Origin of the sequence: Nocardia sp. Root136 (assembly GCF_001427185.1) — a bacterium.
GTDB classification, from domain to species: domain Bacteria; phylum Actinomycetota; class Actinomycetes; order Mycobacteriales; family Mycobacteriaceae; genus Nocardia; species Nocardia salmonicida.
On the sequence record NZ_LMFE01000007.1, the window covers coordinates 800276 to 857598 of the forward strand.

The following is a 57323-nucleotide window of genomic DNA, read 5'->3' on the forward strand; positions in this document are numbered from 1 at the left end:
TCTACATGTCCCCCGCCACCGCCCGCACCCACGTCAGCCGAATCCTCACCAAACTAGCCGCCCGAGACCGCACCCAACTCGTAGTCCTCGCCTACGAATCAGGCCTGGTCCGCCCGGGTTGGCAGTAGGCGACTCACTTGCCCCGGTCTGCTTGTCGGCGTTCGGAGGCGGAGAAGCGGGCGCGGCGGGCGGCGCCTGCCGGGGCGGCTTGGGCTCGGGCGGAGTAGGCGGAGAGGGCGTCGAAGGCGCCTCGGACGCCGCCTGCGACCGGGGCGTAGGTGATGGCCGAGCCGGGGTCGAAGCCGAGGTTGGAGCCTACTTCGACGGCGTCCATGTTGGCGCCGAGGAAGACGAAGGTCCAGTTGTAGACGTCTTGCTGCTGGGTGATGAGCGACTTCACGGCGGCGTGGGTCCATTCGCGGCTGGAGTTCTCGTGGCCGTCGGTGAGGACGACGATGATCACGGTGCCGGGGCGGTCGTGTTCGGGGCGGTCGGCCAGTTCGGCGCCCACGCTGGTGACGAGCTTGCCGAGTGCGTCGTAGAGCGCGGTCCCACCGCGTGGGTGCAAGCTCGGCGCCGGTACCCGATCCAGCGGCACATTCGCGTAGACCACGTCGTAGGTGGTGTCGAACTGAGCGAGCGTGACCTCGATCTTCTTCGGCACCGAGCGCTGCTGTTCGAAATAGGCGGCCAACCCGCCTTCGGTGTCGGCCTTGATGGTCTGCATGGACCCCGAGCGGTCGAGCAGAACGGCGATCAGTGTGCGGTCGGAATCAGTCATGTGTGCGAACACCCCCGTGTCGGTTGGACGAGCAATTCCCACCGTACGCCGCGAAATAGGGCGCTCCGACCGGCGAAAAGAAGTCGCCAAGGTATCGCCAAGCCTGGATTTCTACCTTTCCCACCATGGGACCAGTGCTCGCATTCCACCGCATCTCCGAGGCCGACGCCGCCCGCATCACCGCCGATGCCGAGGCCGCGTTCGAACACTTCGCCCCGGACAACAGGGATGACAACGACGTGTACCCGGATATCTGGGACACCGACTTCTGCCACGAATACCTGCGGGAACACTACGAAGGACTGGTGGAATTCCTGATGTTCGCCAGTGCGAAGAACTCGCCCGTGCTCTCCCGATTCGAATAGCCGCGACTTCGGGTTGAAGTCGACGCTGCGCGAACGCGGCGTTTGAGTCGGATGCGGTGGCGTTTCGGGCGAGGACGGCGGCGAATGGCGCTGTTGCACCTGGCATGACAACGACCTCGACGGCCGACGCGACGGTGGAGAACACCGATCGCCGGGTCTGGCCCGCCCTGCTGACCATGTTCCTCGGCAGCTTCACGCTGGTGACCGCCGAATTCCTGCCCCCCGGCGTACTCACCGCGCTGGCAACGGATCTGAATGTGCCCGAGGGAGTCGTCGGGCTCTCGGTGAGCGCGACGGCCCTGACCGCCTTGCTGGCCGCGCTCGGGCTGGGCGCGCTGTTTCCCCGACTGGATCGACGCACCCTGCTGATCGGGCTGACCATCGGCGCGGCGGTATCGAACGTGGTGGTGGCGCTCGCACCCAACATCGTCCTGTTGCTGATCGCGCGTCTGCTCCTCGGGCTGGCTGTCGGCGGCTACTGGTCGATGGCGCTGGTGATCGCCGCGAAGCTCGTGCCCGCCGCGCGGCTCGGCAAAGCGATGATGATCGTGAACGCGGGGACCACGGTCGCGACGGTGGCCGGCGTGCCGCTCGGCGTGCTGCTGAGCACCTACGCCGGCTGGCGGACGACCTTCCTCGTCGCGGCCGCGCTGACCGCCGCCACCGCCGTCGCCGTGCGGCTGATGTTGCCGCCGATCGCACCGAGCAAGGGCGTCGGATTCGCCGCACTCGGTAGCGCCCTGCGAGCTCCGGGCGTAACGCTCGGCCTGGTCAGCATGGTCGCCGTCGTCGCAGGACACTTCGCCGGATACACCTATATCCGCCCTGCCCTCGCTGAACTGCTCGGCGCGGGCCCGGCGGTGATCCCGGTCCTGCTCGCCCTGTTCGGCGTCGGTGGACTGCTCGGCAACTTCGTTCTCGGCGCCCTCGCCGACCGCCACCTCGGCGCGCTGCTGCTGGCGGTGCCGACGGCCATCGGCCTGTCATTGCTCGCGATCATCGCCTCCGCGACATTCGCCCCGCTCGCCTACCTGGCCGTGGTCGTGTGGGGCGCCGCGTTCGGCGGCATCCTCAATCTCGTGCAGGTGTGGGTGTCGCGGGTGCTGCCCGATCGGATGGAAGCAGGCAGCGGGCTGATCGTCGGTGGTTTCCAACTGGCGATCATCCTCGGCTCGGCGGTCGGCGGTCGTGGGGTGGACAGCATCGGCCTGGCCGTCACCTACGCGCTCGGCGCCGTCGCTGCGGTGCTCGGTGGTGTGCTGATCCGACGCTCACTCACCCTGGCGGCGCGCTGACATCCGCAGGCACTCGGGTCGCACGCCGCCAATCCGTCGGCGTGTGGCCCGTGTGCCGCCGGAAGGCCCGCCCGAATGCCGTCTCCGAGCGATAGCCGAGGCGGCGCGCCACCGCGCCGACCGGCACAGCGTGGTCGGTCAGCAACAGCTGCGCCCGCTCGATCCGCAGTTTCGTCAGGTACCGGCCCGGTGTGAGGCCGGTCGCCGCCTGGAACCGGGCGGCGAACCCGGACCGCGAAGCCAGCGCGATCTTCGCCAGCCCCTCGACTGTCCACTCCTGCCCCGGATCGGCATGCATCGCGGCAACCGCCTGCGCTACTCCGGGCTCGTTCACCTTCAGCAGCCACCGTTGCGGCGCGCATCCGCGGGCATGCCAGGACTCGATCGCCATCGAGGTGATCAACGTGGCCACCCGGTCGCCCTGAACACCGAACGGGTCGGGGCACTGCTCGACCAGGTGGCGAAACATGGTGGCGGCCAACGGCGTGTGCTCGACGAAACCGGTCAGCAGCAGTCGTTGCGGCAGCGCGGTCATGGCACCGCCGGTCCCGACGGGATCGAGGCGCACCCGGAGTACCCGGCCCGCCGACAGCGCGTTGATCGCGAACCGGACTGTGCCGGGAACGAACAGGAAGTCGCCGCTCGCCAGATCCTCTGTCGTGCTGAGTCCCTCGACGCGGACCAGCCCGTCCAGCACGACCAGCGCACTCGGCTCGGTCATGAACTCCCACTGACCTGGCGTCAGCGTGAACTCGTCGCGTCCCGCGAACCGCCACTGCACACCGGCGAGCACATCATCGAGGCTCTGCGCACCTTCGGCCTGTGTCACTGCGCACCCCTCGTGATGGAACTTCGATGCACTTCACGGTACCGGTCGGGACATACGCGTCGGGACGTACGCCGGATCGGGTCTCGCGGCCGATGTCGTCGCGTGTTCGGGCGAGCAGGGTTGAGCCATGAACATTTTCGACAGCGCGACGACGCTGACTCTGCTGGCCGACCACTACGACGGAGGGTGGCATCCCTGGCCGTTCTTCTGGATCTTTCCGCTGCTGTTCTGGATCACCGTGATCGCGGTGGTGTTCTTCGCCCGCCGACGGTGCGTGGGCCGCGGTGGCGCGGTGTCCGCCCTGCGGGCAGGGTTCGCTCGCGGCGAGATCACCGAGGACGAGTACCGCGGCAGGCTCGCGGTGCTGAGCGAACCGCGCGGCCGCGAGAAGAAGTAGGGAGGTACACGCCCTCACCACTCATCGCCCTGGCCGCGGCCGCCGCGGTGACAGAGAACGTGCGGTTGCGGCCGAATGTGCTGGCCGCGCCGTTCCGGTCGTCCACCGCCACCGTTCGGGACGCAGCTGCGCTGCAACTGCTTTCGGACGGACGGTTCGAACTGGGAATCGGCACCGGAAGGCCGGACGCTCGGGCGGAAGCCGAAAGGCTCGCCATGCCATGGGGTTCGGCGGCCGAACGACGCAACCAGCTGATCGCCACCATCACCGCGGTGCGCACCCAGGTCGACCCTGCCCCACCGGTGGTGATCGCGGCGAGCGGTCCGCGAATGCTCACCACCGCGGCCGAGTACGCCGATCGGATCCTGCTGGCGGCCGCACCGGACGCGACCGAAGACGACCTCGCCCGGATGGTCGGCACCGTCACCGCCCACACCGACCGCGATGTCCGTTTCACCCTCCAACTCGTCGGCATCGGCGAGCACCTGCCCACCTGGCTGAGCACACGACTCGGCCACACAACCGAAAAGCTCCGCGCCGCGGGTGCCGCCGGACTTCGAATCCCGCAGCGAGCGTTACGGAATCGACGAACTGATCGTCCCCGGCGAGCTGGCTACCGCCTTCGCCCGGTGCTCGAACGCGCGCGTCAGTAATCGGAGAAGCGAAAAGCCCGCCCCCTGCTCTAGGGGGCGGGCTTTTCGGTTCAGCTGATTACTCGCCGGAGGCGGCGGCCTCGGGCGCAGTGCCCTCGGCGGCGCCGGTGAGGACAACCTCTGGCTTGTCGTCGCCTGCGGAAGCCTTGGTCAGCTTCGTCTTGCCGGTGAAGGTGAACTTGGCGTCCTCGCCGAGACCCTCGCCGTTCCAGCCTTCGACGTCGACCAGGATGGTCTGGCCCGCGCCGATCTCGCCGAAGAGGATCTTCTCCGACAGCTGGTCTTCGATCTCGCGCTGAATCGTGCGACGCAGCGGACGAGCACCGAGGACCGGGTCGAAACCACGCTTCGCGAGCAGGCTCTTGGCCTGATCGGTCAGCTCCATGGCCATGTCCTTGTTCTTCAGCTGCTTGCCGACGCGAGCGATCATCAGGTCCACCATCATCACGATCTGTTCGCTCGTGAGCTGGTGGAAGACGATCACGTCGTCGATGCGGTTGAGGAACTCCGGACGGAAGTGCTTCTTGAGCTCGTCGTTGACCTTGAGCTTCATCCGCTCGTAGTTCGAGCCCTCGACACTGGACTGGGTGAAGCCCAGGCCCACAGCCTTCGAGATGTCGGAGGTGCCCAGGTTCGAGGTGAAGATCAGCACGGTGTTCTTGAAGTCGACCGTACGACCCTGACCGTCGGTGAGACGGCCGTCCTCGAGCACCTGCAGGAGGGTGTTGTAGATCTCCTGGTGCGCCTTCTCGATCTCGTCGAACAGCACCACCGAGAACGGCTTGCGGCGCACCTTTTCGGTGAGCTGGCCGCCCTCCTCGTAGCCCACGTACCCGGGAGGAGCACCGAACAGACGAGAAGCGGTGAAGCGGTCGTGGAACTCGCCCATGTCGATCTGGATGAGCGCGTCGTCGTCACCGAACAGGAAGTTCGCCAGCGACTTGGCGAGCTCGGTCTTACCGACACCCGAGGGGCCGGCGAAGATGAACGAGCCCGACGGACGCTTGGGGTCCTTCAGACCGGCGCGAGTGCGGCGAATCGCCTTGGAGACGGCCTTGACGGCATCCTCCTGGCCGATGATCCGCTTGTGCAGCTCGTCTTCCATGCGGAGCAGACGGGTGGTCTCCTCCTCGGTGAGCTTGAAGACGGGGATGCCGGTCCAGTTGGCCAGCACCTCCGCGATCTGCTCGTCGTCGACCTCGGCCACGACGTCCAGATCACCGGAACGCCACTGCTTTTCCCGCTCGGCACGCTTGGCGACGAGCTGCTTCTCCTTGTCGCGCAGACGCGCGGCCTTCTCGAAGTCCTGCGCGTCGATAGCGCTTTCCTTCTCCCGACGAGCATCGGCGATCTTGTCGTCGAAGTCGCGCAGGTCCGGCGGAGCGGTCATCCGGCGGATGCGCATGCGCGCGCCCGCTTCGTCGATCAGGTCGATCGCCTTGTCCGGCAGGAACCGGTCGTTGATGTAGCGGTCGGCCAGGGTGGCGGCGGCGACGAGAGCGCCATCGGTGATGGAGACCCGGTGGTGCGCCTCGTAGCGGTCGCGCAGACCCTTGAGGATGTTGATGGTGTGCTCGACGGTCGGCTCGCCCACCTGGACCGGCTGGAAACGGCGTTCCAGCGCGGCGTCCTTCTCGATGTACTTGCGGTACTCGTCGAGAGTGGTGGCGCCGATGGTCTGCAGCTCGCCACGGGCCAGCTTCGGCTTCAGGATCGAGGCCGCGTCGATGGCGCCTTCGGCAGCACCCGCGCCGACGAGCGTGTGCAGCTCGTCGATGAACAGGATGATGTCGCCGCGGGTGTTGATCTCCTTGAGCACCTTCTTGAGGCGCTCTTCGAAGTCACCGCGGTAGCGGCTGCCCGCGACCAGGGAGCCCAGGTCGAGGGTGTAGAGCTGCTTGTCCTTGAGGGTCTCGGGGACCTCGCCGTTGACGATGGCCTGTGCCAGGCCCTCGACGACAGCGGTCTTACCGACACCGGGCTCGCCGATCAGCACCGGGTTGTTCTTGGTACGGCGGCTCAGCACCTGCATGACGCGCTCGATTTCCTTCGAGCGGCCGATGACCGGGTCGAGCTTGCCTTCGAGCGCGGCCTGAGTGAGGTTGCGGCCGAACTGGTCGAGCACCAGCGACGTGGACGGAGTGCCCGCCTCGCCGCGCGGACCGGCGCCCTCGACGGGCTCCTTGCCCTGGTACCCGGACAGCAGCTGGATGACCTGCTGACGGACACGGTTGAGGTCGGCACCCAGCTTGACCAGCACCTGGGCCGCGACGCCCTCGCCCTCGCGGATGAGGCCGAGCAGGATGTGCTCGGTACCGATGTAGTTGTGGCCGAGCTGCAGCGCCTCGCGCAGGCTCAGCTCCAGCACCTTTTTGGCACGCGGGGTGAAGGGGATGTGACCGGACGGCGCCTGCTGGCCCTGCCCGATGATCTCCTCGACCTGGCTACGCACACCCTCCAGCGAGATACCAAGGGACTCCAGCGACTTCGCCGCCACGCCCTCGCCCTCGTGGATCAACCCAAGCAGGATGTGCTCGGTGCCGATGTAGTTGTGGTTGAGCATCCGGGCCTCTTCTTGGGCCAGGACAACGACACGCCTCGCGCGGTCGGTGAACCTCTCGAACATCGCTCCCTCACTCTCCTGCTCCGACATTCTGGCAACAGACGCCGCAGTATGCTCGATACAACCTAGGGCGTCGGACCGACAACTTCGCCGTCAGCCTGCCATGAAGCCCGGGGGTTGCGGCCCCCGCCATCCACTCTAGTTGGCAGGGGATTCCGCCGCCGCCGGTCCACCCTATTGAAGACCGGCGACAACATGGTCACCTACTGACAACGCGCACGTCGCGGCATTCGTTTCCTGTTCAGTTTTGCCTACAGCGAAATCGCCGTCGGGGTGTTATCCGGTGAAGGGTGGGACGAATTCGCACGGAACGGGGGCCCGTCTGGCCGGATCGAGGGCGTTGAGAACGTGACCGGCCGCGCGGGGGCTGCCCGCGATGGCCAGGTGTTCGGAGTAGTCCTGCGCACAACCGTCCTGCACGACGAACGAGGTGGCGTTCGGGCCGGGGACCAGGCCCGAAGTGTGCGGGACGACCAACTCGTCGATGGCGGAGACGACATTGGTATAGGTGACCCTCGGGTCGTACACGCCGTCGGCGTTCAGCGAGGTCATGAAGGGCGAGCCGGTGAACATCTGTCCGCAGGCCTGACACAGCGACGAGCTGGCCGCGTCGAAAGCGGGTCCCGCGCCGAGCGCCCGGCTGAAGTGGGCGATATCGCCCGCCCCGAACGCGTTGGTGCCGAGCCAGGGCGGCGCGATCCCGACGAGCTTGTCCACCTTGTCCCCGCCGCCGAGCCGCTTGACGTAGTAGTTGCCGACGATATTGCCCTGCGAATGGGCGATCAGGTCGACCCGCTCGGCGCCGGTGCGGGCCAACACACCGTCGACGAAGGCCGCGACCTCGGCAGCACTCTGCTCGATGGGACGCATGCCGCCGATCGCCGAGACGGGCCATGGCAGGGCGTAGGCGCCGTAGGTGAGAGAGAAGACGCAATAGCCCTCGTTGGCCAGCAGCGGGGCGTATACGCCCCAGTTCGTCTGCGCTCCGCCCCCGGTGCCGTGCAGCAGGACCACCGGATCCGGATGTTCGGCCGAGGGGACGCAGCCCGGGTCGTTCGAGCCGGGAAGTGAGCCGCCCGGGTTGGTGAGCTCCGGGGGGATGCCGGCGAAGAAGTTGTAGTCGACCGGGAGCGGCTGGGCCGATGCGGTGGCGGGCAGACAGGCGAACAGGGCCGCGGCCAGGACCGCGAGCGAACTACGTCGCATAAACGACTCCTCACTAGAACGTGTTCCACTTATCATGGAACACGTTCTAGCGATCGCGTGGCGCTACCGGCCGGAAATCATCGACGCTGTTGCTGCGCGCCGTACGGCGCTCCGGCGATCGGACTGCCCGACTGCTGCGCGAACTGCTGTCCGGCAACAGGGCCGCCGACCTGAGCGAAGCTCTGACCCTGCGAGAAGGACTGTCCGGCAGCCACGTCAGCGGACGAACTCGACTTGCCCTGCTGCACGCCCGCCGCGAACAGCGCACCGCACAGCACCAGGAACGCGGCGGTGTGCACCACCGCGCGCACGATGTTCCAGCGAACCCAGGTCGCCTCGAAATCCGCACGCACGGAGGCGGTGTCGGCGATCGAGGCGGGATCACCCGCCGCGGCGAGCGCGTCGTTGAGCGGCACGTTCAGGCCCGCGGTGACGGCGAACGCGATCACGTTGAGCGCCAACGCGATTCCGATCCAGATCAGCGTCGAGCGCTGCTCCTTACCGAGGTGCAGAGCGGCCGCGAGCGCGGTGAATCCGACCGTGCCCATGAAGCCGAACATGAACCAGGGGTTGATGATCACGACATTGATCTTCTGCATGACGTCGATCAGCGTGCGGTCGTCGGTGCGAGCCAGCGCGGGCATCACCGAGATCGCGTACGCGTAGAACACCCCGGCGATGAGTCCGGTACTGAGCAAGGCCAGCACCATGGTGGCCATCCGAACTGCGAACATGCGATGTCTCCTGACTCGTGGTCCGGAGCTTCGATCCCGTGCTCCGGTGATACGAGTAAGTCAACCGCCCAGCGCGCGTCCGCGACATAGTTCAGGCGCTCACGGATCTACGCGAGCGTCGCGGTCACAAATCGTGGTCGGAGATCAGTCCGCTCTGCATGGCCAGCGCGGCCAGTCGGGTGCGCTTCTGGTTCTGCGGGAGATTTTCCACCCCGAACTTCGCGAACAAGGCGCGCAGGTGGGTTTTGATCGCGTCGATGGAGAGGAACAATTCCTCGGCGATCTGCTGATTCGACGCGGGCGTCGCGAATCCGGTGCCGTGCTTGTACGGACGGCACAGCGCGACCAGCACCGCGCGCTGGGTCTCGGTCAGTGAACGCATCGTGGGGATGGACCCCGACGCGGTATGCGTGGCGTCGTCCACCACACCGCCGAAATCGAAGAAATGCACGAGCGTGGTCCCGACCCGAATACGGTCGCCAGGACTCAATCGACGCCGACCGACCAGCCGCTCACCGTTGACGAAGGTGCCGTTACGCGAAAGTCCGTCATCGATGATGGTCCAGTGCGCACCGAGATGTTCGACGGCCGCGTGCAGACGGGACACCTCCACGTCCCACGCGAGCACGAGGTCGGCCTGCACATTGCGCCCGATGGTCACACGCTGCTGCCCGGCCTCCAGGGCCAGTTCATGCTGTTTACCGGTGTCGTCGGTATACCGCAGGAAGGAACTCACTGCGCGACTCCGCCGGATACTCGAAACACCTTGTGCACGGCCAACAGTCTACTTCCCTACCACCCCGACCCCACACGACCCGGACTCGAAAACCCGACCCGATATCGGCCGCCCCCACAAAACCCGGCCCCACGCGCCCCGACCCCGAGGAGGGGCAGGCAGGCGAAGCCTGCCGTTCGCGGCCGTCCCGCTGTTGAGGTGCCGTTGCGTACGCGACGAAGGAGCAAGCAACGGCTCCTCAACAGCGGGACCGGCGGGGCCGCGAACCACGCGGCGCCCGCGCCGCAAATAACTCAGTTCTTGCCGACCTCTTTGTTGTACGCGTCGGTGATTTCCGCCGAGATACGGCCGCGGGCCGAGACCTTGTGGCCCTTACGCCGAGCCCATTCGCGAATTGCGGCGCTCTGTTCACGGTCCATGGAAACGCGGCTCTTGCCCTGCGGCGCGGGTGCACCGGCAGCCTTCACCCGGCGACGGCCACTCACACGGCGGGCGTTGGCGACCCACTCGTCCAGGCCTTCACGCAGGCGCGCCGCATTTGCGTCCGACAGATCGATCTCGTACGACACCCCATCGATAGCGAACTCGATGGTCTCGTCCGCGATGGACTCACCGTCGACATCGTCGATCAGGCTAACGGTGACCTTCTTTGCCATGAGATGAACGTCCTCTCGAAATCGTCAAGCCTGCCTCCAGGCCGAATACCCGAGGCAAGAATACCCCGAAATGCGAAATTTCCAACACGGGGTCTTCACCCCGAGAATTCACTGGTCAGCGACTAGTGGGTCGGACAATCGGGAACAGGATCGTTTCCCGGATTCCCGAACCCGTGAGTGCCATCAACAAGCGATCGATTCCCATACCCGTTCCGGTGGTCGGCGGCATGCCGTGTTCCATCGCGGCGAGGAAGTCTTCATCGAGCACCATGGCCTCGTCATCGCCTGCCGCGGCCAACCTCGCCTGGTCGACGAAGCGTTCACGCTGGATCACCGGGTCTACCAGTTCCGAATAGCCCGTTGCCAACTCGAAGCCGCGAACATAGAGGTCCCACTTCTCGGTGACACCGGACTTGCTGCGATGCTGACGGGTGAGCGGTGAAGTCTCGACCGGGAAGTCGCGAACGAAAGTCGGCGCGTAGAGCTTGTCGCCATACGCGTGCTCCCACAGTTCTTCGACCAGTTTCCCGTGACCGTAGCCCTTGTCGGAAGGAATTTCCAGACCTACCCGATCGGCGAGTGCGAGCAATTCCTCGACAGTGGTTTCCGGAGTCACCTCGACACCGATCGACTCCGACAGCGAGGGATACATCTCGACGGTCGTCCACTCGCCACCGAGATCATATTCAGTGCCGTCAGCAAGTGTCACAAGGAGGGTGCCGAATGCCTCTCGCGCGACTTCCTGGATCAATTCCCGGGTCATCGTCGCCGAGTCGTCATAGGTGCCGTATGCCTCGTAGGTTTCCAGCATCGCGAACTCGGGTGAATGGGTGGAGTCGGCGCCTTCGTTGCGGAAGTTCCGGTTGATCTCGAAGACCTTCTCCAGGCCGCCGACCACACAACGCTTGAGGAACAGCTCCGGCGCGATACGCAGGAAAAGATCCATGTCCAGCGCATTGGAATGGGTCACGAAGGGGCGCGCGGCGGCGCCACCGTGGATGGTCTGCAGCATCGGGGTCTCGACCTCGAGGAAGCCGCGGCGCTCGAGCGCGTTGCGCAGCGCACGGACCACATTCACGCGGGTACGGGCCATTTCCCTGGCCTCGGGACGCACGATCAGGTCGACATAGCGCTGACGAACGCGCGACTCCTCGTTCATCTCCTTGTGCGCCACCGGCAGCGGGCGAAGCGACTTGGCCGCCATCGACCAGGAATCGGCCATCACGCTCAATTCCCCGGTGCGCGAGGAGATGACCTCGCCGTGCACGAACACGAAGTCACCTAGGTCGACATCGGCCTTCCAGGCCGCCAGCGCGTCGGCTCCGACACCGTTGAGGCTGATCATCGCCTGCAGCTTGGTGCCGTCGCCCTCCTGCAGCGTGGCGAAGCACAGCTTGCCGGTATTACGAACGAAAATGACGCGGCCCGCGATACCGGCCTGCAGGCCGGTCTGGGTGTCGGCTTCCAGATCCGGGTAGGCGGCACGGATTTCGGCCAACGTGTGGGTGCGCGGCACCACCACCGGGTAGGCCTCACCGCCCTCGGTGAGCAGCCGTTCACGCTTGTCCCGACGAATCCGCATCTGCTCGGGAACATCGATGTCCACGGCGGAAGTGGCGGCGCGGCCGGGTGCGGCGGGGTTAGGAGTGCTCACATCCGACAACATTAGCGGTCGCCTGAAAGGGTTTTACCCCTCCCCCGCCTCACCGCGCCACCCGCCTATGAATTGTGAAGTGCCTCACTGATTTCGCGACGACATGGGTAACTCCCCAACCACCTCGGAGTCGTCGCGCGCCGGACGTGAGACCGAGGGCGAACCCCACGAATTCGCGAACGGCACGCTGAATTCGCGGAGAGGCGGGGGGAGCTTAGAGCGAGGCCAGGGAGTCAACCTCACGGGCGAAATGCGGGACGCCGACGCCCACGGTCAGCAACCCCGCCGACTTCAGCGCCTGGTAGCCGCCGATCACGTCGCTGGCCCGGTGCAAGCCCAACTCCTGCAGGGCGGCCGCGGCCAAACTCGACGTGTAGCCCTCCGAGCAGAAGATAATCCATTCCACATCATGATCAACGGCGAGGGACAACCGTGCCGACGAGGTCGGATCCAGTCGCCATTCCAGAACATTGCGCTCGATCACCAGGGCGCCGGGCAGCGAGCCTTCGCGCACGCGCTGTGCTGCGGGCCGGATGTCGACCAGAATCGCGCCACGCTCCAGCGCGGCGGCCACGTCGTACACATACACCCGGTGTAGTCGTTCGCGAGCATTCTCGAGCATCTGATCAATCGTCAAACGGCTCATCACAGATCACCTTCGGGCTGGTCGGTGAGGACGGTTTTGGTTCGGCGCAACGTTCCATGGCCGGTCACTTCGTAATACGACATCGCCGACAACGGCGGGGAATACGCGTGCACGCTCAAGGTGGGATCCAGCGGACCGACGGATTCCGCGGCGGCGGGCGCGCGCACCACGTCGTGCACCCAACCGATCGGGAACGACGCCTGATCACCCGCGGCCAGCGTGCGCCTGCGTAACTCCGACCCATTCCAGCGGTATTCCGAGAGGGCGCCGCTCAGCACGGTCAGCGCGCCGAGCGAGCCGGCATGGTCGTGCAAATCGGTGAATTTTCCCGGCGTCCAGCTGATCAGCCAGACATCGACCTCGTCGTCGTGCGAAAGACGGGTCGCCCAGCGCTCTTCGGTGGGCCAGATGCCATCGGCGGGCAGCAGGTGGTCGTAGCGGCCGGAGATAACGTCTTCGGCGCCTTCGTCGGTAAGTCGCAGCAGGTCAGCGGGACGCAACCGAGTCGGCAAGGCCGAAGCGATCGCCCGGTCGAGCGGGGGCGTCGCAGAGTATTCGTCGCGTGCGGACGAAAGGGAAAGAACAGAGGAACGCATGAGCGCATCTCCAGAAGGTGAGAAATCGGTCGAGGGAAAACGTCAGCCTCGAACGGTCGAGGCAGATTAGCCTCGACAACACTCCTGGGTGCTCACACGGAAGATCACGAGCGTAGTTTAGCAGACACTACTTTTTGTTGCGCTCGTAGACATGACGCAGTCCCGTCAGCGTGAGATGTGGGACGTGCTGGTCGATGGTCTCGGACTCCGGCACGATCAGCGGTGCGCCCGCACCCGTGGCGACGACGGTGACATCGGTGCCCGCGAACGCGTCGAATTCGTCGCGGATGCGGTCGACCAAACCGTCGACCAGACCGGCGAAGCCGAAAATCGCGCCGGACTGAATGCACTCCATGCTGTTCTTGCCCACCACCGAACGCGGCCGCGCCAGCTCGACGCGGCGCATCGCACTGCGTTCCACCAGCGCCTCGGCGGAGATCTCCACACCGGGCGCGATCACCCCGCCGAGGAATTCGCCCTTGGCCGACACCAGATCGACGCAGATCGCGGTGCCGAAATCGACGACGATCGCAGGCCCGCCGAAGCTGCGGAAGGCGGCGAGGCAGTTGACGATGCGGTCGGCGCCGACTTCCTTCGGATTGTCGACCAGCAGTGGAATGCCTGTTCGTACACCGGGTTCCACCAGCACGTGCGGCACATGCGACCAGTAGCGCGCGAGCATCGCGCGCAGTTCGCGCAGCACCGGCGGCACGGTCGACAGCGCGGAGACGCCGACGATCCGGTCGAGATCCTCGCCGACCAGGCCGCGCACCTGCATCGCGAACTCGTCCGCGGTGATCAGCGGATTCGTGTGAATCCGCCAGTGCCGCACCAGGTTCGCGTGTTCGCCACTACCGGAGAACAGACCGAGTTCGATACCGGTGTTGCGGACGTCGATCGTCAGCAGCATTGTCCTGGGTCCCCCGCCCGGCTCAGACGAACGACAGCGAACGCGGTGAGGTGAGGCCGGAGCCCTCCGGTGCGTGCGCGGGGTCGCTGCCCAGCTCCACCGGACGGTTGTGGTCGTCGACGAAGACCACCTTCGGGTCGTAGTCGCGGACCTCGGCCTCGTCCATCTGACCGTAGGCGATGAGGATGACCAGGTCACCGGGGTGCACGAGGTGGGCGGCGGCGCCGTTGATGCCGATCACGCCCGAACCGCGCTCGCCGGCGATCACGTAGGTCTCGAGGCGGGCGCCGTTGTCGATGTCGACGATGCAGACCTGCTCACCCTCGAGCAGATCGGCGGCGTCGAGCAGGTCTTGGTCGACGGTCACCGAGCCGACGTAGTGCAGGTCGGCATGGGTCACGGTGGCACGGTGGATCTTCGACTTCATCATGGTGCGCAACATCGTCGTCGCCTTTCAGTGCGCCTGCGAGGCAGGCAGGGAGTTCGCGTCGGGGTGTCCATCGATTTGGGCGCCCAGTACTACAGCAGCGTTGTCGATCAGGCGGGTGTCGCCGACTCTGGCCGCGACCAGCAGACGAGCGTTGCCCGCGGTGGGGGCAGGGCCGAGGTTTGCATCGCGCAGTTCGAGGTAGTCGACGTCGAGGCCGTCGACCGCGTCGAGAACCGAGCGGGCGGTCTGCACGACGGCGTCCGCGCCGAGGCCGGCGGCATGACGGCCCGCGGCGAGCGCGGCCGACAGCGCCAGCGCCGATTCGCGCTGGGTGGCGTCGAGGAAGCGGTTGCGCGAGGAAAGGGCGAGGCCGTCGGGCTCGCGGACCGTCGGGTAGGCGACGATCTTGGCGTCCATGTTCAGGTCGCGCACCATCTGCCGGATCAGCGTGAGCTGCTGATAGTCCTTCTCACCGAAATACGCCTCGGAGGCGTGGGTGATGTTGAGCAGCTTCGCGACAACGGTGAGCATGCCCGCGAAATGCGTCGGCCTGCTGCCGCCTTCGAGCTCGGCGCCGAGCGGGCCGGGCTGGATCGTGGTGCGCATGCCGTCCGGGTACATATCGGAGACGGTCGGCGCGAAGACCAGGTCGACGCCCTCTGTGCGGAGCAGTTCGAGGTCGGCGTCGAGGGTGCGCGGGTAGGCGTCGAGGTCTTCGTTCGCGCCGAACTGCAGCGGGTTGACGAAGATCGAGACGATCACGACCTGGTTGGCGAGCTTGGCCTGGCGGATGAGCGCGAGGTGACCCTCGTGCAGCGCGCCCATGGTCGGCACGAAGCCGACCGTGCGCCCGGCTCCGCGCAGAGCCTTGGCGACGGTGTCGAGCACCTCGGGGTTGTGGTGCACGGTCAGGACGCCTGCCTTGAAGGCGCCGGTGGCGCGCGGGCCGCCCTGGTGGTGGTGCACTTCTCGGGGTTCCATCAGTGGCCTTCCTTGGCGAGGAGCTCCAGCAGTGCCGGATCGGTTTGTGCGAGTTCGGCGGTGCGCAGCGAGTTGGCCCGGTAGGCCTCGGCCAGGCGGTGGTCGACCTGCTCGAGCGCGGCGAGGTGGGCGGCGACGGCGTCGACATCACCGCGGGCGACCGGGCCGGTCAGCGCGGCCTGGCCGCGGCGCAGCGCGTTGTCGAGCGCCGCCGAGGCGAGCGGGGCCAGCAGCCGTTCGGGGAGACCGCCGGGCTGATCGTCGACCATCGGCTGGCCGAGCAGGCCGGGGCCGGACAGGGATTCGCGCAGCGCCGCGACGGCGTCGACGATGACCGTGACCAGGTGATTGCTGCCGTGCGCGAGAGCGGCGTGATAGAGCGAACGCTGGTTCTCTTCGACGCGAACCGGTTCGCCACCCATCTCGATCACCAGCGCCTGCGCGATGGCGTATCCGACCTCGTCGGCGGCGGTGACGCCGAAGCAGGCGTTGGCCAGGCGAGCGATGTCCTCGTCGTGGCCGGTGAAGGTCATGGCGGGATGGATCGCGAGGCCGAGCGCGCCCTGTGTCGTCAGCGGCTCGAGAATCGCGACGCCGTTCGCGCCGGAGGTGTGCACGACGATGGTGCCGGGGCGCACGACGTTCGCTCCGGCGAGCCCGCGCACCAGCCCGGCCAGTTCGGCATCGGGAACGGCGAGCAGGAGCAGTTCACTGCGCTGGGCGATCTGTTCGATCGGCAGCACCTGGGCCTCTGGCAGCCGGGTACGGGCGCGATGCACCGAGGCGTCGGAGATCGCGGCGACGCCGAAGACCACATGGCCGGCTCGCTCGAGCGCTACGCCGAGTGCGGAACCCACTCGTCCCGCCGAGACGATTCCTACCGTCAGTCGTGCGGGCGCTGGGTCAACACTCGTGGTCGCGCCATCAGGGTTGACACTTCTCGAGGTCAACGTTGTCCTCTCGATTTGCGTTCCAGTCCCGCGGTGCGGGTACCAGACGTTACGAGTCGAGGATAGAGGGGTTTGTGCGCGAGGCGCCATCACCCCCCGCCGTGATCTACGCCTCCCCGCGTCTTCAGGCCGGATCTAGGTGCGTCAGCGGGTGGATTCCGATTCCAGGTTGGCCATGATGTCGGCCACCGACAGGCGGGCGGTGCCTTCGGTTTCGGCACGGCGGCGTCGACGGGAGCTGGTGCCGACCGCTGGGGCCTTGTCGGGGCGGGTGGCTGGGGGCTGGGCCGGTTCCGGGTCGGGTGTGGATGCCGGGGCGGGTTCGGCCGTGGCGACCGGAGCCGGGGCAGGCTCGGCGACGGGCTCGGCGGGAGCCGGGGTCGACGAGTCGCCGTTGGTGGCGGGCTCGGCCGGGAGGACGGTGTCGGCCACCTTGCGGGTGTTCGGCGAGGACAGCCGGGGCGGGGGCGTCTTCCCCGATGACGTGGTCGGCGCGGCGGGCTGCGGGGCAGCGGGCTGCGGCGGGGTGGCCGCCTGCTGCTGGGTTTCGGCGTACTCGTCCAGCTGGACGGCGGAGGTTTCCGCGGTGACCGGGTCGTCGTACGGGTCGGCGAAATTGGCCGAAACCGGTTGCATGAAGACGGGTTTCAGTGCGCTGGGCGGTTGCTGCCACGGGCCGAACCAGGCAGCGGTGGCATCCTCGGGGCTAACGTCGAAATCGTGGTCGGGCTCGTCGAAGGCATTGAAGCCACCGGCGGGCAACGCGTCGATCCGCACCGCGTCGGCCTGCAGCGCAGGTTGCTCGTCGGGCAGCGCGCCGTCGAAGAGAACCTGCAGATTCTGGCGCAGCAGAGTCAGCTCGGCGCGCAACGCGGCAATTTCGGAGGAGTCGGCGCCGACTTCGGCACGCACCCTCGCCTCGACACCCATCTCGTACTCACGGCGCGCGTTGATCTCACGCTCGAGCTGCAACTCGTACACCGTCTGCAGATCGCGCACCTTCGCCTTGTCGACAGCCGCGTCCTTGCGGTAGCGGGTGGCCGCGAGCGCGCCGATCACCGCTGCCCACAGGGCTGCTACCAGGCCGATCCTGACGTACTGGACGTTTTCGCTGAAGATCAGGAAAACACTGGCCGTCAGACCGAGCAGGATGAGGAAACCGACGAAGAATTTTCCCGCGTCGTCCCGCCGTCGTCGGGGCGCCGTGCTGCGGGAGGGTGAAACCATGAGGGCCAGGGTAGCCGGAATCGGCTGGTCGGCCCACCAAAGGTGGCGGTGATTCCATTCGCAAGTTGCTATGTAGTAGCGGGGTCCTCGTGCGGGTCCTCGGGCGCCCGGCAGCAATACTCCAGCCACAAAGCCGCAGCAACCAGGGTCGAACCGGCCAGCAGACCCACTACCGCGCCCGGCGAATCGGCAGCGGCGGCGGTCACGGTGCCGCGCTGTGGGAAAACCCACAGCAGGAAACCAAGCCATACACCGGCGGCCAGCGAACCCACCTGCAACGACGCCTTGGCCAACGCCACGCCCCTGGCGACGTTGATCGGGTGCATCTGGCCCGAGCCGTCGCCGATCTGCTCATCGGCGATCTTGGCCTTGATCGCGAAGCCGAGCGCCGCCTCGATCGCGGCGACCGGCAGCAGCGAGGCACCGGCGGCCACCGAGATCGACGGGAAGCTGGAATAGGCGAACCGGGTGGCGACCCAGGCGACCGCGGCGGCCACCACCACGTTCAGCGCGAGGTCGAGTACCCGGGTGGGTTTCAGCACGGGCGGGCGCTTTCGTCGCGCAGCACCAGATCGGTGACGACCACGCCGTCCTTCTCGGACCGGTCGAGTCCGGCGAGCAACTCCGCGATCGGCTGGGCGACGCCGTCGACAAGCAGGTGCGCGGACGGTTCGACGGCCAGCCACGGGATGAGCACGAAGGCCCGGTTGTGGGCCTGCGGGTGCGGGAGGATCAGCGTGGGGTCGGTGGCGCGGGCGATCGCGGCGCCGGTGTCGTCGGTGCACTGAACCACGTCGACGTCGAGGGTGCGCGCACCCCAGCGGATCTCACGCACACGGCCCGCCGACTGCTCGAGCTGCTGACCGAACCGCAGCCAGGCGTAATCGTCGAAGGCCGGATCTTCCGCTACGACAACAGCATTGAGGTAATCGTCTTGGTCGACGCCACCCCACGGCGCGGTGGTGTACACCGGCGAGACCGCCACGACCCGCTCCCCCAGCGCGTCGAGGACGCTGCGCAGATGCGCGAGCCGATCGCCCAGATTCGAGCCGATCGAGAGCACCGCGCGAGTCATCGCCGCGACCCGGGGACCACCGTGCGATACCGGGTGGCCACCACGCGCACGTCGGAGAAAGTGTGCGGGATCGGCGCCGACGGCTTGTGCACGACCACCTCCACCGCCTCGATCCGCGGGTCGGCCATCACGTCGTCGGCGATCTCGGAGACCACGGTCTCGATCAGATTGCGCGGCGGACCGGTCACGATGCGAACGGCACGCTCGGCGAGCGCACCGTAGTCGACCGTGTCCGCGAGGTCGTCGGACGCGGCGGCCGCGGCGAAATCGACCCATACCGTCAGGTCGACGACGAACTCCTGGCCGTCACGACGCTCGAAATCGAACACACCGTGCCTGCCGAACGCGGTCAGCCCGAGCAGTTCGATCCGCGACGACGCGGACCTGCCTGCGGGCGGCGGCAGCAGGGGCAGGTTCATCGATGAACTCCTCGGGCGGCGGTGGCACGGGCTTCGGCGGCTCGACGCCAGGCATCGGCGACGGCGATGGCGTCCAGCGAGGCACGGACGTCGTGGACGCGCACACCCCAGGCGCCGTGGGTGGCGGCCAGGGCGGACAACGTCGCGGTGGCGGTTTCTCGGCCGTCCGGGGGCCGGGGGCCGGAATCGTCGGCGAGCAGGGCGCCGAGGAAGCGTTTGCGGGAGGCGCCGATCAGGATCGGGAAGCCGCCCGCCGCCAGTTCCGGCAGGGCGGCCAGGAGTTCCCAGTTGTGTTCGGCGTTCTTGGCGAAACCGAGGCCGGGGTCGAGGATCAGCCGGTCCGGGGTCACCCCGGCGGCGACGGCCAGTTCGACCTGCGCGTCGAGTTCGGCGCGGACCTCGGCGACCACGTCGTCGTAGTGGTCGGCGGGGCCGGTGTGCCGGTAGTCGGCGCCGGCCCGCCAGTGCATGAGAATCCACGGCACACCGGCTTCGGCGACGACCTTCACCATGTTCGGGTCGGCGCGGCCGCCGGAGACGTCGTTGACCACCGAGACGCCTGCCTCCAGCGCCGCCTCGGCGACCTCGGCGCGCATGGTGTCGACGCTGGTCGGCACGCCCGCGGCGACCAGCCCGCGGATCACCGGGGTGACGCGAGCGACCTCGGCGGCGGGATCGACGCGGTCGGCGCCCGGCCTGGTGGATTCACCACCCACATCGACGATGTCGGCGCCTGCCTCGTACAACTCGACACCGTGCGCGATCGCGAGTTCGGGATCGAGGTAGCGACCGCCGTCGGAGAAGGAATCAGCGGTCACGTTGACCACACCCATGACCACACACGAACGGTGGTCGCGGGCGGTCACCAGTGGCTCGCTCATTTGCGAAGGATCAGGTCCAGCGCCTCGGATCGCGAGGCGGCATCGGTCTGCAGCTGGCCACGCACCGCCGAAGTGGTGGTGCTGGCGCCCGGCTTGCGGATCCCCCTCATGGCCATGCACAGGTGCTCGGCCTCGATCACCACGATCGCCCCGCGCGGATCCAACCTGCGCATCACCGCGTCGGCGATCTGGCTGGTCAGCCGCTCCTGGACCTGCGGGCGCTTGGCGTAGAGGTCGACGACGCGGGCCAGCTTCGACAGCCCCGTCACCCGGCCGTGCGAGCCGGGGATGTAGCCCACGTGCGCGACGCCGTGGAACGAGACCAGGTGATGCTCACAGGTGGAGAACATCGGGATGTCGCGGACCAGCACGAGTTCCTGGTGGCCCTCGTCGAACGTGGTCGCCAGTACCGCGTCGGGCTCGGTGTAGAGCCCGGCGAACATCTCCCGGTACGCGCGCGCCACCCGTGCGGGCGTATCGAGAAGACCGGGGCGGTCCGGGTCCTCACCCACCGCGATCAGCAGCTCACGCACCGCGTTCTCCGCGCGCTGCTGATCGAATGGCAAACCGGTCGCCAGCGCCGTCAGCACCGACGGACTCGTAGCACCCAGCTCACCTGCCGGATCGAGATCCTGCTTGTTGGCCGACAACTTCTCCGCACCTCCGTGATATTTGCGGCTGGCGCCGCGGTTCTCGGCCCTGTTCACCACGTCCGTCCCTGGCGAACCGGGACGCACCGCTGAAATCCTTCAGTGCGGGCCGAGAACCTGTGTCGACGCCGGTAATCGTCCGGCATTCGACGTTCGAGCGTAGTTGGCCGCCGGTCAGTGGCGGCCGTTCGGCCCTTCCCAGTCTTTGTTCTCCGGATCGGCGTCACGCGCGGGCGGCTGCGGCTGGACGCCCCACGGCTGGAAGCCGTCGCCGGCGTGCCGCGGCTGCTGCTCGGGTCGACCCCAGGCACTGCCCTGATCCTGTGACGGTTGGGGCTGTTGCTGCGGCTGCTGAGGCTGCTGCTGCGGTGGCTGCTGCTGCTCGTCGCGCGGCGGCCAGCCGGGAGCCGACCAACCCGCCGGTGCACCGTAATCGGGCCGCGAACCGTGCGTCCCCGACTGCCGGGGGAACGCCTGGGTCGGCGCGGCGGGCAGCGGGTAGCCGGCCGCGGGCGGTGCGGGCTGGCCGTAAGGCTGACCCTGGTACCCGTTGGGCTCGACCGGCGGCGCCCCGTTGGGCACCGGCACCGGCGCGGGCTGCACCGGCGGCCACGGCTCGCCGCGCTCCACGGCCAGCTCGCCCGGCGTCTTCACCGGCGGCTTGTCCGACGGGTGCCGGTCACCGAAATCGTTGAACGCGGTGATCCGCGGACGCTTCTCGACACCGGCCAGAATCGTCTCGAGATCCTTGCGGTGCAGCGTCTCGCGCTCGAGCAGCGCGGTGGCCAACGCGTCGAGCTGCTCGCGGTATTCGCTGAGGATGGACCACGCCTCGGTGTGCGCGGCCTCGATGAGGTTGCGCACCTCCTCGTCGATTTCGCGGGCGACCTCGTGCGAGTAGTCGGCCTGCACGCCCATCGAGCGGCCGAGGAACGGGTCGCCCTGCTCCTGGCCGTAGCGCACGGCGCCGAGGCGGGCACTCATGCCGTACTCGGTGACCATGCCGCGGGCGATCTTGGTGGCCTGGTCGATATCGGAGGACGCGCCGGTGGTCGGCTCGTGGAACACCAGTTCCTCGGCCGCACGGCCACCCATCGCGAAGACCAGCCGCGAGATCATCTCCGAGCGGGTCATCAGGCCCTTGTCGTCCTCCGGCACCGTCATGGCGTGACCGCCGGTGCGGCCGCGCGCCAGGATGGTGACCTTGTAGACGGGCTCGATATCGGGCATCGCCCAGGCCGCCAGGGTGTGGCCGCCCTCGTGGTAGGCGGTGATCTTCTTCTCGTGCTCGCTGATGATGCGGCTCTTGCGGCGCGGGCCGCCGATCACGCGGTCGACCGACTCCTCGAGCGATTCGCCGGTGATGACCGTGCCGTTCTCCCTCGCGGTGAGCAGCGCGGCCTCGTTGATGACGTTGGCCAGATCGGCGCCGGACATACCGACGGTGCGCTTCGCCAGACCCTCGAGGTCGGCGTCCTGCGAGATCGGCTTACCCGCCGAGTGCACCCGCAGGATCGCGCGGCGACCGGCCAGGTCGGGGTTGCCGACCGGGATCTGCCGGTCGAACCGGCCCGGACGCAGCAGCGCGGGGTCGAGGATGTCGGGCCGGTTGGTGGCCGCGATCAGGATGATGTTGGAGCGATCGCCGAAGCCGTCCATCTCGACGAGGAGCTGGTTGAGGGTCTGCTCGCGCTCGTCGTGACCGCCGCCGAGGCCGGCACCGCGCTGGCGGCCGACCGCGTCGATCTCGTCGACGAAGATGATGCACGGACTGTTCTGCTTGGCCTGCTCGAACAGGTCGCGCACGCGGGAGGCGCCGACACCGACGAACATCTCGACGAAATCCGAACCGGAGATGGTGAAGAACGGCACCCCGGCCTCGCCCGCGACGGCGCGGGCCAGTAGCGTCTTACCGGTTCCGGGCGGCCCGTAGAGCAGCACGCCCTTGGGGATCTTCGCGCCGAGCGCCTGGTAGCGGGCCGGATTCTGCAGGAAGTCCTTGATCTCGTAGAGCTCTTCGACGGCCTCGTCGGCACCGGCGACGTCGGAGAACGTGGTCTTCGGCATGTCCTTGGTCAGCAGCTTGGCCTTGGACTTTCCGAAGCCCATCATTCCGCCACGGCCACCGCCCTGCATGCGCGACATCACGAAGATGAACAGGCCGACCAACAGCACCATCGGCACGATGAACAGCAGCAGCTGGGAAAGCCAGCTCTCCTGCTTGACCACGGTGTCGTACGGCGCGCCGGACTTCTGCACAGCGTCGAGGACCTGCGCGGAGTTCTCCCCGCCACTGGGGTACTTGGCGACGATCTTGGAGTTGTTGCTCGTGGCCTCGTTGCCGTTGTTCAGTTCGATGCGGAGCTGCTGCTCCTTGTCATCGATCTGCACGTTCTTGACGTTCGCTTTGTCCTCGAGCTGGGTCAGCGCAACGGAAGTGTCGACACTCTCCCAACCGCGCGTGTCATCGCTGAGAAAGCTGAACAGCCAGATCATGAGCATGATGCCCGAGATGATCGCCAAGGTGCGAAACACTGTCTTGCGGTTCATAGAGCGTCGGCCGGACGGCCCAGTCCTTTCCGGTTATTACTCCGGGTGTGCTTGCGAAGCGTCGAGATCGGCGGGTTTCGGATGCGGACATGCCACGTTACCGCGTACGGTCTAGTTCGATACATCGCGCAGTTCGGCTGCTGGTGCAGTTGCACTGGTAAACGGCCGGAGAACGCAAGAGGTTCCCGAACGCTCCGACCGGGTTGTGGCAAGTGGCCACAATCATGTCATGCCCGCCTTATCGTGGGCGACGACACAACTACAGCGCAGGGGGTATAGACATCGTCGAGCTACGAACACCCACAGCGATTCTGCGCCACGGCGGTGGACGGCTTGTCGTCCTCCGGCCGGGTACCGACGGCGAACGTGTTCTCGACGTTCCCATTGCCGACCTGCTCAAGGTGCGCCTCAATCGGCGCGCCGACGAAGCGGTGGTCATCGAAATCTATCTGCGTTATCCCACGGCGGTCCTCACCGGCGTTCCCGCCGACCGCACTCCTCTTCCGGTGCTCATCGCCGAGCACGACGTGCCTGCCGCCCTCGGCATCGTCGACCGGATCAACGACCAGATCATGACGACCCAGCGCATCGACGTGGCCGCGCCGGATCTGACCCCGCCCCCGCCCGAGTGGGGAAAGTCGGGCCCGACCCGCGCCGATGTCGAGCGCGCCGTGCGCAGGATGGCCCCGCGCAAGGACGCCCGTACGGCCGTCACCGCGCTGAATCGGTACGTCACCCCCGACGAATACGTCCTGGAAACGGCGATCGCCGTGGCCGCCCCGCCCGCGGGATCCGGTACCGGTCTGCTCGCGGCGACGACCTCTCGCGTGCTGTTCATCTCGATCGGCAGCAGCGGCGAACGCTATGCCTTCGAATTGGCGGTGGCCGCGATTCTCGGCGCCCGCACCATCGAGGGCACGCGCTCGGCGCCGGGTGAGGTCGATACGCGCCACGGCGGATCGGGCATCGACATCAACGACGGCAATCGCACCCTGCATTTCGCCGGCGTGGATCGCGCCGACACCGAGCGGGTCACCTGCGCGGTGAACTTCGCCGTCCGCAGACAGGCCGCCGACGGTGCCGCGGGCCCCGCCGATCCTGGCGTCAACCAGCTCTACGCGGAGTGGGAACTGCTGGTCGAGCGGCATTCGCTCGGCATGGTCGACGACACGCAATTCCAGCGCTACGGCCGCGGGATCCTCCGCAGCCTGTAGTCACCGGTGGCCGAACCGAATGCTCAATTCGGTTCGGCTGCTTCGGTTTCCGCCTTCTGCTCGGGCTCGTTGAGCTCGATACGGCGCCACGGGCTCGTCGGCCGGGTCCACAGACGCACCAGTTCCATCCGCCGGTCGACGCCGCCGTTCTTCAGCTCGGCGAGGTCCTCGGTGGCCTGCCAGTAGGTCCAGCCGGTGAGGTAGGCGTCGCCGAATTGACGCCAGTTGCGGTAGCGGCGCTGCGCGGGCACCAGCGCGCGCATGCAGTATTCCCAGGCCACGTCGGCGTCGATATATCCCGCGGTGAACGCCATGCGGGCCACCGCGACGACGCGAGCCAGGTCCCAGGCGTGGATGTCGTTGGGTAGCGGACGCGATAGGTGGTCGGTGAAGCCGATCTTGATGGCTTGGGCCCAGATGTCGTAGTCGCGGACCAGCGCCTCGGGATTGTCCATCCCCCGAAACGAACCGACCTGACGGAGAAACGCGCGCTGCTTGTCGGCACGTTCACCGAAACGGTCACGCTCGCTGGCATTGACCGAGGCCATCACCAGCGGATGCACCAGCGAATACAACGGTGCGTGCATGCCTTCGAGCAACTGCTCCATCGAGGCGCGGGCTTCGGTGCCGTCGGTGATGCCCCAGGCGCCGGTGAGGGTGTCGATGGCGAGTTCACGGCGGTCACCGAGCGGGTGCTCGCGTTCGGGGCCGAGCAGCATGGCGTCGTGGAAGGCGTCCCAGCGCGTGGAGTAGAAGGCTCCGAGTGCGAGCGCGCGCAGTTCGTCGTCGCTCACCCCCGCGCCCGACCAGTGATCTTCTTCGCGCTCGTCTAGTTCCGGGTACGGAAAAGTGGTCAGCGCTGGTACTCCCCTGGCAGCCATGCGGCCGAGTCTAGTGCGGTGACCGCGATCACGGGCGGCCTGCGAATCTCACCTGCATTACGAGATTTTCAGATCACCCCATTCTTCACCTGTCGCGTCATGCCGCACAGGTCTATGGTTCTGACATGTGTAGAAATATCACCGTCTTGCGTGGTCTGGAGCCTGCCGCCACCGAGCAGGAGATCTACGCTGCCGCCTTGCAATATGTGCGCAAAGTCGGCGGCATCTCCGGCCTGAGTAGCGCCACCAAACCCGCGGTCGACAAAGCTGTCGCGGCCATCGCGGCGGCCACCACGGCGTTGCTGGCGGAACTGCCCGATCGGCGAGTCCCGCCGCCTACCGAGCCACCGCTGCGCCGGATCGCGGCCCGTGAAAACGAGGTCAGCGAGACCTCGTAAGATCGGCGAACTCCATACTGCAACGTGTTCTAATTGGCTCGAGCGGGCACGACATTTCCTCTGGTCGCGCCGCAATAGTCGGTGGATCGAATTCAGCGGATGCACAAGGAGAAAGACCAGTGAGCGAACTCGACAAGACCACCGCGGTGATCGAAGTACACAATCCGGCGTCGGGCGAACTCGCCGGCACCGTGCCGGTCACCACGCCCGACGAGGTGGCGGCCGCGGTGCGGGAGCTGCGTCTGTACCAACCCGAGTGGGAGGCGATCGGGCCCGCCGGTCGTAAGAAGTGGCTGCTGAAAATGCAGGACTGGCTGATCGACAACACCGAGCACCTGGCCGCGGTGCTGCAGTCCGAGACCGCCAAGCCGCGCGTCGACGCGATCATCGATCCGGCGTTCGCGGTCGACATCCTCGGCTACTACGCGCGCCGGGCCGCCAAATTCCTCGCCGACGATCACCCGTCCCCGCACAGCCCGCTCGCGCGGGTGAAGACGCTGACGGTCGCCTATCGCCCGTATCCCGTGGTCGGGGTGATCACGCCGTGGAACTTCCCGCTCGCGATGCCCGCGATCGATGTGTTCCCCGCGCTGGCCGCCGGCGCCGCGGTGATCCTCAAACCGTCGGAGGTGACACCGCTGTCGGCGGTGGAGCTGGCCCGCGGCTGGGCCGAGATCGGTGCGCCGCCGGTGTTCAAGGTGGTCACCGGCGCGGGCGCGACCGGCGCGGCTGTCGTCGAGAACACCGACTACATCCAGTTCACCGGCTCCACCGCGACCGGCCGCAAGATCGCGGCCGCCTGCGCGGAGCGCATGGTGCCCTACAGCCTCGAGCTCGGCGGCAAGGACCCGGCGATCGTGCTCGCCGACGCCGACATCGACCGCGCCGCGCACGGCATCGCCTTCGGCGGCATGTTCAACGCCGGTCAGGTGTGCATTTCCGTCGAGCGGGTCTACGTCGAGGCGCCGGTCTACGACGAGTTCGTCACGAAGCTGACCGCGGCGGTGGCCGCGCTGCGCCAGGGCGCCGACGGTCGCGAGTCGAGCAACGACGTCGGCGCGCTGGCCAACGAGAACCAGGTGCTGATCGTGCAGCGCCACGTCGACGAGGCGATCGCCGCGGGCGCCCGGGTGACCACCGGCGGCAAACGCACCGGCGTCGGCACCTTCTTCGAGCCGACCGTGCTCGTCGATGTGGACCACTCGATGTCGTGCGTCGCCGAGGAGACCTTCGGCCCGACGCTGCCGGTGATGAAGGTGGCCGACGAGGCCGAGGCGATCCGGATGGCCAACGACTCGATCTACGGACTCTCGGCGTCGGTCTGGACCGGCGACAAGGCACGCGGTGAACGCGTGGCCAGGCAGTTGAACACCGGCGCGGTGAACATCAACGACGTGTTCGCGAACCTGTTCAATCCCGCGATGCCGATGGGCGGCTGGGGCCTGTCCGGCGTCGGCGCGCGCTGGGGCGGCGCGTCGGGCCTGCGGAAATACTGTCGCGCACAGGCGATGACGAAGCCGAAACTGCCGACCATGGGCAAGGAATTGTTCTGGTATCCGTACGACATGAACAAGCTGGTCTTCGCCGTCGCGGCGATGCGGGCCGCCGGTGCTCGTGGGATGCGCCGGATCGACCTGCCGACGGTGCTGCGCCTGAAGAAGAGCGACTAGCTGATTCCGGCTGCGACGCGTACTCGCGCGCAGCCGGATTCGCCGCTCGAAACGTTTTGTGATCAACGTCACCGACCGAGCCCTCCACGCACCGCACGCCGTGGTCAGCGGCACCTTTCGGCGTGCCCGACGGCGACACGGCGGGGCTTACATTCGGGCAGCGAGTGTGAATGTCGACGCATTTTCGCTGGTCAGCCGCCCAGCTTCGCCGTCGATCCGCTCAGCGACCGATCGCAGTGAACAAAACGCAATCCGATGGTGCAGCTCACCATGTCAGGCCATATGCTGTGCATTACCAACCTGGTGACTGTTTTGATCCACTTCCGCGAACTTCCTTGCCAGTTTTGGCTGGATTTTCCCGACCGATTCTGATAGCAAGGTGCTATGGACCCGCATTTGCGCGATCTGCGGTATTTCGTCGCCGTCGCTGAGGAACTGCACTTCACCAACGCCGCACAGCGGCTGCACATCGCTCAGCCGACGTTGTCACGCCAGATCCGTCAGCTCGAACGCCAGCTCGACGTGGTCCTGTTCGACCGCAACCAGCGCAGTGTCGCCCTGACCGTCGCCGGTAAGGAACTCCTCGAAGGCGCCCGCAAGATCCTCGAGCTGTGGGAGGTGACCAACGTGTCCCTCCAGGAAGCAGGCGAGGTGCTGCGCGTCGGTATCCAGTCCGCACTCGGCCGCGGCCTGCTCAACGACCTCGAGAGCGCGAGCGGGCATCGTCTCGCTCTGCACGCGGCGTCGTGGAACGACCCGTCCAGCGGTCTGGCCGGTCGACAGGCCGACCTGTCGCTGGTCTGGCTGCCGCTGCCCGACCCCAACCGTTATCGCTGGCAGGTGCTGCGCACCGAGCCGCGCTGGGTGCTGCTGCCCGAGACGCACCCCCTGGCCGAGCAGGAGAGCATCGAGTTCGCCGATCTGCTCGACGAGTCCTTCGTCGCCCTGCCTACTGAAGCGGGCGCGGTCCGCGACTTCTGGCTCGGCAACGACGCCCGTGGCGGCAAGGCGGCCAAGATCGGCGCCGAGGCGGCCACGCCCGAGGACAAGCTGGAGGCCGTGAGCCTCGGCCTCGGTGTGTGCCTGCTGGCCGAGAACAATGTGCCGATGTACCGCTGGCCCGGGCTCACCGCGCGTCCGGTCGCCGGTCTCACCCCGTGTGAGCTGGCGGTGGCGTGGCGGGCCGACGACACTCGCCCGACCATTCTGGAATTCGCCGGTCGCGCCGTCGACGGCGGCTTCTCCGAGCCGACACCGCAGCCGCAGCCGATCGCGGTCTAGGGCGCGCGTCTAGTTCGACAGTTCCAGTTGGGCGGCGAGGCCGAGCAAGGTGGCCTCGCTGCCCGGCGGACCGATCAGTTGCGCGGCCAACGGCGTATGCGCCTCGGGGTGAGTGCCCATCGGCAGTGACGCCGCGGGCCAGCCGAGCAGATTCCACAGTCCGGTGAACGGCGCGTAGCGCACCGAGGACACGACATTCGCGAGCCAACCGCGCCCGCTCCACTGTCTGGCCTTCGGCGGCGGCGCGGCGAGCGTCGGCGTGATCACCACGTCGAAGTCTTCGAAGAATTCGAGCAGTCTGGCTTCGGTCCGGTCGATCTGACTGGGACGGACCAGACCGAGCCGCCGGATCACTCTGCCGAGTGCCAGATGACGTCGGGTCCGTTGCTGGAGTAGTTCGGGCCTCGGGAGCGCGTCGGCGTCGCCGAGACCCGCGCTCGGCCAGCGCAGCAGCATCAGCAGCGCCGCATCGCCGTAAGGCAGCTCGACCGGTTGCACCTCGTGCCCGGCCACTGCCGCGCGCGCACCCGCGGTGCGCGCCGCCGCCGTCCAATGCCGATCCATGCGGACCAGTCGCGACGGCGGAGCCACGGCCAGTCCGATACGTAGTCGCTGTGGCTTGCGTAGTTCGGCCAGGTCGGAGCGGCCCGCCAACACCGAAAGCGCCAGCGCCGCGTCCGACACCGTTGTCGCGAGCACACCGTTCTCGGCGAGTCCGGCCCAGGAATCGGCGCCGATCTGCGAGGGCACCACGTGTCTACCCGGCTTGATTCCGAACACTCCGCACGCCGCGGCAGGCACCCGGATCGAGCCGAGGCCGTCGTTGCCGTGCGCGATCGGCACGAGTCCGGCGGCCACCGCGGCGGCCGCGCCACCCGAGGATCCACCCGTCGACCGGCCGACATCGCGTGGATTGCGCGTGACACACCCTTCGGAGTCGGTAGTCGCCCACAAACCCAGTTCCGGCATGGCCGTCAACCCGACGACGATCGCGCCAGCGGCCCGCAACCTGGCCACCACCGGGTGATCGGCGTCGGCCGGTTCGGCGGAGGTGGCCGCCGAACCCGCGCGGGTCGGCTCCCCCGCCACCGCGATGTTCTGCTTCACCGCCACCGGCACACCGGCCAGCGGGAGCTCGTCGAGGTCTTGTCTGGCGGCCAGTTCGCGCGCTTCGGCCCTTGCCCGCTCGCCCCGCACCACCGTGAACGCGTTGATCTTGCGATTCTCCGAGGCGATGCGGGCCAGTGCGTCGGCGGTGACGTCGGCGGGCGTGATGGTACCCGCGCGGACCCGGGCAGCCAGTGCTGCAGCGGGGCCCCCGATGGGGTATTCGTCGGCAGGGCGGGACGAGTCCATCGTCACCTCAGCGTCCGTTACGCCGTCGTCGTCGACGGACTCCCATGCTACCGCTGTGAGGTCTTCGTTCATCTGCGGATTCGCCCCCGTCGCATGGTCGTCGAAATTCGGGTGATCAGCTCTAGAGGCGCAAGTTATCATTTCTAGTACAGCTCTCCGGCGATGGCGGCGGGTGTGGCGGAATGAATTTCGCACCGATCCGCGCGAACACTTAGGTCGGGTGATGAGCGATAGCACCGCAAGCGGGCAACAACCTGACGCGACGCCCGGTCGGGCCAACATTGTGCGCGTCGACATGGTCGAGGCGTTCGCCGCCGCGTGGGGCACGGCCGCCGAGCACCCGCCCGAGATCGCCGAGTTCCTTCCCGACGCGGCCACCTTGCGCGCGCAGGCGCTGCACGAACTGATCCGCGTCGACCTGCGCCAGCGCTGGCTGCATCACACGGGCACCGACATCGCCCGCAAGCGACTGATCAACTACTGCGCCGAGTTCCCCGAACTCGATCGGGCATCGCTGCCCGCCGGGCTGGTGTTCGAGGAATTCGTCATCCGCAGGCACAGCGGCGAACGCGTGGATCCGCGCGATTGTCTGCGCGAATACCCCGAGCAGGCGGCCAGTCTGCGCGGCCTGCTCAATACCGAGGAACTCGACCAGAGCACCCACCGGGCCGACGATCTCGACGCGACGGTGAACCAAACGCTGGACTCGACCCGTAGTACCCAGATGACCAGCCCGCAGCTCGACCTCACCGCGACCGCCACCTCGGCCGCGACGTCGTCGACGGACGCACTCTCGAATCCCGGCGCGTTCGAGCCGCTCGACCGCATCGAAATCGGCCAGCGCATCGGCGATTTCGAGCTGCTCACCGGGCTGGGTTCCGGCGCGTTCGCGCGCGTCTTCCTGGCCAGGCAGACCTCGATGCAGCGCCTGGTCGCGGTGAAGATCTCCGCCGACCGCGGCACCGAGCCGCAGACGCTGGCCCAGCTCGACCACGACTACATCGTGCGCGTGTTCGACCAGCAACTGATGGACACCGACTCGGCGCCCTCGGGTTCGCGTCGCCTCCGTCTGCTCTACATGCAGTTCCTGCCCGGCGGAACCCTGCTCGGCCTGCTGCGCTGGGTCCGCGCGACCCCGCCCGCCGAACGCAGCGGCAAACTGCTGCTCGACGCCGTGGACGCGGCCATGGAGGAGAAGGGCGAGATCCGCCCGACCGATTCGAGCGTGCGCTCCGAGATCGCCGCCCTGAACTGGCCGGAAACGGTGGCCTGGCTGGGCAGGCGGCTGGCCGAGGCGCTCGACTACGCGTCCTCGCACGGTGTGCTGCACCGTGATGTGAAACCGGCGAATGTGCTGCTCACCGCCGAGGGCGTCCCCAAGCTCGCCGACTTCAACATCAGCTTCAGCCGCAGCGTCGAGGGCACCAGCCCGGTCGCCTACTTCGGCGGATCGCTGTCCTACATGTCGCCCGAACAGCTCGAGGCCTGCCACCCCGGCCTCGGCCGCAGCGCCGCCGACCTCGACACCCGCAGCGATATCTTCTCCCTCGGTGTCGTCCTGTGGGAACTGCTGACCGGCGCGAAGCCCTTCGACGACAGCACCGCCGCCGCCGAGGGTCGTGGCGACGAAACCACGCTCGAAGCGATGCTCGAACGCCGAACCGTCGGCGTCGACCAGGCCGCGCTGGACCGGGTTCCGGCGAACTGTCCCACTGCCCTGCGCCGGGTCCTGCTGACCTGCCTCGACCCGGACAGGTCGCGCCGCTGGGCCGAGGGCGCGGTGCTGGCCAAGCAGTTCGACCTGTGCCTGGACGCGCGCGCCCGCGACCTCGTCGACCCGCCGCCGAACAGCTGGCGGATGGTGTGGCGCAAATGGCCCTTGCTGGTGATGGTCTTGGCGATCGGCATCCCCAACGCACTGGCGTCCTGGTACAACATCCAGCACAACCAGACCCTGGTGGTGAGTCGGCTCAATGAGACCGCCCAGCAATCGTTCGTCGTGATCACCGCCGGCGTGAACCTGGTCTTCTTCCCACTGGGCGCCGCGATGCTCATCTACCTCGCCCGTTTCGTGCTCTCCGTGCCGCGCGGCCTTCGCCACGGCCGCCGCTACGACCCGCCGACCCTGCGCCGCACCAGACACGACACCCTGCGCATGGGCGATCGGGTCGTGATCGTCGCGTTCTCGCTGTGGGCGATCTCGGGACTCACCTTCCCCATCGCCCTGCAATTGGCCGCGGGTGACGTCCCCGGCCACGCCGTGGTCCACTTCCTCGCGTCCCTGCTGGTCTGCGGCGCGATAGCGGTCGCCTACCCGTTCTTCCTCGTGACGTTCTACCTGGTCCGCTGCATCTACCCGATCTTCCTTCGGCACGGCGAAACCAGCACCGACGACGGCGTCTGGCTGCGCGCGCTGAGCCGCCGCTGCACCTGGTACCTCGCGGTGGCGGCCTCGGTCCCCCTGCTCGCCGTAGCCGGTGTCACCTTCCTCCCGCCCGGCGATATCCCGGCCGTGATCGTCGCCGTCCGGGTCCTCTGCGTCGGCGGCATCTTCGCCTTCATCGCCTCCTACCTGATGTTCCGAGCACTCGAAGCCGACTTGAAGGCGCTGGAACGCGTAGTCAGCTGACGCTGCCCGGCACGGATGAACTTCCGCGCGCCCGCGTCCGTATCCCCCGTCGTGAGCTCGACAGTGATCACCGAGGCGACCCGCCCCTCGCTCGACCGCACCGCCACCATGCACCCCACCGTTCGTCGCGGGCTCGACCGGTTCGAGGTGGGCGCGCGAGTAGGCGACTTCGAGCTGCTCACCGAGCTCGGTTCAGGGGCGTTCGCCCGGGTCTTCCTCGCCCGGCAACGCTCGATGCAGCGCTTGGTCGCGGTGAAGATCTCCGCCGACAGCGGCACCGAGCCACAAACCCTGGCCCAGCTCGACCACGACTACATCGTGCGAGTCTTCGACCAGCTGGTGCTAGATCCGCCCGACGACGGCTCACCCCGCCTGCGCCTGCTGTACATGCAATTCCTGCCCGGCGGCACCCTGCTCGGCCTGCTGCGCTGGGTCCGCGCGACCCCACCCGCCGAACGCAGCGGCCGACTCCTGCTCGACGCGATCGACGCGGCGATGACGGAGAAGGGCGAAATCCGTCCCGCGGATTCGAGCGTGCGCCGCGAGATCGCCGCCCTCAGCTGGCCCGACACCGTGGCCTGGCTGGGTCGACGGCTGGCCGCGGCGCTGGATCACGCGGCTGACCGGGGTGTGCTCCACCGTGATGTGAAGCCGGCGAACGTCCTGCTCACGGCCGAGGGTGTGCCCAAGCTCGCAGATTTCAACATCAGCTTCAGCGAGAACGCGGGTACCAGCCCGCTCTCGTATTTCGGCGGGTCGCTGGCGTACATGTCGCCCGAACAGCTGGAGGCCAGCCACCCCGGCCACGACCGCAGCGCCGCCGACCTCGAAGCTCGCTCCGATCTCTTCTCGCTGGGCGTGCTGTTGTGGGAATTGCTCACCGGCACAAAACCATTCGACGACACCGGCGCCGACGACCCCGCCTGGGGCGATCAAACCAGACTCGAGGCGATGCTCGCCGCACGGAGCGCGGGTGTGAGCAATTCCGCGCTGCGACAACTCCCGCCGGACTGCCCACCCGCACTGCGTCGAGTGTTGCTGCGCTGCTTGGAACCCGAACGAACAAACCGCTGGCCCGATGGCACCGTGCTCGCCGAACAGTTCGATCTGTGCCTCGACCCGCGCAGCAGAAACCTGGTCGACCCACCCGCTGGTTCCTATCGAATTCGCCTGCGGCCCTTCATGGTTGTGCTGATGGCACTGGCGATCGCGGTGCCCAACGCGCTCGCCGTGCGATACAAGACCTGGCAGAACTCCGGCCTGCTGGTGCAGCGGCTCGAGCCCGCCGCTCGCGAGGCGCTGCACATCGTCTCGGTGGTCACCAACGTGATCTCGTTCGCGCTCGGCACGGTGATGCTGGTCTTCCTGTCCCGCCACGCGATCCTCATCCCGCGCGCCTTGCGGGCGGGACGGCGCGTGAGTACCGATGAGTTGGGCCGGGCCGGAAGGCAGTCGCTACTCCTGGGTGACCGGGCAGCTGTTGTCGCACTGCTGTTCTGGATCACCGCAGCCGCGATTCTGCCCGCCACGGTGAAGGCGAGCACCGGCGAATTGGAGGCCCGGACCACGGTGCAATTCCTGACGTCGAACGCCATCGGTTGCGCGGTCGCGGTGACCTACGCGTTCTTCCTCATCACCTTTTACATGGTCCGCTGCGTCTACCCGATCTTCCTCCAGCAGGGCCACCTGTTCCACACCGATGCCGCAACGCTGCGCGGACTCCTGCAGCGCTGCGGCTGGTACCTGGCGGTGGCCGCGTCCATCCCGCTGATCGCGATGGTCGCCATCACCTTGCTCCCCACCGAGGATCTGCTGCCGACCCTGGTCTCGCTGCGCGCGGTCTATCTCGGCAGCGTCGTCGCCTTCATCGGCTCGTACGTGCTGTTCCGCGCGATCGAAGCCGATATCCGGGCACTGATCAGAGTCGTCGATCCCCCGGTCAGAACTAGGAGTACACGGCTGGGTTAAGGGTGCCGATGTAAGGCAGGTCGCGGTAGCGCTCGGCGTAGTCGAGGCCGTAGCCGACGACGAATTCGTTGGGGATGTCGAAGCCCACGTGGGCAACGTCGACGGGGGTGCGCAGGGCGTCGGGCTTGCGGAGCAGGGTGACTACTTCCAGCGAAGCCGGGTTGCGGGTGGACAGGTTGCGCTTGAGCCAGGACAGGGTCAGACCCGAGTCGATGATGTCCTCGACGATCAGGACGTTGCGGCCCGCGATGTCCTTGTCCAGGTCCTTCATGATGCGCACGACGCCCGAGGACGAGGTGGACGAACCGTAAGACGACACGGCCATGAATTCGAGCTGGGTGGGAATCGACAGCGCCCTGGCGAAGTCGGTCATGAAGAAGATCGCGCCCTTGAGGACGCAGATCAGCAGGAGGTCACCTTCGGGGGAATCGGGCGGGTATCGCTTGGCGACGAGTTCGGCCAGTTCCTCGATCTTGGCTTTGATCTCGTCTTCGGTGATCAGCACCGATGCGATGTCGTCTCCGTACACGGAAGTGGGTGTCCCTTCGTGGCATCAAATGCGCGGCTGTGCTCGCACCGCCAGCGTGCCATGTTCGCGCGTCACGACCAACCTGTGGCCCCTCGGCCCGCCTCCCACGGCCACCCCGCCCTGCCCGCGCCAGTTGCTCACCAACTCGTCGATCGCCTGTAAATGCGCATTCATGAGCCCGGTGACGCCTTGATCGGCGAGCCAGGCGCGCACGGCCCGGCGACGCAGCGCGGGCGGCGCAGTGGCCAGGATCTCGATCGAGACAGTGGGTCGATCGTTGTCGCCGGTGCCACTGCCGTGCGAGCGCGCCGTCCGCAGCAGCTCGTCGGCGTAGACATCGAGGACCGCCCCGTCCTCCCGGAGTTGATCGGCGGTGCGAACCAGCGCCTTGGCCACGCCACCACCGAGCACCTGTTCGAGCAGCGGGAGCACTTCGTTGCGGACTCGCACTCGCGTGTATCTGAGGTCCGCGTTGTGCGGGTCGTCCCACGGTTCGATCTCCAGATCGGCACACATCCGCACCGTCTGGGCCCGCCGCACCCCGAGCAACGGCCGCCCCCACGGGGGCTTCCACGCCACCATCCCCTGAATCGACCGCCCGCCGGACCCGCGCGCCAGCCCGAGCAACACGGTCTCGGCCTGATCATCGAGCGTGTGCCCGAGCAATACCGGCCGCCCCGCCCGCACCGACTCCAGCGCCTCGTACCGAGCCGCGCGCGCGGCCGCCTCTACCCCACCCTCGCGCCCCACCTCGACCGGAACGACCACCGCCGCCGCACACCCGAGCGCGAGCGCCCGCTCAGCGGCCCGCTCAGCGACCTCCGCCGAACCGTCCTGTAACCGATGATCGACCACGACGGCCGTCACTTCACCGGCCTCGACGACAGCGGCGGCCACCAAGGCCAGCGAATCGGCCCCGCCCGACAACCCGACGACCACAGGCCTGCGCCCGCCCTGCGCGACCACCCACTCCCGCACTCCCCGCCGCACGGCGAGCACCGCCGCCGTCTCCGGCAGCCGGATACCGCCCGGTTCCTTCATCTACCCCAGCACCCGGCGAATCCACCGCTCGGGCTCGTCGACCTCGTCCAGCAACGGCAGTGTGTCCGCGTTCGTCCACACCGTGTTGAACTCCGCGATCCCCACCCGTTCGACCACGGCGTCGACGAACTTCTTGCCCCGTACGTACTGCGCGACCTTCGCGTCCACCCCGAGCAGCGCCCGCAGCAGCCGCTGAACCGGATTCGACGGCCGCTGCCTGCGCCGATCGAAGGCCGCCCGGATGTCGGCGACAGTGGGCACCACCGCGGGCCCGACGGCGTCCATCACATGATCCGCGTGCCCCTCGAGCAGCGTGCCGAGCATCAACAGCCGATCCAGCGCCTCGCGCTGCGGCGGCGCCTGGGCCGCACGCAACAGCCCGACCACGCCACGACTGTTCGGATCGTCGGCGTTGTCACCGTTGCGCCGCGACCGCACCTCGCCGACCAACCGGGTGAGCAGCTCGCTCATCGGTTCCTCGCCGACCTCACTCAAGATGTCGACGTTGGTGCGCATATACCCGGCCAACCAGGGCGCCGACGAGAACTGCACCCGATGCGTCACCTCGTGCAGGCACACCCACAACCGGAAGTCGCTCGGATCGACACCCAGCGCCCGCTCGACGCCGAGAATATTGGGCGCGACCAGCAGCAATGTGCCGTCCTCGCCGGTGAACGGGTCGTACTGCCCGAGAATCGCGGTGGACAAGAACGCCAGCATGGTCCCGGCCTGGACGCCCGCGGGCTTCCCGACGAACTTGCCGCCGTCCGTGGATTCGGTGCCGGTGAGCACCGCCATCGAATCGGCGGCCGCGGCGATCCAGCCCGGCCGGTCGACGATCCGCGCCTCGGGTACCGGCCGATCGTCGAGCAACCCACTGACCTCACGGACCGGCAGTTCCGCCAGCACCGAGGCCGACGCCAACTCGGCGACGACCTGTTCGGCCGTGGCCCTGGACGCGCGGGGCCCGGAGGGCGCCAGCAGCGCCCCGGTCCGCGCGGCCAACGGCCAGTCCACCGCTCCGCTGAAGCTGGAACTCTTGCGCTCGGTCTTGTCGGTCATAAACCACCCGTTCTCTACGAGCATCCGCAGTTGCGCAGGGCACCCGCCACCGCGTCGAGCGCCGGCCTGCTGAGCTCCGGCAACCGGTCGTTCGACATGAGTGCGAAGGTGAGCACCCGGCCGTCGCGGTCGAGTACATATCCGACCAACGCGCTGGCCACACTCAGAGTTCCGGTCTTGGCCCGCACCCACCCCGCGCCCTGCCGGTTCTGGGTGACGAAGCGCGGTGCGAGCGTGCCGGTGCCGCCCGCGACGGGCAGGTAGTCGAGCATCGGCGCGAGAGCCGCTGCGCGCGGGTCGTTTTCGGGCTTGGCCTGTGTTCCGGCAGGCGCTACCGCCGCGGCGCCGGTCGGCTCGGCGGCGGTGGCGATGATCGAATCGAGCAGCTTCGGCGTTACCCGGTCATCCACGGAAAGTCCGCTGTTGTCGGCCAAATGCAGCCCTGTGACATCGAACCCGGCCGCGGTCAGGGCCGCCGAGGTGGCCGCCACAGCACCGGTGAAGGACGCCGCCTGCCCCGACGCCACCGCCAGCTCACGTCCGATGGTCTCGGCCAGCACATTGTCGGAATGAATCATCATGTCGTGCAGCCGAACTCGCAGCGGCGCCGATTCGACCTTCGCCAGCTGGACCCCGCTCTGCGCGGCCGGACCGACCCGCACGGCGCCCGGATCGATACCGAGCTCGGCGGCCAGCGCCCGACCCGCGTCGAGCGCGGGGTTCGCGGTGCGCGGGGAATAGTCGGCCGAAGGATCGAACCTGCCCCCGTCGAGCATGATCGGTTCGATCGGCGCGATCGACCCTTCCGGAATGTCGACCGGATCCCAGCCCGAAGCCATCGTCGGACCCGTGTAGGCGGAGGTGTCGACCACGATCGCCTTCGCCTGCGTCCCCGCGGCCCGCACCTGCGCGGCCAGATCCGAGATCCGCGCGCCGTCGGTGTAGTAACCACCGGTGGCGCGGGTGGTCAGCGTCGGATCCCCGCCGGCCACCAGCACCAGCTCGCCGGGCGCACCGGCGAGCACCTTCGTGGCCACCCGCTGATCATCGGGCAACGTCAGCAACGCGGCCGCGACCAGCATGATCTTCGCCGTCGAAGACGGAATCATCGCCTTGGTCGGGTCCTGACTCCACAGCACCGCTCCGCTGCTCGGATCGGTCACCTGACCCGCGAACGCACCGAGATCAGGGTTCCCGACCACCGGAGCGAGCGCCGCGGCGATTCCCGCCGCCGTCGGCGCGGGCGCGTCCGATCGCGCGGGCGCCACCTCGGGAAACACCTGACCCGTGTCCGGCGGGGGCGCCACTGTGAGCCCGCCGTGCCGGAATTCCGGCGTCCACGGCCGTGCGATCGCCGCGAAACCGCCCGCGATCACCAACAGCGCGACGATCACCGCCGACAACCAGATCCAGCGGGACCCGCGGCGCCCCTGCACCTGCGATCCCGGATTGCTGCCGCTTGTACCGACCACGCCCGTGTCTCCCTCAACGCCGCCCGACACGCCTCGACTGCGCGACTACAGCCGCCTGCCGCACCGGTGTACCAGCACACCACACTATCCTCGTTGCGCAACGGTTCCCCAGAACGATCTGGCGATTCGGCACAGACCAGCACCGAACGAACAAGGAGATGGCGTGGAGTTCGACGTCACCATCGAGATTCCCAAGGGTTCTCGGAACAAGTACGAGGTCGATCACGAGAGCGGCCGGGTCAAGCTCGACCGGTACCTGTACACCTCCATGGGCTACCCGGCCGACTACGGTTTCATCGAGAACACCCTCGGCGAGGACGGCGACCCGCTCGACGCGCTGGTGCTGCTGCCCGAGTCGGTGTTCCCCGGCGTGATCGTCGAGGCCCGCCCGGTCGGCGTGTACCGGATGACCGACGAGGCCGGCGGCGACGACAAGGTGCTGTGCGTGCCCGCGGGCGACCCGCGCTGGGACCACGTCCAGGACCTGGGCGACGTCTCGGAGTTCGAACTGTCGGCGATCAAGCACTTCTTCGAGCGCTACAAGGATCTCGAGCCCGGCAAGTACGTCGAGGGTTCGGAGTGGCTGGGTCGCGCCGAGGCCGAGAAGATCATCGACGAGTCCTTCACCCGGCTGAAGGAATCCGGCCACTGAGCCGATAGCCCTACGAAAAACGGGAAGTCCGAAGAGTTTCGGACTTCCCGTTTTCGTGTCAGTACCAGATGTACAGATCCCAGCCGTCCCAGGTCTCCGTGCACTCCCAGTAGTACCCGCCGGTGTAGGGATCCTCCCCGGCCGCGCGGCACTGGTAGAGCTCGTAGTAGGTGCCGTAATAGGTCCCATACGGCGCGGCGGCGGCACTGCCCGCACCGACCGCCGACACCCCGGCGACGGTCGCGACGGCCAGCAGAGCGGCGGCGATAGTGGATTTGATGCGCATGTTGTTTCTCCTGACGCGGGCAATTCCGACTTCTCGAAGTTATTGCGGCGCGGCGGTTCGAACAGCCACCCCTAGGGGTAGGTTCGCTCTCCCCTTGGTCGCTTCACCTACCCCACCCTCGGATCGGTAGTGCTGGCACCACCTTCGATTCGGGCGCGCACGGCATAGGCACGGCCCCCGCCCGTTCATAGGCTCGAATCATGCAGCTCAACACCACTTTTTCGAGTAAGTCACTGCGCGCCTTCGCGGCCGGAACCGGAATGCTCGCACTACTCGCCGTCACAGCGTGCGGGCCCGAGAACAGCGCCACCGCGGCGCAACCTGATCGTCCCGAGATCCGGCAGGCGCTCGAATCGGTGGTGCAGGCGGGATTCCCCGGCGCCCAGGCCGTGATCACCGACGCGGCAGGCGAACAGACCACTACCGCCGGGGTCGGCGATATCGCCACCGGCGCACCGATTCCCGACAACGCGTATGTCCGAATCGGCAGCAACACCAAGAGTTTCGTCGCGACCGTGGTCATGCAGTTGGTCGCCGAGGGCAAGGTCGACCTCGACGGTCCCGTCGAGCGGTACCTACCCGGTGTCGTCCGAGGCAGCGGCAATGACGGCGCTCGGATCACCGTGCGCCAACTGCTCCAGCACACCAGCGGTCTTCCGGACTACCTGGCCGGTGGTGATCCCAACCTGCGCGCCGCCCCCGGCACCCAGCAGATCGCACCCGACCCGGAAGTCATCCGCCTGCGCCACTTCTCGCCTGCCGAACTGGTCGCCATCGCGATGACCATGCCGCCGCAGTACGAACCCGGTGCCCGCTCGGTCTACACCAACACCAACTACATCCTGCTCGGCATGCTGATCGAGCAGGTCACCGGCCGCCCCGCCGCCACCGAGATCACCACCAGGATCATCGAGCCACTCGGCTTGCGCGACACCTACTTTCCCGCCGCCGGCGACATCGGCCTGCGCGCACCACACCCGCGCGGCTACCAGCAGATCGACGGCGCCCGTATCGATTTCACCGATTTCGATCCCTCCTGGGGCGATACCGCGGGTGCGATGATCGCCACCGGCTCGGATCTGAACCGCTTCTTCCTCGCCCTGCTGGACGGCAAGCTGCTGCCCGCGGCGCAACTGGAACAGATGCGCCAGACGGTGCCGTTCGATCGAATGCCCTCGGCTGGTTACGGTTTGGGCCTGGTCGAGCAGACCACCTCGTGCGGTAGGAAGACCGTCGCCCACGGCGGCAGCATCCCCGGTTTCGACACCCGTACCGGCGTCACCGCCGACGGCGTCGCGATAACCATCACCGTGAACGAGCTGCCGAGCAGCAAGGAGCAGGCAGAGGTTGTCGAGCGGGCCTTCGACACCGTGGTGTGCGCCTCGTGAGACGCGCGATCATGGCCGTCGCGGTTTCCGCGGTCGCCGCCGGATTACTCGGCGCTACAACGGCATCGGCCGATATCGACCCGCTCGAACGCTTCCGCCAGCAGTCGCTCACCTGGAGGCCCTGCGATGATCCGCGCCTCGATCCGGCAGGTGCCCAGTGCGCGGAGGTGACGGTGCCGGTGGATTACTCGGCGCCACAGGCGGAAACGATGACCGTGGCCATTTCCCGGCTCCCCGCCACGGACCCGGAGAAACGTCGCGGCGTGCTGCTGTCCAATCCGGGCGGCCCCGGGGCTCCCGGTCTCGACCTCATGATCGACGTGCGCGAGGGGATGAGCTCCGACGTCCGTGACCGCTACGACCTGATCGGCATGGATCCGCGCGGCATCGGCCGCTCCACTCCGGTGAACTGCCGCTGGCAGCACGGGTTCGGGCTGGAGTCCGCCGGTCTCGACGGTGTCGGTTTCGCCGAAAGCGTTGCCCAGCAAGCCGAACTCGCCGCACTGTGCGCGGCGAACGAGGGGCCTCGGCTCAACCACATCACCACGCGCAACACCGCCCGCGATATGGACGTCATCCGCGCCGCCCTCGGCGAAGACCGGATCAGCTACTTCGGCACCTCCTACGGCACCTACCTCAGCGCGGTCTTCTCCCAGCTGTTTCCCGAGCGCAGCGACCGGTTCGTCCTCGACAGTGCCGTCGACCCCGAGCACTACGGATCGGTCGGAATGATCCGCGCCATGGGCCCGGTCAACGAGGCGGCGTTCGACCGATGGGCCGACTGGGTGGCCGGGCACAACGCCGAGTTCCGTTTCGGCGCCGATCGTTCCGCGGTCAGGCTCACCGTGCAGGACATGGTCCGCCGCGCGAACGACGTGCCGATCCGGATCGGAGAGTTCACCGTCGACGAACACAGCCTGCCGATGGTGCTCTATCGCGGGCTCGACGACCCGCGCAACTATCCGCTGCTGGCGCGTCAGATCCGGCAACTCGCCGACGCCGCCGACGGCAAGGAGGTGCAGCCCGAACCCGCGCTGGCCGCCTCGCTCGCCTTCATGCTCACCGCGCAGCCACGCGACTACTCACCTGCGCTGGCTGTCCTGTGCGGCGATGTGGAGGTACCGCGTGATCCGGCCTGGTACTGGCGCAATATCGAGGCGAGCCGTGCCGATCAACCACTGTTCGGCGCGTTCGCGAACAACATCCCGCCGTGCGCGTTCTGGGCGCCCCCGGTCGAGCAGCCGACCGTGATCGGCAATGCGGTGCCGAGCCTGATCGTCCAGTCCACCGACGACACCCGCACCACCCATGCGGGCGCGCAGGTCATGCACCGGGCAATGACGGGCTCACGCATGGTGACCTTGGAAGACGTTGCGGTGCACTGGATCTACGGCAATTATCCGAACACCTGCGTGGACACGACGGTCAACACCTATCTCCGCGACGGCACGCTGCCCGACACCGACCTGATCTGTCAGGACGATCCGGGCCGCGAGTCCAGGTAGGCCAGTACGGCGAGAACCCGGCGGTGGCCCGATTCGTCGGCGGCGAGCCCGAGCTTGGCGAAGATGCTGCGAATGTGTTTGAGCACAGCGCCTTCGGTGACGACGAGGCGTGCCGCGATCGCGGAGTTGTCCTGCCCTTCGGCCATCAGCGCGAGCACTTCGCGTTCGCGGGCGGTCAGCGTGGACAGCGGATCGTCGGCCTTGCGGCGAACCAAGAGTTGCGCGATCACTTCCGGGTCCATCGCGGTGCCACCGGCCGCGACCCGGTGCAGTGATTCGAGGAACCGGTCGACCTTGCCGACCCGTTCCTTGAGCAGGTACCCGACGCCGCCGCCACCGTCTCCGAGCAGTTCGGAGGCGTAACTGTCCTCCACATAGGAGGACAGCACGAGCACCGGCAGCCCTGGGTGGACGGTCCTGGCGTGTACCGCGGCACGCAGGCCGTCATCGGTGAAGGTGGGCGGGAGACGCACGTCCACCACCACCGCGTCCGGGCGGTCGGCGCAGACGATCGCGAGGAAGTCGGCGGCGTTGTCAACGGCGGCGACCACGTCGATTCCGGCCGTCTTCAACAGCAGGGCGAGACCTTCCCGAAGGAGGGCGTCGTCCTCGGCGATCACGACCCGCACGGCAACTCCACCCGCACCACAGTAGGCCCACCGGCGGGGCTGCTCAGCGTCATCTGCCCGTCGAGCGCCTCAGCCCTGCGTCGGATGCCTGCCAGACCACCGCCGTCGGTCACCCGCGCTCCACCCACGCCGTCGTCGCGGATCTCGACGGTGAGCAGATCGGGCGGCCCACCCAGTTCGATCGACAGCGTGGCGGCGCCGGAGTGTTTGGTCGCATTGGCGATCGCCTCGGCGATCACGAAATAGGCGGCGGCCTCCACCGCCATCGGCCGCCGGGTGATGCCGTTCGTCTCGAGTACGCACGGGATCGGACTACGGGCGGCCAGCGCGGAAACAGCGCTGTTCAGACCCCGATCCGAGAGCACCGGCGGATACACGCTGCGCACCACATCGCGGAGTTCGGCCAGGGCCGCCGAAGCCGTGTCCTGGGCGGTCCGCACCATCCGATCGGCGGCCTCGGAATCACGGTCGCGCAATTGCTCGGCCAGCCCCAGTTGCATGATCACCGCCGCGATCCTGGCTTGGGCGCCGTCGTGCAGATCGCGTTCGATGCGGCGCAGTTCGGCACCGTGCGCGTCCAACGCGGCGGCCCTGGTCGCGGTCAGTTCGGCGACCCGATCGGCCAGCAGGGCGTTCTCATCCGGTGCGAGCAACGCGGCCGCCACCCGGGCCTGCGCGGTCGCCGCCTCGGGCGCGCGCAGCGCGAGGGCGCCGTAGACGATGCCGATCACCGCGCTCACCACGGCGGCGGTCCAGGAATCGATGACGATGCCGCCGCTCGATACCGCACCCCGGCCCCCCGCACTCCAGTAGCTCGAAACGGCCAGATGCTGCACCGCACTCAGCGGCAGCGCCACCGCCAGCGCGGCCAGTGGCAATCCGATGATCGCGTGCAGCACCAGCCAAGCGAGATCACGCCGATTCGCCGGATCGGCGGCCAGCGTCGCGAGCTGATGACGCAGGTCGCCGGTCAACGGCTGATAGGCGGGCACAATCGGCGTGCCGAGCCGTTTGCCCGCCCTGCGTCGCTCGACCCCGAGCAGTGGCCGGATCAGTTTGACCGCCTCCGGCCACGCGGGAATGCCGATCCCGATCAGGCTCGCGGCCGCGACGATCGCCAGCGCGACCACCGCGAACAACGAGGCGACCCCGGTCAGCCCGCCGACCGCCAGATAGCCGACAGCGGCGGGCAGCCGACGTAACCGTCGCACCACACCGCCGCTGCCGAATCGACTCACCCGATGATCATGCCGGGGGCGTGCCGGTCCCCGGGCGACCGCCCGCCTGTGGGCCATGCCGATCTTCGGTGGGAGCACTGGACTGCGCGGCAGTGTCGATCAACGCACCAACCCCTTCGGCGGCCTTGACATCGCCGTCGGCCTGGATTCCGCCCGACATGCGCAGCGGAACTTCCTTCCAGAACAGCACGAGCAGCAGAGCGATCAGGGCCACCGCGGCCGCGACGAGGAACACCGTCGACATCGAGTCGGCGAAGCCCACCTGGAACGGCTTGGCCAGTTCGGGGTCGAGCTGCTGGATGATCGAGCTGTCCTGCAGCACCTTGCCCGCGGCCGACGTGTCGTGGGCGAGCAGACCCTTCGCCAGGGCGGCGTCGGCCGGGTTGGTGCTCTGCGCACCCTCGATCACAGCCTGCTGATAGGTCGGATCGGACGCCGACTGCTGCATCTGCTCGGTGATGTTCGGGGTGAGCAGCGAGAACAGGATCGACAGGAACACCGCGGCGCCGAGGGTACCGCCGATCTGACGGAAGAAGGTCGCCGACGCGGTCGAGACGCCCATGTCCTTGGGCGGCAACGCGTTCTGCAGAGCCAGGGTCAGCGGCTGCATCAGGTTGCCGAGGCCGAAGCCGGTGGCCGCCATGAACAGCATCGCCAGCCACAGCGGGCTGTCGGCGTCGAGCAGATGCAGCAGGAACAACCCGAGCGTCAGCATGGTCGCGCCGATCACCGGGAAGGCCCGGTAGCTCCCGGTCTTCGAGATCAGCCGGCCCGAGAGAATCGAACCGGTCATCAGCCCGAGCACCATCGGCAGCATCTGCAGACCTGCCTCGGTCGGCCCGGCACCGCGCACCACCTGCAGGTACTGCGGCAGCAGCAGCATGCCGCCGAACATCGCCGCGCCGACGACGAACGAGATCACCACGCCGAGGGCGAACGTCACGTTGTCGAAGATCCGCAGTGGGATCAGCGCCGCGTCGCCCATGTACTTCTCGACCGCCACGAACCCGATCAGGCCGATCACGCCGATCGCGTAACAGAGCACCGAATACGTACTACTCCAACCCCATTCGCGACCCTGCTCGGCCACGATCAGCAGCGGAACGAGTCCGACCGCGAGCACCACCGCGCCCGCGAAGTCGATGCGATGGGTGGCGTGTGGCTTGCGCGGCAGGTGCAGCACCCGGGTCACCACCACCAGGGCGAGCAGCCCCAACGGCACGTTCACCAGGAACACCCAGCGCCAGCCGGTGATGCCGAGAATGGTGTCCTGTCCGGCCAGCAGACCGCCGAGCACCGGGCCGAGCACACTCGAAATACCGAACACCGCGAGGAAATAACCCTGGTAGCGGGCACGCTCGCGGGGTCCGATGATGTCGCCCATGATGGCCAGCGCCAGCGACATGAGCCCGCCCGCGCCGAGACCCTGGAACGCGCGGAACGCGGCCAGCTGATACATCGAAGTGGCCAGCGTGCACAGCAGCGAACCGACGATGAACAGACCGATCGCGGCCAGGAAGAACGGCTTGCGGCCGAACATGTCCGAGAGCTTGCCGTAGAGCGGAGTGCTGATCGTCGCGGTGATCAGGTAGGCCGTGGTGGCCCAGGCCTGCAGCGAATAGCCGTCGAGATCGTCGGCGATGGTGCGAATCGACGTCGACACGATCGTCTGATCGAGCGAGGCCAGCAGCATGCCGAGCATCAGGCCCGACAGGATGGTCAGGATTTGGCGATGGGTGAAGCCTGCCGGTGATTCCACCGGGGCCGCGATTGTCGTCACGAAACGTTCTCCGTAGTGCTCAGTGCGGGCGGCTGGGTCAGCAGGACCGGGCGGGCCGCGTCGTAGTCCTCGACGAACCGCGTCAGCAGTCCGGCGAAGAGCGCGCGATCGTCGGCCGACCAGTCCTCGGTGATGATGGCGACGGAGTTCCGGCGCCGTGACCGGATCCGATCGGCGGTCTCGTGGCCGTGATCGGTCACCTCGAGCACGGTGGCCCGCCCGTCGTCGGGGTCGGCGGTGCGGACCACCAGGCCACGCTCCACCAGTTGCGCGACCTGCCTGCTCACGGTCGACGCGTCCGAATGCACCGCCTCGGCGAGCGCACCAGAGCGCATCGGCCCGTCACACACCAGCCGGAACAGCACCATGAAGCCCGCCGGGTCGATCCCCGAGCGATCCTTGATCTGGGCCATCGCCCGGTCGCGCAGCCGGTGCAGGCGCGCCAGCTGGACAGCGATCGCGTCGATCGCGGGCTCACTCTCACTCACACTCACACTTTTACCTTTACTTGCATCAATCAATTAGTTGTGTGATGCAAGTATGTAGGCAGAACGGTCACCGGGGCAACCGTTTGAACTGCCTTTACTCGCCCTTGAACTCCGGCGCGCGCTTCTGGAACACCGCCGAAATCGCCTCCGGCAGGTCCTTCGACGGCAGGAACGCCGCGTTCCACGTCGACACATAACGCAGGCCGTCGGCCACCGCCGGGCTGGTCCGCTGCTCGAGCACGTCCTTGATGCCCTGCACCACCAGCGGCGGGTTGCCCGCGATCTCGCGCGCCATCGCGTGCGCGGCGGCCAGCACGGCCTCCTGATCGGCGAACACCTCGTTCACCAGACCCATCCGCTCGGCCCGTGCCGCGTCGATGTCCTTGGCGGTGAAGGCCAGCTCACGCAGATTGCCCTCGCCGATGATGCCGGGCAGCCGCTGCAGCGAACCGATGTCGGCGACGATCGCCACCTTCGCCTCACGCAGGCTGAACTTGGCGTCCTCGCTGGCCAGCCGAATATCGGCCGCGGCGATCAGATCGAGGCCACCGCCGATGCACCAACCCGACACCGCCGCGATCACCGGCTTGGTGCACTCGGCCAGCGCCGTCACCGCGGCCTGCATCCGGCGGACCTCCTTGAGGAACTCCGTGCGCGGCCCTGCCTTCGCGTCGTCGGCCAAGACCGGCGCCAGCGTTCCCGCCGTCGCGGCCAGGTCGAGACCGAACGAGAAATGCTTGCCCGATCCCGTGACGACCACGGCCCGCACCTGCGGATCGGCATCGAGCTCGGCGAAGACCTCCGGCAGCTCGCGCCAGAAGTCGGGTCCCATCGCATTGCCCTTACCCGGCCCGATCAACGTGACCTGGGCAACGTTGTCGGCGATCTCGACAGTAAAAGCCTTCCATTCACTCATCCCCCGATTATTGCCACCACGCCAACATGCCGCCCACTCAGCCCCGACCCCCGACCCTTAGGGAGGGGCCGGACGCGCAGCGGCCGGGTTCGCGGCCGTCCCGTCGATCAGGTGCCGTTGCGTAGGCGACGAAGGAGCAAGCAACGGCGCCTGATCGACGGGACCGGCGGGGCCGCGAACTCGAGTTCGCCAGAACTCCAAGTAACACAGCGCATTTCCCGCAATCGACCTACTCTGGGTGTATGCGCAGGTCGTCATTGCCGCCGGTCGCATGCCGGGTCGCGGAAACTCTCATCGCCCGCGGGCACCACGGCGTCATCGTCTGCCCCGAGACGCCGTCGCTCACCGCGGCCGACGCCGCCCGCGCCATGGGTGTCCATCCCACCGCGATCCTCACCGCCCAGGTCTTCCTCCTCGACGACGACCCGGTCCTGCTGCTGGTAGCCGACCACCACCACGTCGACCTCGTCCGCACCGGCAAACGCCTCGAAGGCACCCTCACCCCCGCCCCCACGGCCCTGGTCGAACGCATCACCGGCCAACCCATCGACGGCACGGCCCCCCTCGGCCACCCCACCAACCTCCCCACCTGGGTAGACACCGCCCTGGCCGCCCACCCCGAAGTCTGGGCAGCGGGAGGACACCCGAACACCGTGTTCCGCACCAACTTCCGCGAACTGGTCCGCATCACAGCGGGCCTGCCGATCGACATCGACTGAATTCGGGTTCTGATCCCGACCGGCGAGTTGGATCAAACGGACACAGTGGACGTGAGGGTGCGCGGTGGGCGGGCGTAAGTTGGGGCGGTGGGCGATGTGCAACCTTCTGAGGCCGGACTTGTGGTTCCCGATGATCTGAGCGGGATAACGGCCGAGCAGTATCGAGGCTCTATGCGGCACTATCCGGCCGGCGTCACGGTGGTGACGCTCGGAGCCGAGAGTGGACCGGTGGGTTTCACGGCCACCTCGTTCGCCTCGCTGTCACTGGAACCGCCCCTGGTGTCGTTCAATATCGCGCACACCTCATCGAGCATCGACGCGTTGCGAGCCGCGGACTCGGTGGTGATCCATTTCCTCGGCGAACACCAACAACACCTGGCCCACCGCTTCTCCCGCACCGCAGCCGACCGCTTCTCCGACCGCGCCCTCTGGACCACCCTCGACACCGGCGAACCAGTCCTGCACGGCACCCCCATCTGGCTGCGCACCACCCTCCACAAACTCATCGACCTGGGCGACCACACCCTCGCCGTCGGCCTGGTAACCCGAGTCCACGACCAAACCGAAGAGTCACCCTCAGCAGCACCGCTGCTGTACTACAACGGCAAATACCACCGCCCCACCCCACTCGACACCTGATCAGAGCGTCTACCTCAGCCTGCGACAGCTAGTGTTGGTCCGGTGAGCGAGGCATACGACTGGTCGTGGTTGCGCGCCGGTGTTCCGGGCATCGACCTGGACACGTACTTGGCGCTGCCGGAAGACCTCTCTCGGGTGATCGAGGTCAAAGACGGCCTGCTGGTGCACTGTGACTCACCCTCGCCGAATCACATCGCCATCGCCGATGTAATCAAACAGTCGCTCCGAGAAGCCATCCGGAAGCGCGATACCGGGCAACCATGCCTCAAGGCCAGCGGCGAACTGGACATGCTGGTCTCCGAGGTTCCCTTCAACTTCCGTCGCCCCGACGCCATTGTGTATCGCTGCATCGAAGACCCCCGCGACAAGTGGAAAACCAAGCCGACAGCAGGCGACACCCTGCTGGTCGTCGAAGTGGTATCACCGGCGACGGTTACCGCCGATTGTGTGGACAAACGAGCGGAATACGCCCGCCTGGGAATCGAGCAGTACTGGATCGTTCGCATGGAGAACAACGACGGCCGCGTCAAGTCCATCGAAATCCTCCGTCTCAACACCGCAGGCGTCTACGTCTCCACCGAGACCCGCTTCCGATCCCACAGCCCCACCGCCATCGCGATCACCGATCCGCTCGATGTCACCATCACCTGGGACGCCCTCGACGCGGATCTCGACTGATACCTGATCGAAAGCTTTCCTCCATGAGCGAGTTTCGGGTGACCGGCATCTTCCCGGTCAGCTTCAGACCGGACCCATTTGCCGTCGGCCACGCGATGACGTGATCCACTCGATAAATACCTGATGGGCCCTATTCGCAGGCCACGCCATCGCCATCTCGATCCAAGCCGGAGCGATAGCCGGGGTCGCCCGTGTGGAGCGGGGCCGCGCCTGCGGCTTTGGCAGCAGCACAATTCTTGTAATAGGCGCTGGCAGGCGCAGGCGCTTCCGGCTCTGGCACCGCCGCGATTCGCGGGGCGGGGATATCGACTGTTGTAGTCGGCGCGGGGACAACAACGGGCGGCGGAGGTGCCGCGACAGTCGTGGTCGGCACAGCAGGAGCGACTGGTAGATCGACCGTTGTGGTCGGCGCGAGTGTCAGCGCGCTCGACGCGGTGGTGGTCGGTGCCGGGGTAGTTGTCGAAGCCTTTGTAGTCGTTGATGATTCGACTACGCGGGTGGAGGTTGGGGATGTTTGTGCGGTCGGTTCGCCGTCGTTGAGACCGGCGACCACCGACAGACCGAGTACGCCGACAACTCCGATTCCCGCCACCAACGGCCAACGCCGCTTCTTCTCGGACTGCCTGGGCGGACGCGCCCACGGATCGGGCGGCTGAATCGGTCGAGTCACTGTGTCCCCTTCGATTATCGGGCGATCTCGGGGGCTTCATCGCGACCGGCTCGACATGCGTTACCCAGCTGGGAACGCCTCAAACCTGCGATTTTTCGGATGTATCGGCCGCCGAGAACAGCTCTCAGCGGCCGACATTCGGGGTGGCCTCGCTCTGCCGACGATTCAGCCGATCAGGCAGGGTGCCGCGCCTTCGGCGGAAGAGGCGGTGAGGGGGCGGGTTTCGGGGGTGGGGTTCCAGTGGCCGTCGGTGGCGGCGTAGGTCCAGGTGGGGCCGTTGGTGACCAAGGTGGAGACCGCGCCGATCAGGCGGTCGACGTCGGCGGCGGTGGTTCCGAGGCCGATGCTGGCACGGAGGGCCGCGTCGAGGCCGAGGCTGGTGAGCAGCGGGTGGGCGCAGAAACGGCCGTCGCGCACGCCGATGGCGTGTTCGGCGGAGAGGTAGGCGGCGACCTTACCGGGGGCGTGGTCTGCGACGGTGAAGGCGACGATGCCGACACAGTCGGGGCTGTCGGACCAGATGGTGACCAGGTCGACGCCCGCGATCGCGGACAAACCGTCGCGAAGACGGTCCGCCAGAAAGCGTTCGTGGGCAACGAGTTCAGTCGGGTCGATCGCGGCGAGCGCGTCGCAGGCGGCGGCGATAGCGGCCGCGCCCAACACATTCGGCGAACCGGCCTCGTGCCGCTGCGGTGCGCAAGCCCATTCGACCTCCGACACACCGACATTACGCACCGCACCGCCGCCCGCCAGGTAGGGCTCACCCTGGTCCAGCCAGTCGCGTCGGCCGACGAGCACACCCGAACCGAACGGGGCGTACAGCTTGTGCCCGGAGAACGCGAGATAGTCGATCCCGCTCTCGCGCAAAGAGATCCGTCGATGCGGAGCCAGCTGCGCGGCATCGACGAGGATGCGCGCACCGCACAGGTGGGCGATGGTCGCGAGGCGCTCCAGCGGCAGTACCTCACCGGTGACATTGGATGCCCCGGTCACCGCGAGCAGCGCGGCGGGCTTGCTGCACAGCTCGGCGACGACTCGCTGAACCGTCTCCTCGACGGTGGCGGCGGCCCGTACCACCCGGCGACCGTGCGCGGTCCACGGCAGGAAGTTGGCGTGGTGCTCGATATCGAGCACCACGGTCTCCCCCGGCACGCATCCGGCCAGCAGGTTCAGCGAATCGGTGGTGTTGCGGGTGAACACGACGACCTTGTCGTCGTCGGCGTCGAGGAACCGGGCGACCGCGCCACGGGAAGCCTCGTAGCACTCGGTCGAGATCCGCGAGGCGTAGCCCGCACCCCGGTGCACGCTGGCGTAGTACGGCAGCAACTGCGAAATCCGGTCGGTGACCTGCTTCAATGCCGGCGCACTCGCGGCGTAGTCGAAGTTGGCGTAGGAGCTGGTGCCGCCTTGAACGAGCGGAACCTGCAGGTCGGCACCGGAAACGGCGGCGATGGCACAGGTGGGGTCGATTACAGCAGTCATGACGAAATCCCGTCGGCTCAGGGACCCGCTCCAAAGAGGTGGCCCGCGCTTGCCGCGCCCAATTCGGACGTCAGCCTGGTCGTCACCCGGAGCACCCCACCGCGGAGGAGGGTTGCCGACCAGCAAGCCGGGGCTGAACGCTGGTACTCGTGACCTGAAACGAGAGTGACAGACGACCGCCGGACCTGTCAACCACCTTTCGCCGACCGCGCTCCGAGTCGCCGCCGACCGCACACGACCTCGCCCGGTTCGACACGCCGACCCGGTCTCCGACGCGAATACGCGGGATTGCCCCCGAGTTGCCTGCTCACACCCAATTCTCAACCATCTACACACCCCATGATGGAGGAACCGAATGATTGGGCACCTCCACCATTTGCTAGAGTTCCCGCTCATGTCCACGAACACGAACTCCGTCCGCGGCCTGCCGCGCTACCCGGTGTACGCGCTCGGACGGCTCACCAAGGCGCTGCACGCCGAGATCGACGTCCCGTTGCGCGATCATTGGGTGCTCACCTTCATCTCCGAAAACGCCGACCTGACGCAGAAGAAAGTGGGCGACGCGCTCGGTATCGACCGCAGTGAAGTCGTGCGCCTGATCGACGCACTGGAACGCGCCGAACTGGTCGAACGCACCCGCGACGGCAAGGATCGCCGCAAATACCGGCTGCGGATCACCGAGGCGGGGCGCAAGCAGTGCAAACGCACCGACAAGCTGATCGCCGAGGCCACCGCCCGCGTGCTGGGACGCCTGGACGAAGAAGAACAGCGGACGCTGCACCGGCTGGCGGTCACCGCCCTCGGCGAGATGCCGGAATCGCCGTCGTGAACAGCGCCGACGGCACGCGCTTCGCTGCCGTCCGGCAACACCCGCACCGAGTACCGTTGGCATCTGGTGACCATCCTGTTTGCCCTCCGGTAACCCGCTCATGAAACAACAGACACCACCGATGGGGGTCAACCGATGAGAGGTGGACTGAGCACGATGCTCGAGCCACACACTGAGGTAGCGGCGGTTCTTCGCGACCCGCTGCTGCGCGCCGATCTCGCCGCACCGCCGCGCACCCTGGTCGACATCCTGACCAGCACCGCCCTCGCACACCCTGACGCACCGGCCGTCGACGACGGCACCGTCGTGCTCAGCTACATGGAATTGATCGCCGCGATCGAGGCCAGGATGGCCGAACTCACCGAGGCGGGCGTGCGACCGGGCGACCGGGTGGGCGTACGGATGCCGTCGGGCACCGCCGCGCTCTACGTGACGATTCTGGCCGTGCTCTACTGCGGCGCCGCCTATGTGCCCGTCGACGCCGACGACCCGCAGGAGCGAGCCAAGCTCGTATTCGGCGAGGCCAGGGTGAGCGCGATCGCCACCGGCGACGGCATCGAGTCGGCCACCACGGCTACGGGCGAACACGACTGGAACACTCTGCCCACCCCCGCCGATGACGCGTGGATCATCTTCACCTCCGGCTCCACGGGCACCCCCAAAGGTGTGGCGGTCACCCATCGCAACGCCGCCGCCTTCGTCGATGCCGAAGCCCGCCTGTTCCTGCAGAAGGCCCCGATCGGTCCCGGCGACCGCGTGCTGGCCGGACTCTCGGTGGCCTTCGACGCCTCCTGTGAGGAAATGTGGCTGGCCTGGCGCAACGGCGCCTGCCTGGTCCCCGCCCCGCGCGACCTGGTGCGCACCGGCGCCGACCTCGGCCCGTGGTTGATGCGCCGCGAGATCAGCATCGTCTCCACGGTGCCCACGCTGGCCGCGACCTGGCCCGCCGAAGCGCTGGAATCGGTGCGGCTGCTGATCTTCGGCGGCGAAGCGGTGCCCCCGGAACTGGCCGAACGGCTCGCCGGCGCCGACCGCGAAGTGTGGAATACCTACGGCCCCACCGAGGCAACCGTCGTCGCCTGCGCCGCGCTGCTCACCGGCGAGATGCCCGTTCGCATCGGCCTGCCCCTCGACGGCTGGGATCTGACCGTCGTCGACCCCCAGGGCAACCCGGTGGCCGAAGGCGAAACCGGCGAACTCGTGATCGGCGGCGTCGGCCTCGCCCGCTACCTCGATCCCGCCAAGGACGCCGAGAAATACGCCCCGCTGCCCTCACTCGGCTGGGAACGCGCTTATCGCAGTGGCGATTTGGTGCGCAACGACTACCAGGGCCTGATCTTCCTCGGCCGCGCCGACGACCAGATCAAGATCGGCGGGCGTCGCATCGAACTCGGCGAGCTCGACAATGCGCTACAGCACCTGCCCGGTGTCAGCGGTGCCGCTGCCGCGATCCGAACCACCAAGGCGGGCAACAAGATCCTCGTCGGTTACCTCACTGGTCCTGGTCCCGACTTCGACGTGAAGAAGGCCAGAGAGATTCTGGCCGAACAACTTCCGGCGCCGCTGGTGCCGCGCCTGGCGATCGTCGCCGATCTGCCTACGCGCACCTCCGGCAAGGTCGACCGCGACGCACTGCCGTGGCCGCTGCCGAGCACCGACGAACCCGCCGAGACAGGGCTGTCGGGCACGGCGGCGTGGGTGGCGGGTCTGTGGGACGCGATCCTGGGCGCCGAGGCCACCGACCTCGATGCGGAATTCTTCGATCTGGGCGGTGGCTCGCTCTCGGCGGCACAACTCGTCGGCGCGTTGCGTGAGCGGTACCCGCACGTCACCGTCGCCGATCTCTACGACCACCCGCGCCTCGGCTCGCTGGTCGAACTCCTCGACGGCAGCGCACCGGTCGCGGCCGTCGACGTGCGCGTCGTCGAACCGACACCGCTGCGCGCGCAGATCACCCAGGTACTGGCCACGATTCCGCTGACCACCCTCACCGGTTTGCAGTGGGTCACCTGGCTGACCGTGGTCTCCGGTATCGCGGGCTGGTCGGGTTCGCTGCCGTGGCTGCCGCGCCTGTCGTGGTGGTGGATCCTGCTGGCGTTCGTGCTGTTCATCTCGCCGATCGGCCGGATGACGATCTGCGTGGCCGGGGCGAGAATCCTGCTCGCCGGGCTGCGTCCCGGGTCCTACCCCCGCGGGTCGTCCGTGCACTTACGGCTGTGGGCCGCTGTCCGGCTGTCCGAAGCCAGTGGCGCCGAAAGTCTCTCCGGCGCACCGCTGATGGTCCCGTTCGCGCGGGCACTCGGCGCCAAGATCGGCAAGGGCGTCGACCTGCACAGCCTGCCCCCGGTCACCGGCATGCTCGAACTCGGCGACGGCGCCAGCGTGGAACCCGAAGTGGATCTGTCCGGCTACTGGGTCGACGGCGACATCGTGCACATCGGCGCCATCACCATCGGCGACGGCGCGGTGATCGGCGCCCGCTCGATCCTGTTGCCCGGCACCAAGATCGGCAAGAAGGCCGAGATCGCGCCCGGCTCCGCGGTATCGGGCAAGGTCAAGGGCGAACAGGAATGGGCGGGCTCACCCGCCACCAAGACCGGCAAGGCGCCGCGCCGCTGGCCCGACCACTCCCCCGAACGCGCCAGGCACTGGCTGGTCGTATTCGGTCTGTCGTCGATGGTGCTGGCCGCGATGCCCGTGTTCGGCCTCGCCGTCGGCGGCACCTTCATCGCCTGGTGGGTCCGCGAGGAGACCACCATCAGCGCCGCCGCCCTGCGCGGTTTCGCCATCCTGCCGCTCGCCACGCTGCTCAGTCTCGGCGTCTACGCCGTGGCCACCGTGATCGCGGTGCGCCTGCTCAGCATCGGTTTGCGCGAGGGCTACCACCCCGTGCGCAGCCGCACCGGCTGGCAGGTGTGGGCCACCGAGCGTCTGCTCGACTCCGCCCGCACCTTCCTGTTCCCGCTCTACGCCAGCCTGCTCACCCCGGTCTGGCTGCGGTTGCTCGGCGCGAAGATCGGCAAGAACGTCGAGGCGTCGACCGTGCTGATGCTGCCCAAGTTCACCGTGATCTCCGACGGCGCTTTTCTGGCCGACGACACCATGATCGGCAGCTACGAACTCGGCGGCGGCTGGCTGCGCATCGGCGAATCCAAGGTCGGCAAGCGCGCCTTCCTCGGCAATTCGGGGATGACCGCGCCCGGTCGACGCGTGCCGAAGAACGGCCTCGTCGCGGTGCTCTCGGCCGCTCCGAACAAGGCGAAGGCGGGCTCGTCGTGGCTCGGTAGCCCGCCCGTGCGGTTGCGTCGCGCGACCGAGTCCAGCGACACCTCGCGCACCTTCGATCCGCCGCTGCGGTTGAAGCTGGCACGGGCCTTCGTGGAGACGTGCCGCTTGATCCCGGTGATGGTGACCTTCGCCATCGGACTCGGGGTACTGCTCGCGCTCGCGTTGATCGCCCAGCACACCGATTACCTGGTCGCGGCTCTTGTCTCGGGCCTGGTCCTGATGGCCGCGGGCGCGCTGGCGGGAACCATCGCCGTGGCGGCGAAGTGGTTGATCGTCGGGCGAATTCGCGCGATCGAATACCCGCTGTGGAGCTCGTTCGTGTGGCGCAACGAGGTCTCCGACGCCTTCGTCGAAACCGTCGCGGCGCCGTGGTTCGCGCGTGCCGCCACGGGTACTCCCGTCATGAATCTGTGGCTGCGCGGACTCGGTGCCAAGATCGGCCGCGGGGTATGGTGCGAGTCCTATTGGCTACCGGAGGCGGACCTGGTGACACTCGGTGACGGCGCGACCGTGGAGCGCGGCTGCGTGGTGCAAACGCACCTGTTCCACGACCGAATCATGTCCATGGACACGGTGACCCTCGAAGCGGGCGCCACCCTCGGACCGCACTGCGTCGCCCTGCCCGCCGCTCACATCGGCGCGGGCGCCACCATCGGACCGGCGTCGCTGGTCATGCGTGGCGATGTGGTTCCGCCCTCGACTCGCTGGTGGGGCAACCCCATCTCGCACTGGACCGATCCTGCCGTGACGCGGGAGTCGAGGCAGCGCGGAGCCGCCTGATGCGGAGCAAGTTCTACGAGGAACCCATCGATGCCTACCTGCCGCAGAACGGCAATCGCGGCTATCGCGTGTCCCGCTACGAGCTGGAGCTGAGCTACAAACCGGCCAGCAACCGGCTCGCCGGGCGCGCGGTGATCATCGCGGTCACCACGACGGTGCGGCCGTGGTTCACCCTCGACATATCGCAGGCGCTGATGGTGTCGAAGGTGCTCGTCAACGGGTCGAAGGCGGTGAAATTCGTCCATCAGCAGGGCAAGCTCGCGCTCACACCGCAGCAGAAGATCCCCGCCGGTGGCGTTCTCGAGATCACCGTCCACTACGCGGGCACCCCCAAGCCGGTGCGCGGGCCGTGGGGCGAGGTCGGCTGGGAAGAGCTCACCGAGGGCGCGCTGGTCGCGAGTCAGCCCAACGGCGCAGCCTCCTGGTTCCCGTGCGACGACCACCCGAGTTCCAAAGCGTCCTACCGGATTTCGATCACCACCGACAGCCCGTTCTACGCGCTGGCCAACGGCACCCTGCTCAGCAAGCAGCCCAAGGCCAGCCAGACCACCTGGGTGTACGAGATGGCCGAGCCGATGGCGAGCTATCTGGCGACGATCCAAATCGGCGGC

Annotated in this window: 55 protein-coding genes and 1 riboswitch (2 of these 56 running past the window's edge); of the genes, 20 read left to right on the top strand and 35 right to left on the bottom strand. The window is 67.6% G+C overall.

The window, feature by feature from the left end:
• A protein-coding gene (locus ASD42_RS20750) for a response regulator transcription factor (RefSeq protein WP_235569726.1) crosses the window boundary here: on the top strand, positions 1 to 128 show its end. The gene continues 577 nt to the left of window position 1, outside the view; 128 of the gene's 705 nt are visible here — the last part of the coding sequence; the start codon falls outside the window, past its left edge; its stop codon occupies positions 126 to 128.
• Positions 129 to 133: 5 nt separating this feature from the next.
• On the opposite strand, the gene ASD42_RS20755 is transcribed toward ASD42_RS20750, so the two are convergent.
• Positions 134 to 781: a vWA domain-containing protein gene (locus ASD42_RS20755; protein WP_084465508.1), complete on the bottom strand. Its 648-nt coding sequence runs from the start codon at positions 779 to 781 to the stop codon at positions 134 to 136.
• A 125-nt stretch (positions 782 to 906) separates the two neighbouring features.
• On the opposite strand from ASD42_RS20755, the gene ASD42_RS20760 reads away from it, so the two are divergent.
• Positions 907 to 1146 carry a DUF1877 family protein gene (locus tag ASD42_RS20760; RefSeq protein WP_056819006.1) on the top strand — a complete coding sequence of 80 codons (240 nt, stop codon included), beginning with the start codon at positions 907 to 909 and terminating at the stop codon, positions 1144 to 1146.
• A gap of 104 nt (positions 1147 to 1250) precedes the next feature.
• Complete coding sequence (locus ASD42_RS20765) at positions 1251 to 2441, top strand: MFS transporter (protein ID WP_056819008.1); 1191 nt, start codon at positions 1251 to 1253, stop codon at positions 2439 to 2441.
• Here the strand turns inward: ASD42_RS20765 and ASD42_RS20770 are convergent.
• The gene (locus tag ASD42_RS20770; RefSeq protein WP_056819011.1) at positions 2422 to 3270 is read right to left on the bottom strand and encodes a helix-turn-helix domain-containing protein; all 849 of its coding nucleotides are present in this window, start codon (positions 3268 to 3270) and stop codon (positions 2422 to 2424) included. The genes ASD42_RS20765 and ASD42_RS20770 overlap by 20 nt on opposite strands.
• A gap of 127 nt (positions 3271 to 3397) precedes the next feature.
• On the opposite strand from ASD42_RS20770, the gene ASD42_RS35350 reads away from it, so the two are divergent.
• Together ASD42_RS35350 and ASD42_RS35355 are read left to right on the top strand one after the other, a co-directional pair.
• The gene (locus tag ASD42_RS35350; protein ID WP_056819013.1) at positions 3398 to 3667 is read left to right on the top strand and encodes a hypothetical protein; all 270 of its coding nucleotides are present in this window, start codon (positions 3398 to 3400) and stop codon (positions 3665 to 3667) included.
• Positions 3668 to 3714: 47 nt separating this feature from the next.
• A complete protein-coding gene (locus tag ASD42_RS35355) occupies positions 3715 to 4320 on the top strand; it encodes an LLM class flavin-dependent oxidoreductase (RefSeq protein ID WP_056819014.1) in 606 nt (201 codons plus the stop codon).
• Between the two features lie 58 nt (positions 4321 to 4378).
• On the opposite strand, the gene ASD42_RS20785 is transcribed toward ASD42_RS35355, so the two are convergent.
• From ASD42_RS20785 to ftsH, 19 genes are all read right to left on the bottom strand, one after another.
• Positions 4379 to 6946, bottom strand: a complete 2568-nt coding sequence (locus ASD42_RS20785) for an ATP-dependent Clp protease ATP-binding subunit (RefSeq protein ID WP_056819377.1) — start codon at positions 6944 to 6946, stop codon at positions 4379 to 4381.
• A 273-nt stretch (positions 6947 to 7219) separates the two neighbouring features.
• Complete coding sequence (locus ASD42_RS20790) at positions 7220 to 8149, bottom strand: esterase/lipase family protein (RefSeq protein ID WP_056819016.1); 930 nt, start codon at positions 8147 to 8149, stop codon at positions 7220 to 7222.
• A 77-nt stretch (positions 8150 to 8226) separates the two neighbouring features.
• On the bottom strand, positions 8227 to 8883 hold the full coding sequence (locus ASD42_RS20795; RefSeq protein WP_056819019.1) for an anthrone oxygenase family protein: 657 nt from the start codon (positions 8881 to 8883) through the stop codon (positions 8227 to 8229).
• 124 nt (positions 8884 to 9007) lie between these two features.
• Positions 9008 to 9619 (bottom strand): FHA domain-containing protein, encoded by a 612-nt coding sequence (locus ASD42_RS20800; RefSeq protein WP_082843641.1) that lies wholly within the window; start codon positions 9617 to 9619, stop codon positions 9008 to 9010.
• Between the two features lie 293 nt (positions 9620 to 9912).
• Positions 9913 to 10275 carry a histone-like nucleoid-structuring protein Lsr2 gene (locus tag ASD42_RS20805; protein WP_056819023.1) on the bottom strand — a complete coding sequence of 121 codons (363 nt, stop codon included), beginning with the start codon at positions 10273 to 10275 and terminating at the stop codon, positions 9913 to 9915.
• A 115-nt stretch (positions 10276 to 10390) separates the two neighbouring features.
• Entirely contained in the window at positions 10391 to 11857 is a 1467-nt protein-coding gene (lysS, locus tag ASD42_RS20810; protein WP_056819379.1) for a lysine--tRNA ligase, read from the bottom strand.
• Positions 11858 to 12143: 286 nt separating this feature from the next.
• Positions 12144 to 12575 (bottom strand): rhodanese-like domain-containing protein, encoded by a 432-nt coding sequence (locus tag ASD42_RS20815; protein WP_056819025.1) that lies wholly within the window; start codon positions 12573 to 12575, stop codon positions 12144 to 12146.
• Positions 12575 to 13171: a cysteine dioxygenase gene (locus ASD42_RS20820; protein WP_056819027.1), complete on the bottom strand. Its 597-nt coding sequence runs from the start codon at positions 13169 to 13171 to the stop codon at positions 12575 to 12577. Before ASD42_RS20820 ends, ASD42_RS20815 begins: the two co-directional genes overlap by 1 nt.
• Positions 13172 to 13298: 127 nt before the next feature.
• The gene (locus ASD42_RS20825; protein ID WP_056819031.1) at positions 13299 to 14081 is read right to left on the bottom strand and encodes a type III pantothenate kinase; all 783 of its coding nucleotides are present in this window, start codon (positions 14079 to 14081) and stop codon (positions 13299 to 13301) included.
• Positions 14082 to 14103: 22 nt separating this feature from the next.
• Positions 14104 to 14523 (bottom strand): aspartate 1-decarboxylase, encoded by a 420-nt coding sequence (panD, locus tag ASD42_RS20830; protein WP_056819033.1) that lies wholly within the window; start codon positions 14521 to 14523, stop codon positions 14104 to 14106.
• Between the two features lie 12 nt (positions 14524 to 14535).
• A complete protein-coding gene (gene panC, locus ASD42_RS20835) occupies positions 14536 to 15492 on the bottom strand; it encodes a pantoate--beta-alanine ligase (RefSeq protein WP_056819035.1) in 957 nt (318 codons plus the stop codon).
• Positions 15492 to 16532 (bottom strand): Rossmann-like and DUF2520 domain-containing protein, encoded by a 1041-nt coding sequence (locus ASD42_RS20840; protein ID WP_082843642.1) that lies wholly within the window; start codon positions 16530 to 16532, stop codon positions 15492 to 15494. The genes panC and ASD42_RS20840 overlap by 1 nt, the downstream gene beginning before the upstream one ends.
• A 54-nt stretch (positions 16533 to 16586) precedes the next feature.
• A complete protein-coding gene (locus ASD42_RS20845) occupies positions 16587 to 17669 on the bottom strand; it encodes a DUF6779 domain-containing protein (RefSeq protein ID WP_056819039.1) in 1083 nt (360 codons plus the stop codon).
• A 68-nt stretch (positions 17670 to 17737) separates the two neighbouring features.
• A complete protein-coding gene (locus ASD42_RS20850; protein ID WP_056819041.1) occupies positions 17738 to 18211 on the bottom strand; it encodes a DUF3180 domain-containing protein in 474 nt (157 codons plus the stop codon).
• Entirely contained in the window at positions 18205 to 18744 is a 540-nt protein-coding gene (folK, locus tag ASD42_RS20855) for a 2-amino-4-hydroxy-6-hydroxymethyldihydropteridine diphosphokinase (protein WP_056819043.1), read from the bottom strand. The genes ASD42_RS20850 and folK overlap by 7 nt, the downstream gene beginning before the upstream one ends.
• A complete protein-coding gene (folB, locus tag ASD42_RS20860) occupies positions 18741 to 19163 on the bottom strand; it encodes a dihydroneopterin aldolase (protein WP_056819045.1) in 423 nt (140 codons plus the stop codon). The genes folK and folB overlap by 4 nt, the downstream gene beginning before the upstream one ends.
• Positions 19160 to 20044 carry a dihydropteroate synthase gene (gene folP / locus ASD42_RS20865; protein WP_056819047.1) on the bottom strand — a complete coding sequence of 295 codons (885 nt, stop codon included), beginning with the start codon at positions 20042 to 20044 and terminating at the stop codon, positions 19160 to 19162. Before folP ends, folB begins: the two co-directional genes overlap by 4 nt.
• Entirely contained in the window at positions 20041 to 20655 is a 615-nt protein-coding gene (gene folE / locus ASD42_RS20870; protein WP_056819380.1) for a GTP cyclohydrolase I FolE, read from the bottom strand. The genes folP and folE overlap by 4 nt, the downstream gene beginning before the upstream one ends.
• A gap of 213 nt (positions 20656 to 20868) precedes the next feature.
• Entirely contained in the window at positions 20869 to 23244 is a 2376-nt protein-coding gene (ftsH, locus tag ASD42_RS20875) for an ATP-dependent zinc metalloprotease FtsH (protein ID WP_056819049.1), read from the bottom strand.
• Positions 23245 to 23468: 224 nt separating this feature from the next.
• Here ftsH and ASD42_RS20880 point away from each other — a divergent pair, with 224 nt between their 5' ends.
• Complete coding sequence (locus tag ASD42_RS20880) at positions 23469 to 24458, top strand: hypothetical protein (RefSeq protein ID WP_235569727.1); 990 nt, start codon at positions 23469 to 23471, stop codon at positions 24456 to 24458.
• A gap of 23 nt (positions 24459 to 24481) precedes the next feature.
• On the opposite strand, the gene ASD42_RS20885 is transcribed toward ASD42_RS20880, so the two are convergent.
• Entirely contained in the window at positions 24482 to 25339 is an 858-nt protein-coding gene (locus ASD42_RS20885) for a DUF1266 domain-containing protein (RefSeq protein ID WP_056819050.1), read from the bottom strand.
• A 125-nt stretch (positions 25340 to 25464) separates the two neighbouring features.
• Between ASD42_RS20885 and ASD42_RS20890 the strand changes: the two genes are divergently transcribed.
• The 3 genes from ASD42_RS20890 to ASD42_RS20900 all read left to right on the top strand — a co-directional run bounded on the left by ASD42_RS20890 (position 25465) and on the right by ASD42_RS20900 (position 28688).
• A complete protein-coding gene (locus tag ASD42_RS20890; protein WP_056819053.1) occupies positions 25465 to 25737 on the top strand; it encodes a DUF2277 domain-containing protein in 273 nt (90 codons plus the stop codon).
• Positions 25738 to 25856: 119 nt separating this feature from the next.
• A complete protein-coding gene (locus tag ASD42_RS20895; protein ID WP_056819055.1) occupies positions 25857 to 27407 on the top strand; it encodes an aldehyde dehydrogenase family protein in 1551 nt (516 codons plus the stop codon).
• Between the two features lie 384 nt (positions 27408 to 27791).
• Positions 27792 to 28688 carry a LysR family transcriptional regulator gene (locus tag ASD42_RS20900; protein ID WP_056819057.1) on the top strand — a complete coding sequence of 299 codons (897 nt, stop codon included), beginning with the start codon at positions 27792 to 27794 and terminating at the stop codon, positions 28686 to 28688.
• Between the two features lie 9 nt (positions 28689 to 28697).
• On the opposite strand, the gene ASD42_RS20905 is transcribed toward ASD42_RS20900, so the two are convergent.
• Positions 28698 to 30044: an amidase gene (locus ASD42_RS20905; protein WP_056819384.1), complete on the bottom strand. Its 1347-nt coding sequence runs from the start codon at positions 30042 to 30044 to the stop codon at positions 28698 to 28700.
• Positions 30045 to 30267: 223 nt separating this feature from the next.
• On the opposite strand from ASD42_RS20905, the gene ASD42_RS20910 reads away from it, so the two are divergent.
• Together ASD42_RS20910 and ASD42_RS20915 are read left to right on the top strand one after the other, a co-directional pair.
• The gene (locus tag ASD42_RS20910; protein WP_082843644.1) at positions 30268 to 32673 is read left to right on the top strand and encodes a protein kinase domain-containing protein; all 2406 of its coding nucleotides are present in this window, start codon (positions 30268 to 30270) and stop codon (positions 32671 to 32673) included.
• A gap of 51 nt (positions 32674 to 32724) precedes the next feature.
• Positions 32725 to 34641 carry a serine/threonine-protein kinase gene (locus tag ASD42_RS20915; protein ID WP_235569728.1) on the top strand — a complete coding sequence of 639 codons (1917 nt, stop codon included), beginning with the start codon at positions 32725 to 32727 and terminating at the stop codon, positions 34639 to 34641.
• On the opposite strand, the gene hpt is transcribed toward ASD42_RS20915, so the two are convergent.
• Genes hpt through dacB form a run of 4 tightly spaced genes read right to left on the bottom strand, consistent with a single transcriptional unit; the run spans position 34619 to position 38745 of the window.
• A complete protein-coding gene (gene hpt / locus ASD42_RS20920) occupies positions 34619 to 35170 on the bottom strand; it encodes a hypoxanthine phosphoribosyltransferase (RefSeq protein WP_056819061.1) in 552 nt (183 codons plus the stop codon). The two genes, ASD42_RS20915 and hpt, sit on opposite strands and share 23 nt — an antisense overlap.
• A 24-nt stretch (positions 35171 to 35194) precedes the next feature.
• A complete protein-coding gene (gene tilS / locus ASD42_RS20925; RefSeq protein WP_056819063.1) occupies positions 35195 to 36211 on the bottom strand; it encodes a tRNA lysidine(34) synthetase TilS in 1017 nt (338 codons plus the stop codon).
• A complete protein-coding gene (locus tag ASD42_RS20930) occupies positions 36212 to 37273 on the bottom strand; it encodes a zinc-dependent metalloprotease (protein ID WP_056819065.1) in 1062 nt (353 codons plus the stop codon).
• 14 nt (positions 37274 to 37287) lie between these two features.
• Positions 37288 to 38745, bottom strand: a complete 1458-nt coding sequence (gene dacB / locus ASD42_RS20935) for a D-alanyl-D-alanine carboxypeptidase/D-alanyl-D-alanine endopeptidase (RefSeq protein WP_056819067.1) — start codon at positions 38743 to 38745, stop codon at positions 37288 to 37290.
• Between the two features lie 163 nt (positions 38746 to 38908).
• Between dacB and ASD42_RS20940 the strand changes: the two genes are divergently transcribed.
• On the top strand, positions 38909 to 39397 hold the full coding sequence (locus tag ASD42_RS20940) for an inorganic diphosphatase (protein ID WP_056819069.1): 489 nt from the start codon (positions 38909 to 38911) through the stop codon (positions 39395 to 39397).
• Positions 39398 to 39455: 58 nt separating this feature from the next.
• Here ASD42_RS20940 and ASD42_RS20945 read toward each other — a convergent pair whose 3' ends face one another.
• Entirely contained in the window at positions 39456 to 39683 is a 228-nt protein-coding gene (locus ASD42_RS20945) for a hypothetical protein (protein ID WP_056819071.1), read from the bottom strand.
• A gap of 200 nt (positions 39684 to 39883) precedes the next feature.
• Between ASD42_RS20945 and ASD42_RS20950 the strand changes: the two genes are divergently transcribed.
• Together ASD42_RS20950 and ASD42_RS20955 are read left to right on the top strand one after the other, a co-directional pair.
• Positions 39884 to 41071 (top strand): serine hydrolase domain-containing protein, encoded by a 1188-nt coding sequence (locus ASD42_RS20950; protein ID WP_235569729.1) that lies wholly within the window; start codon positions 39884 to 39886, stop codon positions 41069 to 41071.
• Complete coding sequence (locus tag ASD42_RS20955) at positions 41068 to 42576, top strand: alpha/beta hydrolase (protein ID WP_235569730.1); 1509 nt, start codon at positions 41068 to 41070, stop codon at positions 42574 to 42576. The genes ASD42_RS20950 and ASD42_RS20955 overlap by 4 nt, the downstream gene beginning before the upstream one ends.
• On the opposite strand, the gene ASD42_RS20960 is transcribed toward ASD42_RS20955, so the two are convergent.
• The 5 genes from ASD42_RS20960 to ASD42_RS20980 all read right to left on the bottom strand — a co-directional run bounded on the left by ASD42_RS20960 (position 42546) and on the right by ASD42_RS20980 (position 47627).
• The gene (locus tag ASD42_RS20960) at positions 42546 to 43205 is read right to left on the bottom strand and encodes a response regulator transcription factor (protein ID WP_056819074.1); all 660 of its coding nucleotides are present in this window, start codon (positions 43203 to 43205) and stop codon (positions 42546 to 42548) included. The two genes, ASD42_RS20955 and ASD42_RS20960, sit on opposite strands and share 31 nt — an antisense overlap.
• The gene (locus ASD42_RS20965) at positions 43193 to 44443 is read right to left on the bottom strand and encodes a sensor histidine kinase (protein WP_156677516.1); all 1251 of its coding nucleotides are present in this window, start codon (positions 44441 to 44443) and stop codon (positions 43193 to 43195) included. Before ASD42_RS20965 ends, ASD42_RS20960 begins: the two co-directional genes overlap by 13 nt.
• A 7-nt stretch (positions 44444 to 44450) precedes the next feature.
• Positions 44451 to 46214 carry an MDR family MFS transporter gene (locus tag ASD42_RS20970; RefSeq protein ID WP_082843653.1) on the bottom strand — a complete coding sequence of 588 codons (1764 nt, stop codon included), beginning with the start codon at positions 46212 to 46214 and terminating at the stop codon, positions 44451 to 44453.
• Between the two features lie 5 nt (positions 46215 to 46219).
• Positions 46220 to 46711, bottom strand: a complete 492-nt coding sequence (locus ASD42_RS20975) for a MarR family winged helix-turn-helix transcriptional regulator (protein WP_056819078.1) — start codon at positions 46709 to 46711, stop codon at positions 46220 to 46222.
• Positions 46712 to 46805: 94 nt separating this feature from the next.
• Complete coding sequence (locus ASD42_RS20980; protein WP_056819081.1) at positions 46806 to 47627, bottom strand: crotonase/enoyl-CoA hydratase family protein; 822 nt, start codon at positions 47625 to 47627, stop codon at positions 46806 to 46808.
• 242 nt (positions 47628 to 47869) lie between these two features.
• Here ASD42_RS20980 and ASD42_RS20985 point away from each other — a divergent pair, with 242 nt between their 5' ends.
• From ASD42_RS20985 to ASD42_RS20995, 3 genes are all read left to right on the top strand, one after another.
• Positions 47870 to 48346 carry a YbaK/EbsC family protein gene (locus ASD42_RS20985; protein ID WP_056819083.1) on the top strand — a complete coding sequence of 159 codons (477 nt, stop codon included), beginning with the start codon at positions 47870 to 47872 and terminating at the stop codon, positions 48344 to 48346.
• A 171-nt stretch (positions 48347 to 48517) separates the two neighbouring features.
• Positions 48518 to 48985, top strand: coding sequence for a flavin reductase family protein (locus ASD42_RS20990; RefSeq protein ID WP_235569731.1), 468 nt, complete (start codon positions 48518 to 48520; stop codon positions 48983 to 48985).
• Positions 48986 to 49027: 42 nt separating this feature from the next.
• Positions 49028 to 49663, top strand: coding sequence for a Uma2 family endonuclease (locus ASD42_RS20995; protein WP_056819085.1), 636 nt, complete (start codon positions 49028 to 49030; stop codon positions 49661 to 49663).
• A 130-nt stretch (positions 49664 to 49793) separates the two neighbouring features.
• On the opposite strand, the gene ASD42_RS35740 is transcribed toward ASD42_RS20995, so the two are convergent.
• Positions 49794 to 50333 (bottom strand): excalibur calcium-binding domain-containing protein, encoded by a 540-nt coding sequence (locus tag ASD42_RS35740; RefSeq protein ID WP_084787215.1) that lies wholly within the window; start codon positions 50331 to 50333, stop codon positions 49794 to 49796.
• Between the two features lie 165 nt (positions 50334 to 50498).
• Positions 50499 to 51815 (bottom strand): aminotransferase class V-fold PLP-dependent enzyme, encoded by a 1317-nt coding sequence (locus tag ASD42_RS21000; RefSeq protein ID WP_056819087.1) that lies wholly within the window; start codon positions 51813 to 51815, stop codon positions 50499 to 50501.
• A 40-nt stretch (positions 51816 to 51855) separates the two neighbouring features.
• A riboswitch (SAM riboswitch) is annotated at positions 51856 to 51970 on the bottom strand.
• Positions 51971 to 52209: 239 nt separating this feature from the next.
• On the opposite strand from ASD42_RS21000, the gene ASD42_RS21005 reads away from it, so the two are divergent.
• From ASD42_RS21005 to ASD42_RS21015, 3 genes are all read left to right on the top strand, one after another.
• Positions 52210 to 52644 carry a MarR family winged helix-turn-helix transcriptional regulator gene (locus ASD42_RS21005; protein WP_056819089.1) on the top strand — a complete coding sequence of 145 codons (435 nt, stop codon included), beginning with the start codon at positions 52210 to 52212 and terminating at the stop codon, positions 52642 to 52644.
• Positions 52645 to 52800: 156 nt separating this feature from the next.
• A complete protein-coding gene (locus tag ASD42_RS21010) occupies positions 52801 to 56712 on the top strand; it encodes a Pls/PosA family non-ribosomal peptide synthetase (protein ID WP_056819091.1) in 3912 nt (1303 codons plus the stop codon).
• Positions 56712 to 57323 carry the beginning of a M1 family metallopeptidase gene (locus ASD42_RS21015; protein WP_056819093.1) on the top strand. Its footprint extends 744 nt past the window's final position, so the window shows 612 of its 1356 coding nt (coding positions 1–612); its start codon is at positions 56712 to 56714; its stop codon lies off the right edge, out of view. The genes ASD42_RS21010 and ASD42_RS21015 overlap by 1 nt, the downstream gene beginning before the upstream one ends.

Coding starts and splice junctions, on each gene's coding strand:
- ASD42_RS20910 (WP_082843644.1), top strand. CDS start 30,268: ATGAGCGATAGCACCGCAAGCGGGCAACAACCTGACGCGACGCCCGGT.
- ASD42_RS20945 (WP_056819071.1), bottom strand. CDS start 39,683: ATGCGCATCAAATCCACTATCGCCGCCGCTCTGCTGGCCGTCGCGACC.
- ASD42_RS20990 (WP_235569731.1), top strand. CDS start 48,518: ATGCGGCACTATCCGGCCGGCGTCACGGTGGTGACGCTCGGAGCCGAG.
- folB (WP_056819045.1), bottom strand. CDS start 19,163: ATGAACCTGCCCCTGCTGCCGCCGCCCGCAGGCAGGTCCGCGTCGTCG.
- ASD42_RS20880 (WP_235569727.1), top strand. CDS start 23,469: ATGTCATGCCCGCCTTATCGTGGGCGACGACACAACTACAGCGCAGGG.
- ASD42_RS20930 (WP_056819065.1), bottom strand. CDS start 37,273: ATGACCGACAAGACCGAGCGCAAGAGTTCCAGCTTCAGCGGAGCGGTG.
- ASD42_RS20890 (WP_056819053.1), top strand. CDS start 25,465: ATGTGTAGAAATATCACCGTCTTGCGTGGTCTGGAGCCTGCCGCCACC.
- ASD42_RS21005 (WP_056819089.1), top strand. CDS start 52,210: ATGTCCACGAACACGAACTCCGTCCGCGGCCTGCCGCGCTACCCGGTG.
- ASD42_RS20825 (WP_056819031.1), bottom strand. CDS start 14,081: ATGCTGCTGACGATCGACGTCCGCAACACCGGTATCGAACTCGGTCTG.
- ASD42_RS20845 (WP_056819039.1), bottom strand. CDS start 17,669: ATGGTTTCACCCTCCCGCAGCACGGCGCCCCGACGACGGCGGGACGAC.
- ASD42_RS21010 (WP_056819091.1), top strand. CDS start 52,801: ATGCTCGAGCCACACACTGAGGTAGCGGCGGTTCTTCGCGACCCGCTG.
- folP (WP_056819047.1), bottom strand. CDS start 20,044: ATGAGCGAGCCACTGGTGACCGCCCGCGACCACCGTTCGTGTGTGGTC.
- ASD42_RS20805 (WP_056819023.1), bottom strand. CDS start 10,275: ATGGCAAAGAAGGTCACCGTTAGCCTGATCGACGATGTCGACGGTGAG.
- ASD42_RS20760 (WP_056819006.1), top strand. CDS start 907: ATGGGACCAGTGCTCGCATTCCACCGCATCTCCGAGGCCGACGCCGCC.
- ftsH (WP_056819049.1), bottom strand. CDS start 23,244: ATGAACCGCAAGACAGTGTTTCGCACCTTGGCGATCATCTCGGGCATC.
- ASD42_RS20985 (WP_056819083.1), top strand. CDS start 47,870: ATGCGCAGGTCGTCATTGCCGCCGGTCGCATGCCGGGTCGCGGAAACT.
- ASD42_RS20840 (WP_082843642.1), bottom strand. CDS start 16,532: ATGGCGCCTCGCGCACAAACCCCTCTATCCTCGACTCGTAACGTCTGG.
- ASD42_RS20820 (WP_056819027.1), bottom strand. CDS start 13,171: ATGCGTTCCTCTGTTCTTTCCCTTTCGTCCGCACGCGACGAATACTCT.
- ASD42_RS20950 (WP_235569729.1), top strand. CDS start 39,884: ATGCAGCTCAACACCACTTTTTCGAGTAAGTCACTGCGCGCCTTCGCG.
- ASD42_RS20815 (WP_056819025.1), bottom strand. CDS start 12,575: ATGAGCCGTTTGACGATTGATCAGATGCTCGAGAATGCTCGCGAACGA.
- ASD42_RS20765 (WP_056819008.1), top strand. CDS start 1,251: ATGACAACGACCTCGACGGCCGACGCGACGGTGGAGAACACCGATCGC.
- ASD42_RS20980 (WP_056819081.1), bottom strand. CDS start 47,627: ATGAGTGAATGGAAGGCTTTTACTGTCGAGATCGCCGACAACGTTGCC.
- ASD42_RS21000 (WP_056819087.1), bottom strand. CDS start 51,815: ATGACTGCTGTAATCGACCCCACCTGTGCCATCGCCGCCGTTTCCGGT.
- ASD42_RS20755 (WP_084465508.1), bottom strand. CDS start 781: ATGACTGATTCCGACCGCACACTGATCGCCGTTCTGCTCGACCGCTCG.
- ASD42_RS20795 (WP_056819019.1), bottom strand. CDS start 8,883: ATGTTCGCAGTTCGGATGGCCACCATGGTGCTGGCCTTGCTCAGTACC.
- lysS (WP_056819379.1), bottom strand. CDS start 11,857: ATGCGGATTCGTCGGGACAAGCGTGAACGGCTGCTCACCGAGGGCGGT.
- panD (WP_056819033.1), bottom strand. CDS start 14,523: ATGTTGCGCACCATGATGAAGTCGAAGATCCACCGTGCCACCGTGACC.
- tilS (WP_056819063.1), bottom strand. CDS start 36,211: ATGAAGGAACCGGGCGGTATCCGGCTGCCGGAGACGGCGGCGGTGCTC.
- ASD42_RS20900 (WP_056819057.1), top strand. CDS start 27,792: ATGGACCCGCATTTGCGCGATCTGCGGTATTTCGTCGCCGTCGCTGAG.
- panC (WP_056819035.1), bottom strand. CDS start 15,492: ATGGAACCCCGAGAAGTGCACCACCACCAGGGCGGCCCGCGCGCCACC.
- ASD42_RS20885 (WP_056819050.1), bottom strand. CDS start 25,339: ATGGCTGCCAGGGGAGTACCAGCGCTGACCACTTTTCCGTACCCGGAA.
- ASD42_RS20905 (WP_056819384.1), bottom strand. CDS start 30,044: ATGGACTCGTCCCGCCCTGCCGACGAATACCCCATCGGGGGCCCCGCT.
- ASD42_RS20790 (WP_056819016.1), bottom strand. CDS start 8,149: ATGCGACGTAGTTCGCTCGCGGTCCTGGCCGCGGCCCTGTTCGCCTGT.
- ASD42_RS35350 (WP_056819013.1), top strand. CDS start 3,398: ATGAACATTTTCGACAGCGCGACGACGCTGACTCTGCTGGCCGACCAC.
- folK (WP_056819043.1), bottom strand. CDS start 18,744: ATGACTCGCGCGGTGCTCTCGATCGGCTCGAATCTGGGCGATCGGCTC.
- ASD42_RS20785 (WP_056819377.1), bottom strand. CDS start 6,946: ATGTTCGAGAGGTTCACCGACCGCGCGAGGCGTGTCGTTGTCCTGGCC.